39 protein-coding genes and 1 riboswitch (1 of these 40 running past the window's edge) are annotated in these 57671 nt (G+C 37.6%); of the genes, 24 read left to right on the top strand and 15 right to left on the bottom strand.

The window, feature by feature from the left end; all coding sequences use genetic code 11:
* The 3 genes from ACIQ7T_RS23270 to ACIQ7T_RS23260 all read left to right on the top strand — a co-directional run.
* A protein-coding gene (locus ACIQ7T_RS23270; protein ID WP_370079628.1) for a DUF4179 domain-containing protein crosses the window boundary here: on the top strand, nt 1–14 show its final stretch. The gene continues 1021 nt to the left of window position 1, outside the view; only the last 14 of its 1035 coding nucleotides appear in the window; its start codon lies beyond the left edge, outside the window; the stop codon is at nt 12–14.
* 491 nt (nt 15–505) lie between these two features.
* Complete coding sequence (locus ACIQ7T_RS23265) at nt 506–1846, top strand: acetamidase/formamidase family protein (protein ID WP_370079695.1); 1341 nt, start codon at nt 506–508, stop codon at nt 1844–1846.
* 601 nt (nt 1847–2447) lie between these two features.
* A complete protein-coding gene (locus tag ACIQ7T_RS23260) occupies nt 2448–3923 on the top strand; it encodes a hypothetical protein (RefSeq protein WP_402873924.1) in 1476 nt (491 codons plus the stop codon).
* Nucleotides 3924–4297: 374 nt separating this feature from the next.
* Here the strand turns inward: ACIQ7T_RS23260 and ACIQ7T_RS23255 are convergent, their stop codons facing one another.
* Together ACIQ7T_RS23255 and ACIQ7T_RS23250 are read right to left on the bottom strand one after the other, a co-directional pair.
* Nucleotides 4298–5482, bottom strand: coding sequence for a CaiB/BaiF CoA transferase family protein (locus ACIQ7T_RS23255; RefSeq protein WP_370079631.1), 1185 nt, complete (start codon nt 5480–5482; stop codon nt 4298–4300).
* Nucleotides 5483–5952: 470 nt separating this feature from the next.
* Nucleotides 5953–6864: a CAP domain-containing protein gene (locus ACIQ7T_RS23250; RefSeq protein ID WP_370079633.1), complete on the bottom strand. Its 912-nt coding sequence runs from the start codon at nt 6862–6864 to the stop codon at nt 5953–5955.
* A gap of 230 nt (nt 6865–7094) precedes the next feature.
* Here ACIQ7T_RS23250 and ACIQ7T_RS23245 point away from each other — a divergent pair, with 230 nt between their 5' ends.
* From ACIQ7T_RS23245 to ACIQ7T_RS23235, 3 genes are all read left to right on the top strand, one after another.
* Complete coding sequence (locus ACIQ7T_RS23245; RefSeq protein WP_402873920.1) at nt 7095–7427, top strand: hypothetical protein; 333 nt, start codon at nt 7095–7097, stop codon at nt 7425–7427.
* Nucleotides 7428–7509: 82 nt separating this feature from the next.
* On the top strand, nt 7510–9096 hold the full coding sequence (locus tag ACIQ7T_RS23240; RefSeq protein WP_370079635.1) for a diguanylate cyclase: 1587 nt from the start codon (nt 7510–7512) through the stop codon (nt 9094–9096).
* 652 nt (nt 9097–9748) lie between these two features.
* Complete coding sequence (locus tag ACIQ7T_RS23235) at nt 9749–14158, top strand: S-layer homology domain-containing protein (protein ID WP_402873917.1); 4410 nt, start codon at nt 9749–9751, stop codon at nt 14156–14158.
* A 66-nt stretch (nt 14159–14224) separates the two neighbouring features.
* Here ACIQ7T_RS23235 and ACIQ7T_RS23230 read toward each other — a convergent pair whose 3' ends face one another.
* The 5 genes from ACIQ7T_RS23230 to ACIQ7T_RS23210 all read right to left on the bottom strand — a co-directional run bounded on the left by ACIQ7T_RS23230 (nt 14225) and on the right by ACIQ7T_RS23210 (nt 19990).
* Nucleotides 14225–15004: an SDR family NAD(P)-dependent oxidoreductase gene (locus tag ACIQ7T_RS23230; protein WP_370079639.1), complete on the bottom strand. Its 780-nt coding sequence runs from the start codon at nt 15002–15004 to the stop codon at nt 14225–14227.
* A 55-nt stretch (nt 15005–15059) separates the two neighbouring features.
* Nucleotides 15060–16346, bottom strand: a complete 1287-nt coding sequence (locus tag ACIQ7T_RS23225; RefSeq protein WP_370079641.1) for an MFS transporter — start codon at nt 16344–16346, stop codon at nt 15060–15062.
* 298 nt (nt 16347–16644) lie between these two features.
* Complete coding sequence (locus ACIQ7T_RS23220) at nt 16645–17700, bottom strand: alcohol dehydrogenase catalytic domain-containing protein (RefSeq protein WP_370079696.1); 1056 nt, start codon at nt 17698–17700, stop codon at nt 16645–16647.
* An 80-nt stretch (nt 17701–17780) separates the two neighbouring features.
* Nucleotides 17781–19229, bottom strand: coding sequence for an aldehyde dehydrogenase (aldA, locus tag ACIQ7T_RS23215; protein WP_370079643.1), 1449 nt, complete (start codon nt 19227–19229; stop codon nt 17781–17783).
* Between the two features lie 71 nt (nt 19230–19300).
* On the bottom strand, nt 19301–19990 hold the full coding sequence (locus tag ACIQ7T_RS23210) for a class II aldolase/adducin family protein (protein ID WP_370079645.1): 690 nt from the start codon (nt 19988–19990) through the stop codon (nt 19301–19303).
* A gap of 160 nt (nt 19991–20150) precedes the next feature.
* Here ACIQ7T_RS23210 and ACIQ7T_RS23205 point away from each other — a divergent pair, with 160 nt between their 5' ends.
* From ACIQ7T_RS23205 to ACIQ7T_RS23190, 4 genes are all read left to right on the top strand, one after another.
* On the top strand, nt 20151–21575 hold the full coding sequence (locus tag ACIQ7T_RS23205) for a rhamnulokinase (RefSeq protein ID WP_370079647.1): 1425 nt from the start codon (nt 20151–20153) through the stop codon (nt 21573–21575).
* Nucleotides 21576–22069: 494 nt separating this feature from the next.
* On the top strand, nt 22070–22825 hold the full coding sequence (locus tag ACIQ7T_RS23200) for a DeoR/GlpR family DNA-binding transcription regulator (RefSeq protein ID WP_370079649.1): 756 nt from the start codon (nt 22070–22072) through the stop codon (nt 22823–22825).
* A 412-nt stretch (nt 22826–23237) separates the two neighbouring features.
* A complete protein-coding gene (locus tag ACIQ7T_RS23195) occupies nt 23238–24401 on the top strand; it encodes an MFS transporter (RefSeq protein ID WP_402873953.1) in 1164 nt (387 codons plus the stop codon).
* A 70-nt stretch (nt 24402–24471) separates the two neighbouring features.
* A complete protein-coding gene (locus ACIQ7T_RS23190) occupies nt 24472–25452 on the top strand; it encodes an AraC family transcriptional regulator (RefSeq protein WP_370079651.1) in 981 nt (326 codons plus the stop codon).
* Between the two features lie 178 nt (nt 25453–25630).
* Here ACIQ7T_RS23190 and ACIQ7T_RS23185 read toward each other — a convergent pair whose 3' ends face one another.
* The 4 genes from ACIQ7T_RS23185 to ACIQ7T_RS23170 all read right to left on the bottom strand — a co-directional run bounded on the left by ACIQ7T_RS23185 (nt 25631) and on the right by ACIQ7T_RS23170 (nt 29715).
* Entirely contained in the window at nt 25631–27025 is a 1395-nt protein-coding gene (locus tag ACIQ7T_RS23185) for a nucleoside recognition domain-containing protein (protein ID WP_370079653.1), read from the bottom strand.
* On the bottom strand, nt 26997–27722 hold the full coding sequence (locus ACIQ7T_RS23180; protein ID WP_402873911.1) for a FeoB small GTPase domain-containing protein: 726 nt from the start codon (nt 27720–27722) through the stop codon (nt 26997–26999). The genes ACIQ7T_RS23185 and ACIQ7T_RS23180 overlap by 29 nt, the downstream gene beginning before the upstream one ends.
* Nucleotides 27719–27979 (bottom strand): FeoA family protein, encoded by a 261-nt coding sequence (locus ACIQ7T_RS23175; RefSeq protein WP_370079657.1) that lies wholly within the window; start codon nt 27977–27979, stop codon nt 27719–27721. The genes ACIQ7T_RS23180 and ACIQ7T_RS23175 overlap by 4 nt, the downstream gene beginning before the upstream one ends.
* A gap of 434 nt (nt 27980–28413) precedes the next feature.
* Complete coding sequence (locus ACIQ7T_RS23170; RefSeq protein WP_370079659.1) at nt 28414–29715, bottom strand: hypothetical protein; 1302 nt, start codon at nt 29713–29715, stop codon at nt 28414–28416.
* Between the two features lie 806 nt (nt 29716–30521).
* Between ACIQ7T_RS23170 and mntA the strand changes: the two genes are divergently transcribed.
* Both mntA and hepT read left to right on the top strand, forming a co-directional pair.
* Nucleotides 30522–30935 (top strand): type VII toxin-antitoxin system MntA family adenylyltransferase antitoxin, encoded by a 414-nt coding sequence (gene mntA, locus ACIQ7T_RS23165; RefSeq protein ID WP_370079663.1) that lies wholly within the window; start codon nt 30522–30524, stop codon nt 30933–30935.
* A complete protein-coding gene (hepT, locus tag ACIQ7T_RS23160; RefSeq protein ID WP_370079698.1) occupies nt 30928–31332 on the top strand; it encodes a type VII toxin-antitoxin system HepT family RNase toxin in 405 nt (134 codons plus the stop codon). Before mntA ends, hepT begins: the two co-directional genes overlap by 8 nt.
* Nucleotides 31333–31408: 76 nt before the next feature.
* Here the strand turns inward: hepT and ACIQ7T_RS23155 are convergent, their stop codons facing one another.
* Nucleotides 31409–34372 (bottom strand): hybrid sensor histidine kinase/response regulator, encoded by a 2964-nt coding sequence (locus tag ACIQ7T_RS23155; protein ID WP_370079665.1) that lies wholly within the window; start codon nt 34370–34372, stop codon nt 31409–31411.
* A 209-nt stretch (nt 34373–34581) separates the two neighbouring features.
* Here ACIQ7T_RS23155 and ACIQ7T_RS23150 point away from each other — a divergent pair, with 209 nt between their 5' ends.
* Nucleotides 34582–35742: a response regulator gene (locus ACIQ7T_RS23150; protein ID WP_402873906.1), complete on the top strand. Its 1161-nt coding sequence runs from the start codon at nt 34582–34584 to the stop codon at nt 35740–35742.
* A gap of 125 nt (nt 35743–35867) precedes the next feature.
* Here the strand turns inward: ACIQ7T_RS23150 and ACIQ7T_RS23145 are convergent, their stop codons facing one another.
* Nucleotides 35868–37772, bottom strand: coding sequence for an S-layer protein (locus tag ACIQ7T_RS23145; RefSeq protein WP_370079669.1), 1905 nt, complete (start codon nt 37770–37772; stop codon nt 35868–35870).
* A 393-nt stretch (nt 37773–38165) separates the two neighbouring features.
* On the opposite strand from ACIQ7T_RS23145, the gene ACIQ7T_RS23140 reads away from it, so the two are divergent.
* Complete coding sequence (locus ACIQ7T_RS23140; protein ID WP_370079670.1) at nt 38166–39095, top strand: AEC family transporter; 930 nt, start codon at nt 38166–38168, stop codon at nt 39093–39095.
* A 298-nt stretch (nt 39096–39393) separates the two neighbouring features.
* A riboswitch (TPP riboswitch) is annotated at nt 39394–39508 on the top strand.
* A gap of 133 nt (nt 39509–39641) precedes the next feature.
* Complete coding sequence (gene thiC / locus ACIQ7T_RS23135) at nt 39642–41420, top strand: phosphomethylpyrimidine synthase ThiC (RefSeq protein WP_402873902.1); 1779 nt, start codon at nt 39642–39644, stop codon at nt 41418–41420.
* A gap of 169 nt (nt 41421–41589) precedes the next feature.
* Here thiC and ACIQ7T_RS23130 read toward each other — a convergent pair whose 3' ends face one another.
* Nucleotides 41590–43095, bottom strand: coding sequence for a catalase (locus ACIQ7T_RS23130; protein ID WP_370079674.1), 1506 nt, complete (start codon nt 43093–43095; stop codon nt 41590–41592).
* 457 nt (nt 43096–43552) lie between these two features.
* Nucleotides 43553–44998, bottom strand: coding sequence for a helix-turn-helix domain-containing protein (locus ACIQ7T_RS23125; RefSeq protein ID WP_370079676.1), 1446 nt, complete (start codon nt 44996–44998; stop codon nt 43553–43555).
* 228 nt (nt 44999–45226) lie between these two features.
* Between ACIQ7T_RS23125 and hutH the strand changes: the two genes are divergently transcribed.
* The 9 genes from hutH (at nt 45227) to ACIQ7T_RS23080 (ending at nt 57226) form a co-directional block, all read left to right on the top strand.
* Entirely contained in the window at nt 45227–46741 is a 1515-nt protein-coding gene (gene hutH / locus ACIQ7T_RS23120; RefSeq protein ID WP_370079678.1) for a histidine ammonia-lyase, read from the top strand.
* Nucleotides 46742–46843: 102 nt separating this feature from the next.
* On the top strand, nt 46844–48172 hold the full coding sequence (locus ACIQ7T_RS23115; RefSeq protein WP_370079680.1) for a YjiH family protein: 1329 nt from the start codon (nt 46844–46846) through the stop codon (nt 48170–48172).
* A gap of 15 nt (nt 48173–48187) precedes the next feature.
* Nucleotides 48188–49858 (top strand): urocanate hydratase, encoded by a 1671-nt coding sequence (gene hutU, locus ACIQ7T_RS23110; protein ID WP_402873898.1) that lies wholly within the window; start codon nt 48188–48190, stop codon nt 49856–49858.
* Nucleotides 49855–51141 (top strand): imidazolonepropionase, encoded by a 1287-nt coding sequence (hutI, locus tag ACIQ7T_RS23105; RefSeq protein WP_370079684.1) that lies wholly within the window; start codon nt 49855–49857, stop codon nt 51139–51141. Before hutU ends, hutI begins: the two co-directional genes overlap by 4 nt.
* A gap of 262 nt (nt 51142–51403) precedes the next feature.
* Nucleotides 51404–52204 (top strand): NUDIX domain-containing protein, encoded by an 801-nt coding sequence (locus ACIQ7T_RS23100; RefSeq protein WP_370079686.1) that lies wholly within the window; start codon nt 51404–51406, stop codon nt 52202–52204.
* Nucleotides 52205–52290: 86 nt separating this feature from the next.
* Nucleotides 52291–52842 (top strand): cysteine hydrolase family protein, encoded by a 552-nt coding sequence (locus tag ACIQ7T_RS23095; RefSeq protein WP_370079688.1) that lies wholly within the window; start codon nt 52291–52293, stop codon nt 52840–52842.
* A 15-nt stretch (nt 52843–52857) separates the two neighbouring features.
* The gene (locus ACIQ7T_RS23090; RefSeq protein WP_370079690.1) at nt 52858–54327 is read left to right on the top strand and encodes a nicotinate phosphoribosyltransferase; all 1470 of its coding nucleotides are present in this window, start codon (nt 52858–52860) and stop codon (nt 54325–54327) included.
* Nucleotides 54328–54354: 27 nt separating this feature from the next.
* On the top strand, nt 54355–54969 hold the full coding sequence (gene nadD, locus ACIQ7T_RS23085; RefSeq protein ID WP_370079692.1) for a nicotinate-nucleotide adenylyltransferase: 615 nt from the start codon (nt 54355–54357) through the stop codon (nt 54967–54969).
* A gap of 403 nt (nt 54970–55372) precedes the next feature.
* Nucleotides 55373–57226, top strand: coding sequence for an SLC13 family permease (locus ACIQ7T_RS23080; protein ID WP_370079699.1), 1854 nt, complete (start codon nt 55373–55375; stop codon nt 57224–57226).
* Nucleotides 57227–57671 lie beyond the last annotated feature (445 nt).

The following is a 57671-nucleotide window of genomic DNA, read 5'->3' as shown; positions in this document are numbered from 1 at the left end:
TCCCATTAAATTAACAGTACCCGTTGAAAACGTATGAAGATTGACCATGTGAAATTCGCACTAAGATATTAAATATCCACAAAATATAATAAAGATAGACGAAAGGGTTTTTGTGCCATCAAAAAGCACAAAGACCCTTTATTATTGTAAATTATCATTAAAATTTTAAATACATTTGTACGAGTCTGAGCTTTTTTATGTTAAATGGTTGAAAATGCTTAAAATAAACGGCATAATTTTCCATGTGCTCAATAACCATTCTATTGGACTAAAATCATGCATTTAGTTATATAAAAAATACAATGAGAAAGACGGATTTCAATTTTTCCATACATACGATTAATGACATTTTCCTCGAAATGGCAGGAACTATCAAACTTGATGTCGAAATTAAGTTTTACAATCGACAAATCACTACAAAAATTTATATAAAGCATTAACAAAAATCCGTATACATAAAATAAAAAACAGGAGCGTGACGAAAGAAATGACAAGCGAATTGCAAATGCTAGAAAAAGAAGGAATACAAAGCGAAGATCTTGTACAGCAGGCGCAAGCCGTCGAAACATTATTCGTAAATGAGTTCATAGATGGTATTTTAGATCCACAACAGAAAATGCTTGGACCTGTCAAAGACGGTGGCACAATTATTGCTAATACGACGCCAGGCTGCTGGGGCCCGATGCTAACACCAACGATTCGTGGTGGGCATGAAGTAACAAAGCCTGTATTTGTAGAAGGGGCAGAGGTAGGAGACGCCATTGTTATTAAGATTAAATCAATCCAGGTAACATCAATAGCAACAGCATCTGGGCATGATGAGGCAATTTTGGATCGATTTATTGGGGACCCGTTCGTATCAGTAAAGTGTCCAGGCTGTGGTAAGCTTCATCCTAGTACAGTTGTCAAAGGGATAGGTCGGCAGGCCATTCGCTGTTCGACATGTGATACAGAAACATCACCTTTTAACATGACGAATGGTTATACTATGGCGTTAGATCATAAAGGTAATATTGGTGTGACTGTTGGGCGAGAAGGGGCTCGCCGTATTGCACTTGATGCTAAAAATTATATGCGTACACCTGAAAATTCTGTGCAAAATCCTGCGGTTGCATTAGCACCAAGTGATTTGATTGGTGTTATGGCAAGAATGCGACCTTTTTTAGGGCAGCTTGGAACGACACCTTCAAAGGCGATGCCAGACTCCCATAATGCTGGTGATTTTGGTTCGTTTTTAATCGGTGCGCCACATGAATATGCATTTACGCAGACTGAATTAGATACACATCGTACAGATGGCCATATGGATATAAGCCGTGTTCGTGAGGGGGCAACAATTATTTGTCCAGTAAAGGTTCCGGGCGGTGGTGTGTATATTGGTGATATGCACGCAATGCAAGGGGACGGAGAAATTGCAGGACATACAACGGATGTTGCTGGTATTGTTCAACTTCAGGTAAGTGTGTTAAAAAAAGTAGCTTTGGATGGCCCTGTTTTATTGCCAAATACAGAGGATTTACCTTATACGGCTAAACCTTTTACAAAGGAAGAAAAACGTCGTGCACGTGAGCTTGCTGAGGAATTCGGCGTGAAACAAGTGGAGGAAGTATTCCCTGTATCAATTGTTGGCTCCGGAACATCATTAAATGAAGCAACAACTAATGCTATAAGTCGTGCTGCAAGGCTTTTTGAGATGAGCGAGCCGGAGGTTATGAATCGAGCGACGATTACAGGCTCGATTGAAATCGGCCGTCATCCAGGAGTTGTAACAGCAACCTTCCAAGTACCTAAAACAGCACTGAAAAAAGCACGAATTTATAAGCCAGTGAAAAAACAATATGATTAAATGTAAGCCCAAAAGTCCGAAAAGAAAGCAAACTAGAAAATTTCATAGTTTGCTTTTTTGTGTTATAGGTGAAAAAACTATTTTTGCATCTGCCGCTACGCTTTCGATGCAGAAAAAAATCCGTCAATTTTGACGGATTTTTTTTGTAACTATTTTGTTGGTCGCTCGTCTACTGTTGTGAGAATGCTTTTTCTCGATTGTATTGGTGAATGATGTATAGCTTTTTTAGTTGTGCGTACTATGGCGCTAGCTTTGGGTTGGCGTAGGCAATGAGCTATTTGTGACAATACGTATGGGCTACCAACTTATGAGTGATTGTCCAAAGGGCTCATTTGCTGCTCTCCTTTTAAACAGCAAATTTAATCTTTCCCATCTTGAGGTATTTGACCTTTAGATGGCTTTTTTTATGCGTTGTAGTTAAAGTTTTCGATTTTACGCGAATATTTTTGTTGTCATTTCTTTTATCCATATCACGATTTCTTTAGCATATGTTGGATAAGATTTGTTATATTGAAGAAAGAGTGATTAAACTTTTAGGCAAGTATTTTACATGATAGGGGAAGATCTTTGTTGGTTGAATTTGATGGGGGGCTCCAGTAGCATGCTGTTGGATTGTGATGAGCGGTTATTCATGACATATAAACAAAGTGGTGAAAAGGGTGCTGAAAAGTTACTTTCAAAATGGTTAGAAGCAGAGATTGATTCACCAGTAGACCCGAAAATTCTAGGTACTGCACTTTCACCGAGTTTATTTTTAGTGAATGAGGAAACAGCGATGAATATTGCGTTTTCAACTGCACGAAAATATTGGGGTCGTGTAACGACAGATATGCAAACTTTTTTTAATAACCATGGTTTGGATACTAAATTTGTTAATGAACGTCTCAATGCCTTTTTTTATACGCAAAAAGGCAAGGAGACCTTTTTTGAGCAGCTTTTTGCACAGCATACAATGGACTTAGAGCGATTAATCTGGCTAATTTTCGGGAAACGAATGCAAATTACAATGCCAGTTAACGAACTACAAACTATATTTTTATATAAATTTGAAAATGAATATTTTGTGCATATGATTTATAAAGAAGAAGCCCAATTTTGGCATTGGCTTTTCATAAAAAAAGTTTATTCACTATTTATCCACAAACCATTAGAACAATTCACATTTATCCATGAAATGATGGGGCATATTGAGCAATCTACAAGAAAAACTTGTGTACATGTGGATAACTTTGTGAATAATTATAGAGAAACTCTTGATAAGTGTATAACTTATGTGGATAACCGTAATTCTACTTGCTTGGCTAAAAAACAGTTACATCTTTATCAAATTGTAACGTACTATCGTTTATCGCAAGGGGATTATCGTTGTGTTAAAGCGCTAATTACTTCCTTTGAAGCGGATTGGCGTTATTCAATGTATGCACTGACAGAGAAAGAAAAAGTTCTCATTGCCTATCTTCTGTTTCATATAGCACATCAGGAGCAGAATCCTGAAACTGTTATTCACTACGGAGAGTATTTATTAGAAGATGAACGACTTAATAATTACGCGATAGAGATTTTGTTGGAGTATAAGGACTTATTGCCGAATCGTAAGCCAACACCTCCGGCCATTATTAAAAATTATGAACTTAATTTTTTAGAAAACTTGTATGCAGTATTGCTTGATCATTATGTAAAAATGGGGCGTTATCAAGAAGGGCTCCTGCTTTTAAAGGAACATGTACTAGCATCCAATAAAAAAATACATGCCTCTTTAGTACAGGGGAACTATAGTAATGAGCAATTTATTGCGATTGAGGCATCAGTTCAGCAGGATATTGCTCTCCATGTGAATAACTCATTACAGCATATTGGCTTGTCTGTGGAAGAATGGCGCCGACATTATCGTCAGCTAGAAACGCCTTGCTATTTGGTAGCACAGAGCGCATCCTTGCATATGCTCAATATTTTAAAAGTTTTATTTGTGACGGAACAGTATGAGCTGTTTGAAAAATTAATGGAAATTTATAAAAAATATTTACTTATTGATGACCATTTTGAAAAGCTACGAGTCTTTATAAGTGCATATGTTTAACTTACTCCAGCGGGTGTACAAACATCCGTACCTGTCGCTACGCTTTCGGCACAAAAAACATCCGCTAAAATAGAGGAACTCAGTCTAAGAACGCCACGTCCTGTGGCAATTTATCTGTGCGAAAGCAGTAGCAACATGGTTTTATCTGTGCGAAAGCGAAGCGACAGCAACATGGTTTTATCTGTGCGAAAGCGAAGCGACAGCAACACGGTTTTATCTGTGCGAAAGCGAAGCGACAGCAACAACAACAACAGCACACGACTGAGTGACCAACATCTTGCCGAGGCATAATTGATTAGAAATAAAAAAAGTGTCTAAGTGTTTTTTTTATAACATTAGACACCTTTTTTATTTCGTGTAGTTGGCCTACGATATTATTCTAAAACCCCTTTGTCCTTTAAGTCAGCAATTTGCTCGACACTATAGCCAAGTGAAGACAACACTTCTTCATTATGTTCTCCAAGCTTGGCACCGACATGCTTGTACTGAGGCTTAACACCATCAAACTTAAAAGCAGATGCAATTTGTTTTTGCGTAGTACCGTCGCTTTTGGGAATATCAACAATCATATCACGAGCCCTAAGCTGAGGATGCTCGCATGCTTCTGGGAAAGTTAATACTGGTTCGACACATCCCTCGAAATCCTCGTTAAATACTTCAAGCCATTCTTCGTAAGTCTTCGATAAAAATGCATCATGGACAGCTTCTTTAAAACGAATTTGTGTGTAGTATGAATCATTAAAAGTATTATCAATGAGCTCAGGAATATCAAGCGCTTCACAGAGTAATCTGCGGAATTGAGGCTCAAGACTTCCTACCGAGAAAAATCGGCCGTCCTTTGTTTTGTAAAAGTCATAGTAGCTACCACCATTTAAAATTTCTTGCTCAGGCTGAGGTACACGACCACCGCCAATATAGGCAGATCCATACATAGCATTGAGTGAAAATACAGCATCGGTCATGCTTATATCAATATATTGTCCTTCACCTGTTTTTTCACGATGTAAAGCAGCAGCGAGTACTCCGATTGCTGAATGCATCGTGCCCCCAGCCATATCAGCAAGCTGAATACCCATTGAGACAGGTTTTTTATCTTTATGACGTGAATAATCAAGTATGCCTGCTAATGATAAATAGTTATTGTCATGTCCCGGCCGATTGCTATATGGTCCAGTTTGTCCATAGCCTGTAATAGCACAATAAATAACCTTAGGATTTACTTCTTTTAGAGCTTCATAGCCGATGCCAAGTCGTTGCATGACACCAGGCCGAAATCCTTCGATAATTATGTCGTACTCTTTCACGAGTGACTTAACAATTTCTATAGCTTCAGGCGATTTTAAATTTAATGTTAATGACTTTTTAGAACGATTCAAATGTTGATGAATATACGCCTCATGATCATCGTCGTAAGGAGGCATAATACGTGTTAAATCTACGCGCTTTGATGATTCAACGTGAATAACTTCGGCACCAAGATCAGCAAATATCATTGTCGCCATTGGTCCCGGTAGTAATGCAGAAAAATCGAGAATTTTTAACCCCTTTAAAATACCCAAATCTCCCAACCCCTTTTTGTGTAGGCTACATTGTATTCAAGAATGCATTGTAGCGCTTTTCTCATAATCCCCATTTTGTGAAAAGCATGTATCACCTCTGTATTAATACAGGGTGGTTATAAATTATCAGTATTATAACAGAAGAATTGATGGCTTGACTATGTTAAATTTTATTATAAAATATTTAGTTGAAAAATCATATGTCAGAATAACAATAAAAGTAAAAAAATTCAGAATGTATGTACATCTCCATAATAAGGGGGCGTTTTCGTTCCGATTGGTCCAAACCAATCAATTTATAAAATATACGTTTTAATAAATTTCACTCTCATTTTTTGGAATTGGAGAGAATGGAAATTCTTTATCAAATTTCAGACTGCGATAAAGTTAAAAAAATCTCTATGCAATAGATTTCTGCATAGAGATTTTTGTGTATATTGGTCATCGTCAATCAACTTCAATCATTCAAATTACTTCGAATAAAAGTTAACTGTATAATAGGGTGCACCGTTATCCTTAAAGCAGACACCGACAAAAATATGTGTAAATTCTTTTCTTAAAATATTTATACGATGTCCTTTTGAATTCATCAATGCTTCGTGGGCAAATATACTATTGGGTTGACCTTGTGCTATATTTTCGCCATACCAATAGTGATTAACTCTACCAGCAGTGAGGCGGTCATTTGAATGATTACCCTTATGATCTTCATGACTAAAAAATTGGTGTGTAATCATATTGCTACTATGCTGCCGAGCAATAGGGTTACATCTTTTATCATAAATGAGTGGTTGCAATCCTTCTGTAATCCGCTCATGGTTAATAAGATCAACCATTAAATCTTCAAGTCCTGTTCGTAGTTCATTGGAAGGCTTACCATAATAACCACATTTACTTACTTCAGTATTGGCATTAATCCAAATAATAGAACGAACAATATTGTTTTTGTGTAAATCATAGAAAAAAGTAACATAGTGATCAGCTATCAAATAGGTTCCGTGTGTAGTATTACCGTCACAATCATTGTAATCGAGCAAATAACCTGTATTTTGATAGTGAATAGCTCTAAGTGGAAGACCGTATTTTCTATTCACATCTATTCGATTAGCACCGATAGGAATACCAAATACGCTATGCCCAGTGCGTGTTTCATATCCTCCGACCTCGTTGGAATTATGCCTTCCTACGAGGGAAAATTGGGAGTAGTCCATCTCTACTCGGTGCCACTTCATTTTATATTCACTTTGAAAACTGGATAGTGACAAAGTTTTTTGTGTATTTGTTATTTTTGTACGAGCTGACTTATTTGAATGGAGAGCAGTATTCGTCCATAGAGCCATACTAAAACCAACCATTATTGGAGCTACTTTACGTAACAACATATTTAAACCCTCTTCTAATAATAAATTTATAATGAAAATCTATCAAAATAATAAAAGTTCTATAGATATAAAATACTATATTTTTGTCTCGTTAACGATGCTAAAATCCTGGAACTTTCCCTACTATATGGCTTGCCATCTAAACGTGGGTTGATTTCCGTTCCGGTTGGGCGCTTTGTTGTTGCTGTCGCTACGCTTTCACACAGAGCAAAGCTTCCTGGGGGCGTCCGATGAGCCGGTTGGGCCAACAGATGTTTTTTGTGCGAAAGCGTAGTGCTAACGTAGCGGCAGCAAAAGGGTTTCATTCTGTGCGAAAGCGTAGTGCTAACGAAGCGACAGCAACAGCACCGATGTTGGCCACGAAGGCGTTATCACAGAACGTGATGGTTTTAGCCTTCGTTCCTCAATTTGCTGATCCCCAAGGAGTCGCCCAGCCGACACTCCAATCAACTTATATACAAGGTAAATTTTTCTCTCGAATTTTTATGCTGAGTCTACTATATTGCTTTTGTTATAAGAGGGCCATGAAAGTACTATTTTTACAAATACTTTTCTCTCATTAAAAGAAATTTTCTTAATAAGGAATTTTTTTGTGTTTTAATAGAATAATAGAGGAAATTATAAACTAGGGGTAAAAGATAGAAAATGAAGCCAAATCAAATAAAGTTAAAGTATTTAATCATGGGTGTTGCCATGGCTGCTTTTTTCTTAACAGGAATCGGTAGTATTTGGAATGGTTACCGTATGAATGTTGACTCGATTAAAGAAAATACGCTTGAAACGAATCGAGTATATGCACAAAAATTAGCAACAACCGCAAGTTCCTATCTTGAAGAAGCTTTTCAGACTTTAGGATATAGTGCCAGTACGATAAAGACGAAAATGTATGATAAAAATGCATTGATTCAGGAAACTGAGCGTTTGAAAAAGCAAAATAACATGTTTAACTCTGTACTTATTACAAATGCAGAAGGTCATGTATTATCTATTTCACCACCATCTGAGGAGGTTCAAGGTAAAGTATTAACTTCAGTTGGAGCGAAAGAGGCTTTATCTAAAAGGGAACCTCTTGTCTCGAAGCCTTATAAGGGAATTACAGGGCGTCTCCTTATTTTTATATCGTATCCTATATTTTCAGGGACAAATGAATATTTAGGAATGGTAGCTGGGACAATTTATTTAAAGGAACGAAATGTTTTTAATGAATTACTCGGAGAGCATTATTATCATGATGGTTCATATGTGTACGTAGTTGATTCAGATGGGCGCGTTATCTATCATCAGGACCCAAGTCGGATCAATGATAGCGTTATTGATAATGAAGTTGTTCAAGCAGTGGTTTCTGGAAAAAGCGGGGCTCAGCAAGTAAAGAATACTAAAGGAGTTGAAATGCTTGCGGGTTATAGCGCTGTACCTTTAGCAAGCTGGGGAGTAGTTGCTCAAAGACCGTTAAAGGTAGCATTGGCTCCTTCATTTGATAGAGTGCAGGATGTAGCTATAAAATCCATTCCGCTTATGCTAATTTCGGTTTTTATTGTCCTTTGGATGGCAGCACGTATAGCTAATCCCTTACAGCAATTAGCTACTTTAACAGAGGAGAGCATGGAATCGAAAAATGTAGAAGGCTTGAAATCTGTACGTAGTTGGTATTTTGAAGCGCACTATCTAAAAAGTGCACTCATTCGGAGTTTAACATTTTTACAGGGCCAGGTGTCCTATTTTAAAGATCAATCTACAACAGATCCGTTAACGGGTGTAACTAATCGTCGCACAATGGATGCGATGCTAGCTGAGTGGCTTGAGAACGATTTGCCACATGCCCTAATTTTACTTGATTTAGACCATTTTAAAAGTGTCAATGATACGTATGGGCATGCAGTAGGTGATAAGGTATTACAATTTTTAGCTCAAAATATGAAAGCAGTCGCTCGTGAGGGAGATGTTTGCTGTCGATACGGTGGTGAGGAATTTGTGATGTTATTGCCAACCACTACTGCTGAGGAAGCGGCACAGGTGGCTGAACAACTCCGCGATATGTTGGCACATACTACAAGTCCTTGTGGTCGCCCAGTTACATTATCAGCAGGAGTTGCAGTGTATCCACAAATGGCTGACACGACAGAAAAGTTAATTGAAGCAGCGGACGATGCGCTGTATCTTGCAAAACAAGCTGGACGGAATAGAGTCATGGTAGCAGAGCAAGAAAATAAATTAAAAAATGTTTTAAAATAAGCATACATTTCTAATTTTTGGGGTACATGATTAATGGAACGATCATTTGGGCAAGCTACTTTTAAGTCATTCCCCATATGACTTGTATTTCCTGTTCAAATGATACGTAAACTCGGGACACATCTCTCGATCGACTTGACAAGATGTAAGGTTATCCCCCTTTCCCTTATGACATCGCAAGTACGACTAGATGTACGCCTATATATCGTTAAGGCCAAGTAAGCACCGATGCTCCTTGGCTTTTTTATATGGGGATAAAAACTGAAATTGTTCCGATAAAACGAGAAATTATTCCGATAAAAGCCAAAATTGTTCCGATAAAATGATATTTTGTTCCGATAAATCTTCAAAGTATACATATAAAAATGAATTCATCACAATAACGTTCCGACCGAGTCGCTTCGTTGTTGCTGTCGCTTCGCTTTCGCACAGAAAACATCCGCTGCGCTCCAGGGTCTAATATCCCCAATGAGTCGCCTAGTCTTCACTCCTAACTTTGATAACAAACTTTTTATTACCGATTTTTGTTAACGATTTTCTTCCAGAATTTTAGAATTATCTATGAAGGTTCACTATATACCTGTCGATATAAAGGGTATGATGAAAATGATATTTTGAACGTATCAAATACATAGATGAAAGGAAGAGTGGAATGGATAAAACAAAAGTCCAAAAAGTGAATAAAGCACTTATAGCAACTGTGTTTGCTACTAGTGGGATTGCTGTTGTAGTGCCACCACCACAAAAAGCAGCTGCTGCGGCTAATTCACCATTCACGGATATTGACCAATATTCAAGCCATTACGACAATATTTTAAAATTATACTCACAAGGTGCGATTAGTGGGTATGCAGATAAAACCTTTCGGCCAGATCAAAATGTAACACGTGGTCAAGCAGCAAAAATGCTGGCAACTGTTTTAAACTTAGATTTAAAAAATGTACAAGATCCATACTTTAAAGATGTCCCAAAAAGCAGTGAATACTACAAGTATATAGCCGCATTACAAAATGCAGGAATCATGGGTGGATATTCAAATGGTACATTTATGCCTAATGAAGTAATTACGCGTGGGCAATTAGCGAAAATTTTAGTGCTTGGCTTTAAGTTTGAAGTAGCATCTAATTACAACCATAGTTTCAAAGATGTAACTAGCCAAACAAGCAACGCTATTTATATTCAAACTTTAGTAGATTTAAAGATTACAGAAGGGACAACACCTGTCACTTTCTCACCATATAATGCGGTAACACGTGGACAAATTGCATCCTTTATTGTGCGTTCACAAGAGAAAAAGGGCAATGCCACATCTTTTAAAATTACAGGTGTTGAAGACGATTATGTCTACATAAATGGTGAGCCTTACTCAGTACCGAAAAGTCTCTCGGATATTTTTAACGAAGATAATGCCGCGGTATTAAAAGGTGCACTTATTGAAGGGGATCTTTCAGGCAAAACCATTCGCTCTGTTTCGAAGCTAACATTGAACGCTAGCGGGACAAGCTCAAGATTTCTAGAGTTTGATGGTAATCATGGGTCCTTTGGTGCGACAATCGTTGTCAATGGGAACTATATTGAATTTTCAAATGTTACATTGACTGGTACAATGCTTGTTAATGAAACAGTACGTCCACCTTTACAATTAGGCGTTTCCTACTATAAGCCATTATCGCTTGGCCCTATAGCAAGCACAAATACGGCATTTATCAATTGGTCTAATCCAGATAATCCAACTGATGAAGGCTCGTCCTCGTCCAATAACGGTCCGACAACAGATCTTCAAAATTGGACAGATCAGAATTCCGACAAGAATCCTGATAAAAACAAACCATTTGTGAACTGGTCTAAAGATAAAGTGACGATGAAAAATGTTGAAAAACATATTGAATTTTATAACAGCACTGTATCACGCCTAGTTGTCTCTCAAAGTGGTACAAAAATCGAAACAAATATGAAGCTACCACGTGTAGACATCATCGGGACTGTTCGTGAATTTGAGATTCAAGGAAATATCGGTACACTAAACCTTGATACAGAAACGAAGCTGACAATTTACGGAGACGGCAACATCGACTGGATTAACTACAATAGCTATACAGATTTAGAGCTATATCTAGATGGTCGTGTAGGTGTTCTGTATGTTGATAATGTATACGGTTGGGTTGATATTGGAGATTACACGTATATTGACAAAGTGATTATACCGAAGGGCGAGGGACCGAATAATATCTTCGACGACTTCTTAGAGGATAAAGATAATATTGGCAATATTGTAGATGAAGACGGTAAACCAGTCGATAAAGACGATATCGATAATCAAAAACCGGCTGATAAAACAAAACCTTTAATCGACATTACGAATGTAACAGTTCTAAATGGTAGTGATGTTCAGGTAGACTTCACTTCAGATAAAGTTGGAACTTACTACTATATTGTTCGTGAAAAAGACGCTGAAGCACCAACGAAAAAAGAAATGGTAAATCGTATTTCTACTGACAATGTGGCAAATGGAACAGGCGCAGCGGTGAATGGTAAAAACACTATTAAAATCACTAATTTAGGTGAGAAAAAAGAATATGTCGTTTATGTGATGGTTGTTGACGGGGCGAAAAACGTTTCGGATATTAAATCACAATCATTCCAAATGAAAGATGGAACACCGCCAGTTGTTAAATCTTTAACAGTTACACCTTTACATGGTGGTAAACGTGCAGAGTTTACATTTACAGCGAGTGAACCAGGGGACTATTACTACTATGTACGTAAAAAGACAACTGCAGCTGATCCAACAACAGCAGATATTGTTGCTAAACCAACAGGTAAGGGCAAGGCAGTTGCAGGGAAACTTGGAATTACTGAAATACTTACAGGCTTAGAGGCTGAAACAGAGTATCAACTTTATGTAGTGATGAGGGATGATTCAGGCAACTATTCAAAAGATCCTGCTGCAGTGAAGGAATTTAAAACGGACTTACTTGATAATATCAATCCATACGTTGAAAAGACAAAGCTTGAACCTGCTGGAAAGGAAAATCAATTCTACATTTATTTAAATGAAGCATTAGATCCTGAAAGCGCACGAAATGTAAATAACTATGATTTATCAGGAACAGTTATCGTCAATACGACAGGACAGAATAAAATTAAACCTTCTGCTGTAGAGTATAAAGAAGGCGATAAGAAAGTATTATTAACAATCCCATCTGAAACAGGTTTTGTCTATGGTGATACATTACGTGTAACCGTATTACCAGGTGTTAAGGACTTAGCAGACAATGAATTTGAAAATGCCAATACTGTTGAACCTGGTAAAAATGTTCGAAACTATGCAGAATACTTACATGAAAAACTTGATATGCCTGTTATTAAGATTGAAAATGTAATTAATAAACCAGACGAATCTGATAATTTTAAACGAGTTGAAGTTGAATTCAAGCCAAATAAGGCTGGTACGTATTATTATATGGTTTTACCTGATACTGTCGTAGACGCGGGAGAAACAAAAACGTTTAAGCAATATCTAGACGATAAAGGCATTACAGAACGTGATTTTGTTAATGAATTTGCATCTAATCCAGCGCTAAAATCAGGCTACTTCCAAATAGGTGGAAAAGATATTTATATTGAAATTGGCTCTGGTCCGGCAGATTTAGAGGAACCTACAAAGAAATTCCCAATTACTATTTCCAAAGACAAGCTTAATCCATTCTCAAGCTATTCTGTTTATATGGTATTAAAGGATCGTGGCGGAGAGATTTCGAAAATAACGTCGAAAGAAATTATTGGTGACACGAAAGCACCGTTAATTTCTCGTTTAGAAGTGAAGTCTGGGACTGCAAAAGAAGGTCCTGATGATACGAAAGCTACTGTAAGTTTCAGTACAGATGAGACAACAAAGCTTCATTATTGGTTCGTACCTAAGAAAAAAGCTGACGGAACAGATAATCCAGATGCAAATTTAACTATTGACACGGCAGCAGAAAGAAAAACATTAGAAGACAAACTTAAAGCAAGTCCTTCAGTCACAAAAAGTGGAAAAGGCGAGTCAGGAACTTTAGATATGACAGGAGTTACTTTAACACCACATACTGAATATGTTGTTTATTTAGGCGCAGAGGATACGTATGGTAACTTTACTGTTTATAAAGCCAATACAACCGGAGACAATCATGATGAAACGAATACTGGTTGGATGAGACAAGATTTCTATTCCGATGGCACACCGCCACGTTTTGAAATGACAGTCGATAAAGAAAAGAAAAAAAATATTGTCTATCGTAATCCAGATAGTACATTTACGATTTCATTCAGTGAAGCTATCATGCGTGATGAAAAAGGCGATTCTTCAATAAAAGATCTAAGCTTATTAACAATTACTGACGAGTCCGGTCAAGATATAACTTCACAATATCAGTTTGTTAAGTATACACAAGGTGAAAAAACAACTAATGAAAGCCAGTTAATTATTAAACCAACTGCCTCAGGTACGGCGGATAAAACATTTACCGTTAAGATGAAAGATGAAGCACGTGATTTCATTTTCAATGATAAAGGTAATAAGTTTGATTTAGCTGACTTCGGTAAGTATGTATATCAAGGTAAAGATGCATATAACACGATGAGTTATGCTAACTTAACAGGAAATATTGGCGGCGTACCATCAGAATATAATTCAACAACAATGGATGTTTCTATAAATATTCTGACACTGCTTGAATTAAACCAAGAATATTTCTATGCGGTTACTGCTGCGAATAAAACAACATTAGATCCACAATTAATATTAGATAGTGTTAAAAACAATAAACCAGCCGATAATGGAATATTATCATTTGGTAAAGGATCAGTAAAAAAAGCAGCAGATGGTAGTGCAATTTTACCTCTTGTAGCTAATCCATCAACTGATCCAGGGATTAAGAATGTGTTTAAAACGGGTCAAAGAGTATTCTTATTCACAAAAGATCAATATGGAAATATTGTTTGGGCTTATCAAAAAGAGACAAATGGTACAGGCCATACCCCACAACAATATGTGGAAATTCAGTATTCACCTAAACCATAAAAAAGAGGAAAAGCTAGAGAATTCTTATGTTGAATTCCCTAGCTTTTTTTCATCAAATATTAACAACTACAAAGCAGTATACCCACCATCCACAGTAAACACGCCTCCTGTAACAAAAGAAGAAGCCTCTGAAGCTAGGTATAACGCTATTCCACCTAATTCATCTGGTGTCCCAGGTCTGCTCATAGGGGTTAGGTTCATCCAAGTATCAATCATGTCTCCACCTTGTTCAAAATAGGGCTTTGTCAGCTCTGTTTTCATGTATCCTGGAGCAATTGTATTCACTTTTATATGATGCTTTGCCCATTCCATTGCTAAACTTTTCGTAAGCATAATCACACCGGCTTTTGATGCGTTATAAGAAGATTGGCATTGTGGAGTATTAGCAATGATGCCAGACATAGAGGAGATATTCACGATAGATCCTCGTTTTTGGTCAATCATTACTTTGCCAACAGCTTTTGATACTAGAAAAACTCCATTTAAATTGATATTGATTACTTTATTCCAATTTTCAAATGACATCTCTTCGGCTTTTTCATGAATTGTGATGCCAGCGTTATTGAATAGAACATCAATTTTACCGAAATGGTCCATTACCTTGGTTACCATATCATTGACTTGCTTTTCATTGGTTACATCCATTTTGATCGCAAGAGCGTCTATTCCTTCATTACGCATGAATTGATCAGCTGTTTTCTGAGCTGCCTCCAGATTTACATCTGCTATGACGATATGCGAGCCGGCTTGTGCTAAAGCAAGAGCCATTGCTTTTCCTAATCCCATAGCACCTCCAGTCACAATAGAAACCTTATCTTTAAGACTAAATCTATTTAAAATACTCATTATTTACACTCCTTATTTGATGTTACCGCTTTCATAAATAGGGATACATCTAAATTTAATGTGCAATTTCGATTGTTTGACTGTCATCTGTAGATGATTTGCCGATGTTTTGATCAACCTTCATGAAGAATGTCAGTATAAAGCCAACTATATATAATATAGTAAGTGTCCATATAGCCCCTTCAACACCAGCGATCGGCACAATTGCTGTTACAATTGCTGGTCCAACAAAGTTACTTAAACCTGCTGATAAATTGTGCATGGACACTGCTGCACCTTTATGAGATGGTTCCAGTGTTGGGAAAATAGCCGACATTGGTACGAACGCAGCAATGGCAAATCCAAAGAATATAGCTACAAATAAGCCAACCCAAATATTTGGTCCATAGGATATTGGTAAATAGTAAAAAATTAATGTAGCGATAGCCATACCTATACAGCCAAACCATCTTACTTGTCTAACCCATCCAAGTTTATCTCCAAGAATACCCCACATTAAGTTTGTGAAAATCGTTGTTGCATAGACAGCTCCCCAAATGCGTAGCCATTCGGACATCGTAAATCCGATTTGCTCTGTAAAAACAATTGGTAGTATAACGACAAAACCAAAGAGGGAGATTTGGTTAATAATACGTACAGCTGAAGCTATTACGATTTGTGGGTTTTTCGCGATTGTAATCCCTCTTAGTAATTCTCGAAGTGGTCCTTCATTTGTCGTATTTTGCTTATAACTATTAAAGTCATCTTTTATTAAAAACATCGCCATCAAGCCACCAATGGCAATAAAGAGAATTGCCGACCATAATGTACCCATAAACCCGATTGCAGGAATTGAAAAGCTTGGCAAGTATGTACCAAAAACTCCTACCCCCACAGAATACATACACCAAAACCAACCCATTGCAGAAGCTAATCTTTGTTTTGGAGCGGCATATGCAATCCAAACTACAAAGCCGTAAATAAACATCGGATAGGCAATTCCTCGTATTCCATACATGATTAGCATCATAGAATAGTTTTTTGGTTCAAGGCCTAATGTTAAAAAGCCAATATGGAAAATAATCCAAAGTACAAAACCGATGATCATAGTACGACGTGGCCCAGTTATTTCTGCCAATACTCCTGAAAGCCAAGAAGCTATGGCAACAGTGAGTCCATATACTGTAAAGACTAATGAGGCTTGTTGAGTAGAAAACCCTAAATCAACTATATATTTTGATAAAAACGCTTGTTCAATTCCATCGCCTGTCATAAAGAACGCAATAGCAATATATCCCCAAATTAATGCAATTGGTAAACCAAAAATTTGCTTTGAAGGAGATGCAGTTAAGCTGTGATTCATAATGTTTCCTCCTTAATCCTTTTTATCATTACGCTTTGACATTATTGCCTTACAGTTTTGAATGTGCTAAAAACCTACAAAGTGTAGGGGAGTCAGCTATTTGTTCAGACAGATTAATTACCCTCGTGACCAGAAGACATGGCATTCTAGTTTACTAAATATTATTTAGCCATCTATATAATGGCCGACATTCTGCAACAAAGAGCATGTGCTAAATTGCAAACTTCGAAGTGCTTTTTAAGAGGGTTCCTAATTCTTTTTGGTCAAACATTTTATTTGAATAAGAAACCTTTTTTATCTACGGTATTAAAATAACCTTTAAAGAGCCGTCTCCGCTTTTTACCATTTCAAAGCCTTTCTTAAACTCTTCTAGAGGAAGTTTATGAGTAACTACCCCCTCGGTAGGGAGTGCACCAGATGCAATTCCATTAATAACATTTGGATAACAGTAAGGTCCTAAGTGTGCACCTAAAATATCAAGCTCTTTACGATCGCCTATAATACTCCAATCGACGGTTACCGGACTTGAAAATACACTGAACTCCACAAAGCGCCCAAGCTTCCGGATGGCATGTAAGCCCTGAATAACACTAGTGGGTGCACCAGTTGCTTCTATATAAACATCACATCCATAACCCTCTGTCATATTTTTAATTTCCTCCACTACATTGACCTTTGAAGGGTTGAGAACAATATCTGCCCCAAATTGTTTGGCAAGTTCCAATCGATCATCTCGTATATCTAAAACTACTAATGTACCAGGACTTCGTAGTTTCGCAGCTGCTACCATTCCTAGTCCAAGCGTTCCAGCACCTGAGATGACAACAAAATCTCCTATTTGAATATTACCTCGATTTACTGCATGCATAGAACAAGCATAAGGTTCAATTAGAATAGCTTTTTCAATAGGTAAATCATGAGGAACTTTATGGTTAATAGCATTTACCGGAAATTTCATATATTCGGCCATTCCACCATTCACATTGAACTGAAAACCGTATATATCATGCTTTTCGCACATCCAGTATTGACCACGTTTACAATATCGACAAGTATTACAAGGTACAATTTGTTCTGAAATAAGGCGGTCTCCAATAGAAAATTCTGTCACGCCATGACCAATCTTGACAACCGTTCCTACAAATTCATGGCCTGGGATGACTGGAGTTTTTACATAACTAGGTTGACCATCTTCTCCTCCCCAAAACATTGGTGCTCCATCCCAAGCCTTTACATCGCCTGCACAAATACCACAGGCTTCTACTTTAATCAGGACTTCACCTGCTTCCGGAGATGGTACATCCACAGTTTCAAGTAAATATTCGCCGGGACCATGGCATACAACCGCTTTCATTTTACTAGCTACATTTAACACGAATTATCCTCCTTTATAGTTATCTGTATTTTCTGAAAACTAAACATCTACAGCTATATTTAAAGGTTACTTTGTAGATAGACAACATGGGTTTGCAAATATTCTTCTAGACCATGTCTTCCATCGGCACCACCGATACCTGACTTTTTCCATCCAGCATGGAAACCTTGTATAGCTTCAAAATTTTCACGATTAACATACGTTTCTCCAAACTCTAATTCCTTACTTGCACGTATTGTTACATCTAAGTTTTGGGTGAAAATAGAGGATGTTAGACCGTACTCACAATCATTTGCTAGTTCAAGTGCTTCATCTAAGTCATTGAAAGTAGCAATCGGAAGTACAGGACCGAAAATTTCCTGACGCATAATTTCCATTTCATTATTTACATTTACAAGTACTGTTGGATCATAAAAATAACCTTTTTCCTTGGAAGAGCGATTACCACCTGTTAAAATAGTTGCGCCTTTAGCAACTGCTTCCTGTACCATCTTCTCTACCGATTCAAGTGCCTCTTTACTAGAAAGGGGTCCCATATCAATCTCTTTTTTAATTAATGGATCTCCATAGGTTACCTCGGACATTGCCTTTGTTACCTTTGTAATAAAATCGTCTGCAATGTCTTTATGAACATAAACACGTTCTGTGCAGTTGCATACTTGTCCTGTATTAATGATACGAGAGGCGACAATTGAACGGACTGCTAAATCTATATCCGCATCATCCATTACGATAGCTGGAGCTTTTCCTCCTAACTCTAAGGAAACCTTTGTAATATTTTCTGCCGCTGCCCGCATAACAGCGGCACCAGCATTGTAGCTTCCCGTTAAACTAATCATTCCTACCTTTGAACTGCCAGCCAACTCTTGTCCAAGGGTCGTTCCGTTACCCGTTACGATATTGATAACTCCTTTAGGCAAGCCTACTTTATCAATGATTTTTGCAAACTCTAGTGCATTGTTAGGGGATAAATTACTTGGTTTTAGCACAATGGTATTACCTGTGATTAAAGCAGGTGCTGCTTTACGAGCAATTAAGAAAAATGGGAAATTCCATGGTAAAATACCAGCTATAACACCGATCGGTTCTTTATGAATAAAAATTTGCTCATTTGGTCGATCACTTTGTATGATTTCTCCTTCATAGCGTCTTGCCCAACCTGCCATATAATCAATATAGTCAGCAGTAAAGTTAACTTCTGTTTCAGCAAGGGAAAGAGTCTTTCCCATTTCCTCTGATATTGTGCGTGCTAAGATCGGAATATTTTCACGTATTTCTTTAGAAATTGCTTGTAAGTACTTTCCTCTCTCAACGGAAGGAAGTTTTGCCCAATCTTTTTGAGCCTTTTCAGCAGAATGAATTGCTAGTTGTACATCCTCCACAGTCCCTTTAGGAACCTCTGAAATAATCTCTTCTGTTGCTGGATTAATGACTTGTGTTTGCTCACCTGAGCTAGAACTAACAAATTGCCCATTAATGTACATTTGATACTTTCTTATAGTTGCCATGATTTTTACATCTCCCCACTAATGTATTTTAAAAAATAACATCTTATTAAATTTGATAACTTAATAAGATGTTATTCATGTACCCCTAAATCAGGAAAACGACCAGGAACTTTGAATTTTTCCTCACGTAATTGAACCAATGTAGCTACTTGTTCTTTCGTTAATTCCTTTGGTTCTCCGATTACTGAAGTTAGATAAAGAAGCTTCGCATAAAATTCCATGGACTCCATCTTGAAATACGCGCTCATTAAATCAATCCCACAAGTTAGTGCACCATGGTTAGCTAATAAAATGGCATCATGATTTTGAAGATAAGGAACGATTGAATTAGGTAATTCTTCAGTGGAGGGCGTCCCATATTCTGCTATAGGAACCTCTCCTAAGAAAATAGTCGATTCTGGCATTATTTGTTTTTTAAGCGGCATGCCACAAATAGCAAAGGCAGTGGCATATAAGGGATGAGCATGGATAACTGATGTTACATCGGGACGTTCCTTATAAACACGTAAATGCATCTTAATTTCTGAGGATGGCTTTGTGTTTAATAGATTGTCCTCAATTACCTCTCCTTGACTATTAATCTTGCATATCATATCGGGGGTCATAAACCCTTTAGAAACTCCTGTCGGGGTGCATAAGAAGGAATTTTCTGAAATTTTAACGGAAATGTTTCCATCATTTGCAGCCCCCATGTCTTTCGTATACATTCTTTTCCCTATATCGCATATTTGCTCTTTCAATACTTGCTCTGAAATATTCATTAAAAATCTCTCCTTACTAATTTCAAATCTTAGCTTAGATTCTATGTCTTTAATTCTTCTTTGTCAACATAAACAAAAATGAATTTCTTTATTTATGTCTGTTTATGTTGTTTTTGAGATAGAGTGTGGAGTAAAATGAAATAGGGATGGTGAGATTACGATGACTAAATACAGAAAATGCCTAGCTTTTGATTTTGGTGCATCAAGCGGAAGACTAATAGCGGGGGTTTATGATGGGGATAAGGTCATTTTAGAAGAGGTTTATCGTTTTAAAAATGAACCAGTTACAATAGAAAATCATTTACATTGGAATCTTGAACTTTTGTATAAACACATACTAATGGGGTTAGAAGTGGCTTCAAAGGATAAGGTGGAATTTGATAGTATCGGAATTGATACTTGGGGAGTTGATTATTGTCTTTTAGATAAAGAAGGAAAACCTATGCATTGGCCATTCCATTATCGGGATACTAGGACAGATGGTATCTCTTCACAATTGCCAATTCAATTTGAAGAATTCTATTCTAAAACGGGCATACAATTTTTACCCTTTAATACAGTTTATCAACTATTCGCTGGATTCCGAGATAACCCAGATCTAAATCAACAGGCAAAACACTTATTATTTATGCCTGATTTATTTAATCATTTTTTAACAGGAAACAAAAAGACGGAATATACAATTGCATCAACTAGTCAACTATTGAATGTAGAGAGTAAGCAATGGGATTTTGACATCATTAAGCGATTAGGATTTTCTAAACACCTTTTTCAGGAAATCATTTTTCCTGGCGAGATTTACGGAATGTTAGATAAAAAACATATGAAAAAAATTGGTATGAGTAATTCAGTTCCGGTTATCTCAGTAGGAAGTCATGATACTGCTAGTGCTGTTGCTGGAATACCTTTAGAACATGAAGATAGTGCATATTTAATTTGTGGATCTTGGTCATTATTAGGACTTGAAATTCAAAATCCTATAGTTAATGAACAATCTTTGAAAGAGTCTTTCAGCAATGAGGGTGGGGTATTAAATACTATCAGATTTCTTAAAAATATTAATGGTATGTTTTTATTGCAACAATTAAAAAAGCACTATAATGAAATGTTTACAAGAAAAATAGATTTTGTTGATATTATTAATGCTGCAAAATTATCGAATAAAAACTTTTATATTAACCCAAATCATGCTTTATTCTTATCACCAGATAATGTTTTGGAGTCTATTAATGCCTATTGCATTTCTACAAAACAAGGCAAACCCGATAATCTAGGTGAGTGGGCAATTGCGATCTATAACGGATTAACAAATGAATTTAAAAATCAATTACGTAACCTTGAGAGTATTACTGGTAAAAAGATAAAGCAGATTCATATGGTTGGAGGCGGTATTCAAGACGAATTATTATGCCAAATGACTGCCAATGTGACAAGCAAGAAAGTAGTAGCTGGTCCCGTTGAATCTAGTGTTCTAGGAAATATTATGATTCAACTATATGCTTTAGGAGAGGTCTCAACTCTTTCAGAAATAAGACAGGTCATAAAAAGGTCTGTTTCTTTAAAAGTATACGAACCACAATCTTGAAGGTTGTAAATAGTCACCGTTCTTAGCATATTTCCTCTAAATCAAGTAGCATCCAATCTGCTTGACTTCGTATGGAGATTCACTTTCTCTAACAAAAATATCTACGGAAGAATGAAAATTGAATAGTTTAAAGAGAAGACACTATGAAAAAAGCGAAAACTCACGTATCGTTATTGTTACTAGGTAATAACACGATAAGGAGTTTTCGCTTTGATCTTGTCATTTTTATAATCGATACTACTGCTACTAATTTTTGTGATTATTTTTTTTTCTAAGTACAATGTTATACAAGGCGAAAACCATCATATGTACTGTGAAATAATTTTATTACTTCCCAGAGAATGGGCGATAGCACTTATAAATCTGATTGATTTTTTATCAGTTTTCTTATGAGGTGATACTAATATCAAAACGAGGATATTTCCTCTGTTCTTGCTTGGGAATTATCGTCTCGATTTTAGAAGGGGAAAATAAAAGGAAGATGGGGATTTATTATGTTACCAAAAGAACGATTGCAAAAAATAATAGATTTAATCCAAATTGAAAAGAAAGTTTATGTCTCTGAACTAAGCCAGAAATTTTCAGTTACAGAAGAAACCATTCGAAGAGATCTTGAAAAATTAGATAAAAAGGGAATTGTATCAAGAACTTATGGAGGGGCTGTAATAAACCGGAACAGCTCAGAGGATTTACCTTTTAATACAAGGACATCTCTTAATATAGAATTGAAAAAATCAATAGTTTCGAAAATACATCATCTGATTAAAAATGGCGATAAATTAATGGTTGACCCTAGTTCAACAACTTTTGAATTGGTCAAAGCATTGTATGATAAACAAGATTTAACGTTAATCACTAATTCCATAAAAATATTAAATGAATTTAGCGATTCGCACTTTCAAATTATTTCAACAGGGGGAGAATTACGAAAAAAATCACTTTCCTTAGTTGGACCTGCTGCAGAAGCTACTGTTAATAGATATTTTGCAGATATTCATGTATTTAGCTGCAAGGGGATATCGCTAGAACATGGTATTATGGAATCTAATGAGCCAGAAGCGGAATTAAAAAAAATAATGCTTAAAAATTCTAAGGTCAATCTCTTACTAGTAGATCACACTAAATTTGATAAAGCAGCATTTTTAAAGCTATTTGATTTTAGTGATATCGATGTTCTTGTAACAGATAAAAAACCATCCGCTGAATGGATAGAGAGACTGAAAGCAAATAATGTACAGCTAATTTATTGAATCACTAATATTGATTAAATAAAACGAATTCTATCATCAATCCAGATGTGAGAAGTAAGACTTCATAGTAAGTCATCATCAAAAGTTAATGTTCTTTAATTTTGGAGTGCCTGCTCAGCTTGCCATTTTTTCAATAAAGAGCTGGCCGAATAATTTATAGAATTACTAATAAAACATACAGTACCCAAAAGAGACGTCTCAAAATCAATTGAGATGTCTCTTTTTATGTTTAGAAGAAAATAAAATCCGTTATACCGCATTATTATCCGTCTATTGGTAGAGAAGTAGAACTAAAAAAATTAAGATAACTATATTTCTAAATGAGAAAAATTATCAAAAAGGAGATCTTAGATAAACATATTAAATAGTTTCTTTAATTTAAGAGTCATAGGCATTCATTAATGAAAGGGGAATAAAAATGAAAAATTTTTGGGCATTTGTTATGACTGGAATGCTATTAATCGTTACAACTACGGGATTTGCCCGTATGGCTTACGGAATTGTATTACCTTTTATGCAGGAAGGGCTGTTATTAACTACATCACAGTCAGGTTTATTAGGTACGATGCTCTTTTTAGGTTATTTACTTACGGTAGGTCTGTCTGGAATGCTGACGATGCGTATTGGGGCGAAAAACGTGCTGTTGGTAGGTGGAGGCTTAGTTATTGCGGGTTTAGGAGGTCTTATTTTTAGCCCGAACTTTTGGTGGGCTGCTATAGCTTTATTTTTAGCTGGTGCTGGTAGTGCTCTCGTCTATACACCACTACTATCAATAGCAGTTATCTCATTCCCAAAGAAGAGAGGGACAGTGATGGGGTTACTAATGAGTGGTGCGGGAGTAGGGATGTTATTGTCTGGATTAATCGTACCCTTTATGCTTCAGCATTTTCCTGAGCTTGGCTGGCGAGGAGTGTGGTTAGTATTTGAAGTAATCACAATCATAGTCGTATTAGTGGCATTTTTTGTGATAAAGACACCACACTCGGCAGAAAAGAGTTCTGTACAAGAAAAAACTAAAGTCTGGAGAAGTAAAGAGCTATACCTCATAGCTGGAATTTATTTTGCCGTTGGACTTGTTTATCTTATTCCGAATTTATATCAAACAAGCTATATGAGAGACATCGGGCTTTCTAATGCAGTGGCAGGCTCAATTTATGCTGTTGCAGGGATCGTTTCTATTGGTGGTGCGCCATTATGGGGAATGCTAGCGGATAAGATAGGCGTAAAAAAAGCATTAATGGCAGCGTTGCTTTTATCAATTGTTGGAGATGTTTTTCCAATGCTATTTCCTAATGTAGTTGGATTTATCGTGTCTGCTATTATATGGGGCTCGTCGCTTGGAGGTGTCCTTGTGCTCATTCAAATGAAGGCAAGCCAGGAGGTATCGGTAAAATATGTGGCATCAGCGATCGGCTTTATTTCTATCTTTTATGCTATCGGTCAAATGATTGGGCCTGGACTTGCAGGATGGCTTATAGAATATGCTGGGGGATATGTTACTGCTTATGGTTTTGGAGCTACTATCTTCTTTTTGTGTTTACTGCTATCAATGGCACTTACAACTAAAGAAGAATAGCTAGATCGCAGTTCATTTGCTATACTTTGGTTATAATTGATAATTATTCTCAATAAACTGAAGGGTGGTGATGAACACGTTGAATACTAATTTCCATGATAATTTTAATGAATTTTTTCATGCGTTGGAAATATCAAAGGTACATGAATGCCCGTTTGTATTCCAACCAAATATGCAGGAAGGAGCTATACATCGTTTTATTCCCCGTCGAGATTTAGAAGTGGTTATATCTGATTACTCATTTTATCGAGAGCACCAAATGCAAATAGTTACAAAACAGCCTATGGTTGAGCTTAGTCTTTGCTTACAAGGTAATAGAGGTGTTTACATCTCAGGCTCAGAATATGAAATTTCTTCAGGAACATGCTCGCTTCAATTTATAGAGCAGGTGGGGGCAAATTTTATGTTTCATAAAAACCAATCCTATCAAATGGTTGGAATTGGTATTCCGGTTTCAACTTTTAATCATTTTATGAGTGAAACTAGTAAAACTAGTGAGGAATCCCCAAATTTCTCTAAAATTCTTGGTGGGAAACGATATAGACTCTTTCAAGAGAGAATTAACGCATCTTCCTTAATTATTGTTCAGCAAATGTTAGATGCTATAGCAGGTAAGAACATGACCAATTTAGAGCTAGAATGTCGAGCATTACAGCTATTATCAATTACATTTCGTTCTCAACTAGTTGATAATTCTCTTAGCCCTGTTATGTTTTCAAAAAGTGATAGAACCAAAATACAGCAAGCTCAATCAATTATTACAGAGCGTATGTCTAATCCTCCTACACTTATTGAACTATCACGTTTAGTTGGTTTAAACGATTACAAATTAAAAAAGGGATTTAAAGAGATGTTCGGAAAAACAGTGTTTGGATATTTACGAGAAAAAAGGTTAGAGAAGGCATTTCTTTTATTACAAGAGGGAACTATGAATGTAACAGACATTGCGAATGCAGTGGGATATTCTAATCCTAGCTATTTTGCGGAGATTTTTAAAGAGAGATTTGGAATTAATCCTAGAGAAATATTAAGAGACCTTAGTCGAATGTAGCGTCCTAGATTATAAAAACACCTTAAATTGAGTAAATCAATTTAAGGTGTTTATTATGGGAATAGCCTTTCCATTTATAGTTTCTTGCTCTATCGTTTTATGAAAAATTAAGCCCTTATGTGGTGTAAATACGTATGTGATACCAAATAAGGGATATCTGGTTTAAGACCATCCATCATCACACCCAACCAAACGCTCGAGCAATTGTTGCTGTTAGCCATGTTACGCCAATGGCAATAACCGTTGGAATTAAAAACGACATAAATGTCCACTTTGCACTTTTTGTTTCTTTATAAATATTGACTAAAGTCGTTCCACAAGGGAAGTGTAGCAGTGAGAATAACATCATATTTAAAGCTGTTAGCCAAGTCCAGCCTTGGTCGATAAACACTTGTTTTAGCTTCGATAAATCCTCGATTTCTAGCATAGCTCCTTGCGATAAATACGCCATAATTAGGATAGGGATAACAATTTCATTGGCTGGCAGCCCAAGAATAAATGCAGCCATAATAAAACCATCCATACCAAGAGCGTGACCAAACGGCTCTAAAAAGTTAACAAAATGCATTAGAATACTCGTATCACCAACGTAAATATTGGCGAATACCCAAGTCAAAATAGAGGCAGGCGCTGCAACGATAACCGCTCTTTTTAATACATTCCATGCTTTATCAATACTTGCTCTTAAAATTGTATCCCAGAACTTTGGTTTTCGGAATGGTGGAAGCTCTAATGTGTAATGGGTTGGTACACCCTTTAAAGCTGTTTTAGAAAGGACCCATGAAACAGATAATGTTACAACGACGCCCAACATAACAAATCCTATTAAAATGGCCGATGTTACAAGTGTACTTGTTGCACCTGAAAAACCAGTTACCATAAATAAGGATGCTAATAAAATAAGTGTTGGCCATCTCCCATTACAAGGAACAAAATTGTTCGTTAAAATGGCTAACATTCGTTCACGAGGGGATTCTATAATTCTCGTTGACAGAATAGCAGCAGCATTACAGCCAAAGCCCATTGCCATTGTTAATGATTGTTTTCCGTGTCCACCTGCTCGTTTAAATAAACGGTCCATATTAAATGCTACACGTGGTAGATAACCGTAGTTTTCTAATAGAGCGAACATAGGGAAGAATATAGCCATTGGAGGTAGCATAACACTAATAACCCAACCGGTACCTCTAAATAGCCCAAGAATTAAAATACCGTGTAGCCATTCTGGTGCGTGCATTGCTTCAAAAAGAATGGTTAGCTTACCTTCTAGATAGCCGAATAAGTTTGCTAACATATCTGATGGTACGTTTGCGCCAGCAATAGTAATGTAAAAGACAGTCCCAAGTAAGATAAGCATAATAGGGAATCCCCAAATGCGGGATGTGAAAATTTCATCTAATTTATCAGATCTGTACATTGCAGGTTGCTGCGATACTACTTTTTTACATAAAGATTTGCTTTTAGTATAAATATCACTAACGATTTCATCTCGAATATCCTCATTCGAAACCTCGTTCACTTCAGCTAAAATACCCTTAAGTGAATTATGATTTAACACTGACTGGGACTCCATTCGTTCTCACCTCGTGCTGTTTATTATTCTTATGATTTTGCAGTTTTAAGATCAATTCCTCATCACCATCAAGTAAGCGAAGGGCAACCCATCTCGATGGATATTTTTCATCAAAATAACCTTCTAATTTCGATTCTATCTTTGTAATGGCTTCCTCTATATCTTTCGAGTATTTCATGCGATACGGAGTTGTCACAATTGTCCCATTCATCAGTTGATTTAATGTATCCAGCAATCGATTAATGCCTTTTTTATTTCTTGCCGATATTTTTACAACTGGGACTCCTAGTTCACGAGCTAATCTCTTTTCATCAATTCGGATACCTTTTTTCTCCGCTTCATCAATTAAATTGATACAAATGATGACATTATCAGTCATTTCTAAAACTTGGAGCGCAAGATTTAAATTTCTCTCTAATGATGTTGCATCAAGCACAACAATCGTTGCATCCGGTTGGTCAAAAACAATATGGTCTCTTGCTACTTCTTCATCTGCTGAATTGGAAAATAGAGAATAGGTCCCGGGTAAATCCACGAGTACATATTGCTGTCCTTTGTGTTCAAAAGATCCTTCTGCATGAACAACCGTTTTCCCTGGCCAGTTCCCAGTATGTTGCTTCAATCCTGTTAATGTATTAAATAATGTACTTTTACCGGTATTTGGATTTCCTGCTAAAGCTATTCTATTTACGCTCATTTTGTATTCCCCCTAACAATTTCGCCTAAAATCATAGAGCTTTCATCATTACGTAATGCAATCGTCGTATTACTTACGCGATAAGCAACAGGGTCGCCTAAAGGACTTTTACGAAGAACAGAGATTTCTGCTTCTTTCACAAAGCCTAAATCTAATAATCTTCTTCTAAGAGGACCCTTAATATTAATTTCTTTTATTAAAAAGCAATCTCCAAATGAGCATTCAGAAAGTGGTTTCAATGTTTTTTCCATACGCATTTTTTATTCCTCTCTATAATAATATTTCCCGAACTTCATATTGTTTCTCTAAGGAAACTTTATTAATGATTATCCCCGTTTTATGACAATTGTCAATAGTTTTCTGATTTTTTTTTGAAAGAACGCGATAAAAGAGCGTTCTTATGAAGGGAATGAAAGCGCATTGCCTAATCAGTTGTTGGACCAAGAAATGTTGATAAAGGGGGCTGTTTGAAATACCAAGTAGAGCAAAGTTGTTGGTGTAATGATATGAAAAGGTCCTCTTTATGATGTATTAATATAAGAGGGATTTCGTTACAGGTGCCCATTGAATTTTTGAAAGAAGAGGTTGACTGTGAAGAAGCAAAAGCAGAGCAGAAAAAATCATAACCCTCCGCAAATAATAAAATTGGCAGAGGGTTATGATTTTTTTACTGAAGATCATTAGTGGATTACTATCTAACAATTTGGAATGAACCAGATGTCTTTGTTTGAATGAAATGACGATTTCCTTCTACTGTGTAATCAGCAGGTTCTTGTTCGCCAAAGTCATAGGTACGAACGATGGAGGCATTCGGTGATAGGCTATTGATAATGATTTCCATATCCGCCTCGAATTCAACTGGTTTTTTATTTAATGTTGCCTGGAATGTGATACGATTCAAATTTCGTGTAATTTGAATTTCCATAACACCAGTATCCTCATTAAGAAGAGTTCCTAGTGGTGGAATAATAACAGTCATATTGGATTTTGTTGTTAAAACGAAGCGCTCTGTACTATTTTCTGAGTCTGCAACGTTTATTTTTGCTGTATAGGTATTTTTGTTTCTAGTCATAGCAGTGATCTTACCAGGTACGGCTGTCGTATCCGATAAAACTGGAGTTTTAGTCCCGTTTCCTTTAGTCGGTAGATCATATTTTCCATTTACAAAGTCTACTAAAGTCCAAACGTTTGGCACAAGCTGCTGTTGCACAGGTGTTAAAGCTTCGAAGGCTGTTTTCACTGCCTGTACATCTTGGGCAGTGGACGTTTTAGGCGATAAATCGGCAATGGCATTTTCTACTTCCTTAGCTACCGCCTTATCCTTTACAACAAGCTGTTCAGCATCTAACAACATCTTTTCGACACCAGCAGGTAATGAGACGTTTGTATGTCTGCGTAGTGCATTAAGCTCAGCTCTAGCATCAGCTACATCTTGATGAAAGGTAATGCGAGAAGAGTTTAATAATTGGATTTTATTGACCACTTTATCGATAGATGTGTTTGGTGAAATATAGGATGTCAATATTCTTTGTGATTCCGCACTTACAAAGGTCTTTTGCGCTGCATTTAACGTATTGTACCAATCTTTCGTTTCCATAACATTTTGGTAGTAATTAACGGAAGTCGATTCCACCGATGCCAATTTCTCTTCAATTTGATCAGCAAGCTTACGATACGCTACTTTCGTCTGTTTATGATTGGACAGCGTTGAATAATTCGTCACGTACTGTTGTTCCGTTGCAGTCAACTCATCGTATGCTTTGCTAGCTGTCTCTAAATTTGCTTGGAATGAAGCGGTTGTATCATTAATATTCGAAATAAGTCGAACAACATTCGAAACCTTAGAGTTGTAGTAATAAGTATTATCGTATATGTAAGCAGTTTTTACCTGTCCTGTAATATCAGCAGCCGATGCTGACGTAGTAGGTGCAGCATAGATTAGTGAAGGGGCCGCAACTAGGGCGAGGAAGGCTAGTTTTCTTTTGTTTTTCATAATACGGGAAACCTCCTAATTGGTTTTTTCATAAGTGTCATAGTAATTCATTGGGATTTTTGTCCTAGATGAAATCTTTGATTGCCTTGAGAATATCCTAATATATGTTGATCAATTTCGCCTTGGCGTAATTGAGTCCGGATTTTGAATTGTGCCCGCACAATTCACTCCTTTCAAAATCCGTGACATCCGCCGGAAACTTTAGGCCAACATGATGTTTTTTGTGAGAAAGCGCAGTGCAACGTAGCGTCAGCATGATGTTGGTCACTCAGTCGTTGCCACAGGACGTGGCGTTCTTAGACTGAGTTCTTCTATTTTCAGCAGGTGTTTGGGCACTTATTGAAATGGAACTACATCCGATTCATACCACAACTTTTGAAGTGGGGACTTCTGCTGAGTAAGATAAACCAATTTTATCATATATTAGGATTCTTTTATGTATATTTTGAGTGAATAGGTAGATAGGTAGTACATTTTTTTAAAACAATTTGTGTCTTATGTACTTATGGGAATATGAAGGGTAAGAGATCGCGCTTTTCAATAGAGATGGATAAGATGGATAGAATCGCAAGAATGTGGATAGAGCCTATAAAATGGTGGATAGAACTACAAGAATGATGAATAGAACCTGCAAAGTGACGGATAGAATCGTAAGAATGATGGATAGAACCTGCACAGCAGTGATAAATAGAACTGTAGGAATGACGGATAGAACTGCAAAACTGCAAGATAGAATCCCGAAACAAACGGTTAGAACCCTCATACAAAGATAGATTTTGTTATAATGATCCTAAGAAGGAGCGGGGGTGTTTGATTTGCAACAAAACTGGCAGAAGGTAGTTGTTGAAAAACTAGCATCAGCTGTTAATCCAGCCTTTGTTATTGTTTTTGGTTCTTATGCGCGGGGTTCGGCACGTGAAGATAGTGATTTAGATATAGCGTATTATGCAAATAAGCCTCTCTCGGGTTATGAACGTTTTCTATTAGCCGGAGAAATTGCACATGCTTGTAATATTGATGTTGATTTAGTCGATATGAAGACGGTTGATACAGTGTTTGCAGCACAAATTTTTTCAAGTGGTATGGTCATTGATTGCCAAGATGAAAACGCCTTTGTTAAAGAACGAATGAGGGCTCTATCAATGTATGTGACGTTAAATGAACAACGTGCGGGAATTCTGAAGGCAATTGAAGAGAGGGGTAGTGTCTATGGTGAATAATGATGTTATTCTAAATAAGATTGCTACAATTGAACGCTGTGTGAGCCGTGTCAACGAGGTGTATGGTGGTAATCCTGAAAATTTGCAAGATTTTACGAAGCAGGACAGTATCGTTTTGAATATTCAACGTGCGTGTGAAGCTAGTATTGATTTGGCAATGCATATTGTTAGTGATTTAAAGCTTGGTTTACCTAAAACGAGTAGAGAAGCATTCAAGTTTCTTGAGGAAAATAACATTATAGACCATGCATTAGCAAAAACATTAATAAATATGATTGGGTTCCGAAATATTGCTGTGCGCGATTATCAAGCAATCGAATTAAATATACTCCAAGCAATTATTGAGAATCATTTAGGTGATTTTAAAACCTATGCAGAGGCAATATTGCTTATATAAAAGAAACAACAGGCTATAGAGATCTAGCCTGTTGTTTTTTAATTTGTAGAACGGATAGAACCCGATGATCCTACCCTTATTTAGGAATTGGGAAAGAGATGGTCGTGCCTTGTCCAATCACACTTTCGATCGTTAATTGCGCGCCAAATAATTGCTTTAGGCGTTGTTCAGTATTAACGAGACCGATACTTGCTTTCTTTTTAGGGTCAGTGTTATCGAAGCCAACGCCATTATCGGAAATGGAGATTGTAAAGTACTCGTCGACCTCTATAATGCGAATTGTGATGGTTCCTCCTTGTTGTTTAGGTAAAATCCCATGCTGGATGGCGTTTTCAACCAGTGTTTGAATCGACAGTGGTGGGACGGATAGCTCTATTATTTCAGGGATGTCCCATTCTACTTGAACTCTATTGCCAAAGCGTATTTGCTCTATGGCTATGTAGGAGCGGACCAGCTTTAATTCATAGTTAAGAGGCACAACTAAGTCAGCATTTTGGAAATCAAAGCTCATCTGTAAATAATCACTAAAAGCAAGCAGTAATTCCTCCATTTGCTCATCGTCTACTCCGTGTAGAGAAATAATAGAGTTAAGTGTGTTAAAGAAAAAGTGGGGCTGAATCTGAGCTTGTAGCCATGCTGCTTCGATGCGTAGACGTTCTTCACTGGATTGCTTAACACGAACGAGTGCATGGACCCTTGATTTAAGCTCCACATATTCCACTGGTTTCTTTACATAATCATTTGCACCACTTAAAAAAGCAAGCTGTATATCCTCTCTTTGCTGACGAGCTGTTAAGAAAAGAATAGGTAGCTCGGAAATAGAGAATCGCTCACGAATCCATTTTGCTAAATCATAGCCTGACATATACGGCATCATAATATCAGAAATGACTAAATCAAAGTTGCTTTCCTGTAGTTTTTTTAGAGCCTCTGCACCACTTATTGCCGTTTCAATTTCGTATGGCTCCGTTGACAGCACATTAACAAGCACCTGTAAGTTCACAGCGTCATCATCAACAATTAAAACACGCGAATGACTTGTCACAAGGGACCCTTGTTCAGTAGCTGCAGTAATTTCACCTTCAATCATAGAAAGGTTGTTTAATAATGAAACGTATTTTGAAAGAGAAGCATCATGTTCAGCGTTTAAGTCGGCTTCATCCACCGCCAAGTCTTTAGCTATCGGTAATGAGAAAGTAAACGTAGAGCCTTTGCCAACAGTGGATGACAGCGACATTGTGCCTCCATGTAAGGTAACGAGTTCTTGGCAGATACTTAATCCTAGACCAAGTCCACCACCGATAGATGTCATACTTGAATCAACTTGCTCATAGGGCTCAAATATTTTTTCTTGCATGTCCTTTTCAATGCCAATCCCTGTATCCGTAATAGAAATATATAGTTTTTTGCCGACCACTTCGGCATCGAAAGTAATAGAACCTTTTTCGGTAAATTTAATAGCATTATGAAGTAAGTTCGTAAAAATTTGAATAAGCCGAGTCTCGTCTGCCAACACAGGTGGTAAATCTTTAGGGATGTCTATTATTACCTCTACAGGTTTACCTTTTAACATAAAAAGAAATATATTGCTTACACCGCTTGCTAGATTATAAGCATTGATCGGCTTTAGCTGAAGACGAATAGTTTTTTCCTTTAAATTTACTAAATCAAGTAAATCATCTAGCATATAGGACATATGATTACCGATTGTTAGCAAAAGCTTTAAATCGTCATTATTATTTTCAGCGAGTTGATGATCCTGCTTCACTAAGAGTGTTTGTGCAATACTCATCATGCCGTGCAGTGGATTGCGAAGCTCATGTGAGGTATTTGCAAGAAAATCATCCTTTGTATTTATCTCTTTTTGCAGCTTCACGGAAAGCTTTTCAGTTTGCTGCGTTGTTTGGAAATAACGAGTAATCCAAAATGCTGATAAGGCATTGATAGCAATCAATATATCGAATGGGTAATTTTTCTGGCCAAATGAGAAAAATAACGAATTATTTACAACCGCAGCACCCATTAATAATAAAAATGTTACTCCGTTGTCTCCTTTAATTACTATAATTAGCATGAAAATGGTTATAATAATAGGTGAAACAATAAGGAGTATTATGAAAATAATTTTAGTACTAACAATATACTCGATAGGAGCTATGACAATAAACAGTAAGTATGCAGCTAATAGTATTGGAATAACATTTAATATTTTGGGTTTGGAATACTCCTTGACCAGATCGCGTAAAAATAAAAAGAGAAATAGCATGGTACTAATATAAAAGAAGTAATATATTTTATTCGCCCAAATCCAGTTAATGGGCATGTAAATATATAAAATTCTATTGCTTGAAGCAAGAATAGTTATACATGTCGAAATAATGTGCATTGTGAAGTAAATAAGTGAGTTACTTCGAATTCCTATTCCATAAAGTAAAATCGTGAAAAGTAAGTAAATTATAAACACTAGACAAACTACAATTTGCGTTGTAAATGAAAAAAACTTGGATTGTTCCATAGACTGTAAATCGCCAAAAATTATTTCTTTTGTAAAACCACCTTGTGCATAGCGATTTGTTTGGAAGCCTTGTATGATGATCTCACTCTCACTGGAATCTAGTGTAAAATAATAGGTGATAGGTCTACCGATGGGGGCAGTTTTTTCATTATCTAATGTCATGTCTCCTAGACCACCAATAAGCTGTCCATCAACATAAAGCTCATATGGTGACAGTCCTTCGGGTATAGTAATGCCATATAGTTGAGGCTTTTTGTGATCTTTCAAAATAGTTAAGCGATAAGAACCAAAATGAATGTTTTTTCCGTTGTTAAAGTATTGATCCCAAGATTCTGGTAAAGCGGAATAAATTTCATGATCATTCTGTTCAGATGGTTTTTGGTTTTTGGAAACGAGTAGGGTATTTGGGTAAAACGCCCATTCACCCTGTAGTTTTCTTTGAAAATCTTTACTAGTTTCAATACCTCTTAAATCGATAGTCCCTTGTTTCGCAACTAATCCTTCTGGGACATTAATGAAATCCATCCAGGCGAATCGCAGTAATGTAAGCAAGGTAAAGAATATACTAGCAATCAGGAAAATTTTTATTTTTTTTGAAAGAGTTTTTGTTTTTATCATAGATGATATTTTTCGACAGATTCTCAAAAACTCCTTCAAAAGTAACATTTTTTATCAAAATTAATATAAATGAACGATATTAATGATATATGACTAGCTTTTTAGGAGGGGATGTTATGAGAATTGTAATAGTCGATGATGAATATTTGCCATTAATGAGACTAAAAACCTTAATTGAAAAAAGTAGTATCCCGGAAATTGACATAGTTGGAGATTATACAGATTCTTTAGAAGCGATTGCTCAAATACAAAGTTTACAACCTGATGTTGTATTTTTAGATATAGTAATGCCTAATATGGATGGACTTGCGCTCGGGGAAAAAATTCAAGAACTATTGCCAAACGTAGAAATTGTTTTTACTACAGGATTTGACCAATATGCTATAGATGCTTTCAATTTGCATGCTATAGATTATTTATTAAAGCCTGTGCAAAAGCCTCGTTTGCATAAAGCATTGGAACGATTACAACGGATTATCGAAAAAAATCCACCAATTCCAACTAAGAAAAAAACGATTCAGCTATTAGGGGGCCTGAAGGTAGTTACGCCTGATGGTAATACACAATTAATGAAATGGCGTACATCGAAAGCAAAAGGATTGTTTACTTATATGCTTAGCCATCGCAATGAAATGATTTATCGAGACACCGTTTTGGAGTTGTTTTGGCCAGAATCCGATATAGATAAGGCCTCCAAGCAGCTATATACAGCTATTTACACCGTCCGACAAACTTTAAAAAATTATGGACTAGATGGTGTGAAGATCTCTAGTCCATTACTAAATTCAGGCTATAGAGTATTGCTAGAAAATGTGGTAATTGATGTAGAGCAATGGCTAACTCAATTAAAATCTTTGCCTCCACTTGATCAGGGAACGATAGAGGAGTATGAGTGTGTATTCCAAGCTTATACAGGCGATTATTTAGGTGATGACGGTTATATATGGTCAGAAAGTGAAAAAGAGCGACTAAGACGATTGTGGTTGCGCCATGCTCAACAATTAAGTGAGTTCTATATAAAAAATAAAGACTATCAAGCTGCTGTGAAGGTGCAAGAAAAAGTTCAATTATTTTCACCTGATGAGGAAGAAAGCTATTTCACCTTGATGAAGCTCTATGATTTACTGAACAACGTTGCTGCAGTAGAGGAGCAATATTGGCTATTAAAAAAAATGCTGCAGGAGCAATTAGCGATGGAGCCTAGAGAGGAAATTGAAGAATGGTATAAAGACTGGAGAAAAATGAGTATGATTTCGCCGGTAGATATTTTGGGTTGAGATTTGATTTTATATGAGATTGAAGAACCATATTATATTTAATAGGACAACTTAATTTTATTCATACAATAGTTGTTTTTCCTCAACATGAAAGGACTCGGCATTGTGCCAAGTCCTTTCAATTTTTATTGTTTACCTGAACGTTGGACATCTTTATAGATTTTGATGGCCCTGTCTAAACTGTTAATAGCATCTGTCACCTCGTACGAAGATGCATAGGAGTTATTAACAACAGATTGGGCGTAATCAACTGCTTTTTCTAGGTCCTGTTTTTCTCGTGCTGTTGTCCACCTTTCATAATAGGGGATATCAGAGCCATCTCCATTCGCAGAAACTTTTACGTACTGAACAGAATTAATGAGTGACTTTAGCCAAGATTTATCAACGTAATTCCCATAATTCGCACCTGATTTATAATTACCCCTATATGTTGAAATGGCATTATATAAGTAACTATATGCATACGAAATATCTGATTGAGACGAAGAACTATTATTTGCAGTACTTTGTGCGTATGAAACAGCAGAAACTAGAGCGTCTTTTTCACTTTGCGTCGTCCAAATTACATTGGAGGATAGTTCAGATCCATTCACAGAGACGGTTACATACTGAACAGAGTTAATAAGTGATAAAAGGTCAGATCGATCGGCATTGTATTGATAAGTACCATATTTTTGAGCGCTCTTATAAACAGTGATAGCGTAGTTTAAATTGCTAATAGCATTGGTGATATCAGACTGCGTTGCATAGCTATTATTTACAACGTACTGAGCCGATGAAACGGCAGAGGTAAGAGCATCCTTCTCACTTTGCGTCGTCCAAGGTACATATGATGCTATATCATTACCATTGTTCCAAGAAACCGTTACATACTGAATAGAATTAATCGTTGATTGTAATGAAGACTTATCGCTATAACCATATTTTGTTCCATTTTTTTGCACAGCTTGATAAACGGTTAATGCAATTCTGTATTGTGTAATAGCATTGTTTACTTGTTCCTGAGAGGCGTTGGAATTATTAGCTACTGCTCTTGCGCTGCTTAAGGCATATTCGAATGCTGTACGTTCAGCCTGCGTCGTCCATCTTTCAGTTGTTAAAACGTCATATCCATTAACGGATACGGCAACGTACGGAGGTATAGCTACTAAATTACTAAGCTCATTTTTATTCACCACAGGTAATATCACAGAGGCTTTTTTATCATCCACCTGCACCTTGTTAATTAGGTGTCCTGAATCTAATGCCACCTTTGCCCCGTGTTTGACGATCACTTGTTCAATTTTACCTTCTCCGTAAAGGCTAAAATCATTCTCAACATCGATTGTAAGCTTATCAACATTGGCTGTAACTTCAAATGCTGCAACTTTACCAACTACATCGATTTTTGAAATAGCTTTGTCAGAAGTCACATTTACTTTAGTGCGCTCCAAGTTAATGTTTGGAGATTTAATATCTTTTAGGGAAACATTTAACCAATTAATATTTCTAGTCAATAAAGGCTTAAAAGTAATTGTATCCCCAATAGCAACGTTATCAATTGTAATGGCCTTCTTCACAAGATTAGTTACAATAAGCTTATCTTTAATGTTTACATTTTGAACCTTTACATAATCCGCATTTACAGTTAGGCTTCCTTCAATTTGTGCGTCACCACCATCAAAATATACCGCTTTATTGTCAGTGCCAGCTTTAGTTAATGTTAGTTCTGTAATGCTCGTAATTTCGCCGTTTTTTACTACAATTGTAGCTTGGGCATTCTTCAATGCAGTGCTATTCGCTGTTTTAAAGAGAGGTTTCAGCGACTGACTAATTTTAAATTGGCCATTGGATGTAAGTACTTTCTCTTTAGTGACGTTGTTAATGGTAACAGTTTGCCCCTTTGTTTTGGCTGCAGCTACCTGCCCATCCATTTGAATTGAGTGGTTTAAAGATGAATCATTTGAAGCGGCATCTGCAGTTGACATTGGTGATACTAGGGTTGCTGTAATAGCAGTTGCCATAAAAGTCGTTAATACTTTATTCTTCATTTTAGTCACTCCGATCATCGTATTTAATGGATAATATATCATATATTTCTCTAATTTAGTACATAAAGGGTATATTTTACTATTTATTATTCTTAAATGAAATGTAGTCCCTTTTTCTGTATCGTTCGTTTTTAAGAATCCTTAATTATTTCAGAAAATCTGAAAGTGAAGTGCGGTTTTTTTTGCGCGAAACTTGGTAATTTGGTGCGGAAATCACGCTCATTTCAAGCGCTATAACGTTCCGAAAGATAACTTTTACCATCTATTAAAGACACTGTATTAGTTCAATGTGTTCAGAAAAAATGCCTTGATATGAGCGGTGAGTTGATTTTGAAGTACATTGACCAAGCATAAAAACAGCACTACTATAGGAGAGGGAAGGGGGACATCACTATGGTGTATCTCGGTATGATATTTTTTCAAATTGTAGCTCCGATTTTAGTGCTTCTAGTACTTGGCGCAGTTTTACAAAAGAAATTTCGCTTTAATTTAAAGGCGTTATCCCAACTTATTACATATTGTTTCATGCCAGCAGCTGTTTTTGTGAATTTATATGAAACGAGTATAGAGCTGTCTGTACTTGGGGAAGTTGCGTTATTTATCCTACTCTTTATCGGAAGCCAAATGGTGCTTAGTCACTTTCTAGCAAAGGGACTCGGTTTAGTAAAAACAGAGGCGGCAGTGTTTAAAAATAGTGTTGTCCTAATTAATTCAGGTAACTATGGTATTCCGGTTGCACAGATGATTTTTGTGACCCAGCCGATTGGAGTAGCAATTCAGGTCATTCTTGTAATATTTCAAAATATGACGACCTACACTTACGGCTTGTATAATTTAATCTCTTCAACAAAATCGGGCATGTCTATTGTGAAAGACTTCCTCAAAATGCCTATTATTCATGCACTTATTATTGGAGTGGCAATGAACTATTTTAATATTGCTATTCCACAGTTTGTAAGAATTCCGATAGATCATGTGGCAGATGGCTTTATCGCTGTAGCATTAATAACTTTAGGGGCACAACTATCCCAGCTTGAAATCAAATCCATGTTCAATAAAGTGGTATTCATTAGCTGTTTTACGCGACTAGTCATAGGGCCAACCGTAGCATTGTTTATCATTTTTGCGCTTGGTCTTGACGGTGTCGTGGCACAATCACTTTTTATAGCTAGTTCGTTCCCGACGTCGCGAAATAGCTCAAGTTTGGCATTAGAATATGACGTAGAATCGGCAACTGCTGCACAAACAGTTTTATTTTCAACGATTGTAAGCTGTATTACAGTGACAATCGTGATTTATGTAGCGGAACTGTTGTTTACCTAACTGCTAGGTGCTATTTGGAATAAGAGATGGCAGCCTCTCATTTTAAGTGGAATCTAACAAATATAAGTTTATTAGCAGAACGTGGGGCGTCCGATGAGCCGCTTCGCTTCGCTTCGCTGCAGGGTCTCATCTGTGACGCTGATCCCCGAGGAGTCGCCCAGCCTCCACTCCAATCAACTAATATACATGGCACAAGTTTTAATGAATACCATCGACAACTTTTAATGATAAGCCAAAAATAATTCAAATGAAGCTTCCATCTCTTAACAATATCTGCTACACTATCATCAAACTTAATAGCATTAACTAGGGGAGTCTGATGAGTCAGGCTGAGAGGGAAACGCATAGAGGTTTCTTGACCCTTTGGACCTGATCTGGCTCATACCAGCGTGGGAAAGTTAACCATTATTGCACTCAATGTTATTTGCAATAACTATACCTTTACATTCTTAGCCGGATCCAAATTTTTTTGGATTCGGCTTTTGTCTTTGTTTGGGTGAGCTAGATTCGGTCCTTATATAAATGTAAAAGGGAGCGAAGTAGTTTATGACAACAGTTAGCGACAAGAATATTACGATTATGTCTAGTTTTGAAGGAAGTAAAAAAGTTTACGTAGAAGGATCTCAATCAGATATTTTAGTGCCAATGCGTGAAATTGCTCTAAGTCCAACGACAGGAAGCTTTGGTGAAGAGGAAAATGCGCCAGTACGTGTTTATGATACGAGCGGCCCGTACACTGATCCTGCGTATAAGGTGGATATTACGAAAGGATTGCCAGCTTTATGTAGTGCATGGATCAAAGAACGCGGTGATGTTGAAGAATACGAAGGTCGTACTATCAAGCCAGAAGATAATGGATTCCGTAAAGCTGATGATCCGCGAATGAATGAAAATGTTTTTCCGGAATTATCTAGAAAGCCTTTACGCGCGAAGAAAGGTAAAAATGTAACACAGCTTCACTATGCACGAAAGGGAATTATTACTCCAGAAATGGAATTTGTAGCGATACGTGAAAATATGGACCCGGAATTTGTGCGCTCAGAAATCGCTGCAGGACGTGCTATTTTGCCATCTAATATTAATCACCCTGAGGCAGAGCCGATGATTATTGGACGTAACTTCCACGTGAAAATTAACGCCAATATTGGCAATTCAGCAGTGTCATCCTCTATTGCAGAAGAGGTAGAAAAAATGACGTGGGCTACACGCTGGGGTGCTGATAACATTATGGATTTATCTACTGGTAAGCATATTCATACGACACGTGAATGGATTATCCGTAATGCCGCGGTGCCAGTAGGAACGGTGCCGATTTATCAAGCGCTAGAAAAAGTAAATGGTGTGGCAGAGGATTTAACGTGGGAAGTGTATCGTGATACGTTAATCGAACAGGCTGAGCAAGGTGTTGATTACTTCACGATTCATGCAGGGGTATTACTGCGCTATGTGCCATTAACGGCTAATCGTGTAACAGGCATAGTGTCCCGTGGAGGCTCGATTATGGCGCAGTGGTGTTTATATCATCATCAAGAGAGCTTTTTATATACTCATTTTGAAGAAATCTGTGAAATTATGAAAACCTATGATGTAGCCTTCTCTTTAGGTGATGGTTTACGTCCGGGTTCTATAGCAGATGCAAATGATGAGGCTCAATTTGCGGAGCTAGATACGCTAGGGGAATTAACGCAAATTGCCTGGAAGCATGATGTACAGGTGATGGTAGAAGGACCAGGGCATGTACCAATGCATCTTATTAAAGAAAATATGGATAAGCAGTTAGAGGTGTGTAAGGAAGCACCTTTCTATACTTTAGGGCCGTTAACAACAGATATTGCTCCTGGCTATGACCATATTACATCAGCTATCGGTGCTGCGATGATCGGTTGGTATGGTACAGCGATGCTATGTTATGTGACGCCTAAAGAGCATCTCGGCTTACCAAATCGTGAGGATGTTCGCGTAGGGGTTATTACGTATAAAATTGCTGCACACGCGGCAGATTTAGCGAAAGGGCATCCGGGAGCACAGCAGCGTGACGATGCACTATCTAAGGCACGATTTGAATTCCGCTGGCGCGATCAATTCAATCTTTCGTTAGATCCAGAGCGTGCGGTCGAATACCACGATGAAACGTTGCCTGCAGAAGGAGCGAAAACTGCGCACTTCTGTTCAATGTGTGGACCTAAGTTTTGTAGTATGAGAATCTCACAAGATATTCGTAATTATGCAAAAGATCAAGATTTAAATACGACTGAAGCGATCCACCAAGGTATGCAGGAAAAGGCAAAGGAATTTAAAAAGGCAGGCAGTCAAATTTATCAATAATTATTAGAGCGGGCTTGTGTCTACTAGACACAAGCCTTTTTTGGTCATTAAGATAAAAAAGCTCCATGTGAAGTTGCCCTTCACATGGAGTAAAAAGTTGGATTTGGATATCAATAATAAGTGGAAAAAATCAATTATGCCTCAGCAAATGTTTGTTTGCTGAAATAAATTAAACGTTTGTTGGTTGTTTTTCGTATGGGTTTGAAAGATCCATACCTTCCAATGAAAGACCCATAGCTTTTGCTACACCTTCACCATATGCTGGATCAGCTAAATAGCAGTGCAGGATATGACGACGTTTGATGAACTCTTCAACTGGTGCCATATCATTAGCAGTATTTTCGAATAGGCGTTGTTGTTCTTCGGCAGTCATTAGGCGGAATAATTTACCCGGCTGCTCGAAGTAGTTGTTGTCGTCTTCACGGAAGTCGTGGATACCGGCATTACCGTCAATACGTAATTCAGGCTCTTTATAGTCTAAATTATGCTCCCATTCACCATAGCTATTTGGTTCATAGCCCAAAGTTGAACCAAGATTGCCATCGAAACGCATAGCACCGTCGCGGTGGAACGTACGGAATGGACATTTTGGTGCATTTACAGGAAGCGCGTAGTGGTTCACACCTAAACGGTAGCGTTGTGCATCTGCATACGCAAAGATACGAGCTTGTAACATTTTGTCTGGCGAGAAGCTAATACCAGGGATAATGTTAGATGGTGCAAAGGCAGCTTGCTCAACTTCCGCGAAGTAGTTGTCCGCATTTTTGTTTAACTCGAATTCACCCACAGGAATTAATGGGAAGTCTTTTTTATACCATACTTTTGTTAAATCAAATGGGTTATATGGTAACTCACGAGCTTGTTCCTCTGTCATTACTTGAATGTACATTTTCCATTTAGGGAAATCGCCTTTTTCAATTGCCTCATATAGATCGCGTTGTGAAGATTCGCGGTCGTTACTGATTACTTCAGCAGCCTCAGCACCAGTGAAGTTTTTAATGTCTTGCTCTGTACGGAAGTGGAATTTAACCCATACGCGCTCATTTTCAGCATTAATAAAGCTATAAGTGTGAGAACCGAAACCATGCATATTGCGGTATCCAGTCGGAATACCACGGTCAGACATAACAATTGTTACTTGGTGAAGCGCCTCTGGTAATGAAGTCCAGAAATCCCAGTTTGAATTAGCGTTTTTCATATTTGTGCGTGGGTCGCGTTTTACCACGTGGTTTAAATCTGTGAAGTGTAAAGGATCACGGAAGAAGAATACAGGTGTGTTGTTACCAACTAAATCCCAGTTACCTTCTTCAGTATAGAACTTAAGTGCGAAGCCACGAATATCGCGCTCAGCATCCGCTGCACCACGCTCACCTGCAACTGTTGAGAAGCGTGCAAACATCTCAGTCTTTTTTCCAACTTCTGAGAAGATTTTTGCTTTTGTATATTTAGTAATATCATGCGTTACAGTGAGAGTACCGAATGCACCTGAACCTTTAGCGTGCATACGACGTTCAGGAATAACTTCACGGTTGAAGTTCGCTAATTTTTCAATTAGCCATACATCCTGAAGTAATAGAGGACCACGAGGACCTGCTGACATAGAATCGTGGTTGCTTACTACTGGAGCACCACCTGCTGTTGTAAAACGACGGCTACGATTATTTTCATTTGTCATATTAGTTTACCTCCTAAGAAAAATTGTGAGTCAAACTCTTCATCAATAACTATAACAAACGCAAACTAGAATTGCTAGTAAATTATAATCATTATTGTTAAAGAATTTTTATAGTAATATATAAATTATAAATATATGCTAGACTTAAAAGGATTATGATTAACCTTTACCACTAATTTAGGTTTTTTAAACATTTTCGAGAATTACTTAAAAATAAGTTATGAAGAAGAGGGAGCTTAAGAATAAAAGAAATTAAAATGAACTCCTTTGTTTATTTATTCTTATTGAAAATAGGATATGATAATTGAAAATAATACTTGATTGCAGTGAAGGCTTGGCCACCTCTTGATAATCAGATATCGATGTGATCTCGCGAAGATAAAGCCTTCATCTCCGCTACGCTTACGCACAAGTTCCCAGTTAGAACAAAATCAACTCCATGTTACTTAATGAAACTTTAAGCTTTTCGATAACGATGAGGAGTAATTCCGATGTGTTGTTTGAAAATTTTAATGAAGTAATTCGAATCATCAAAACCATTTAAATAGGCAATTTCACTAATAGCAAAATCCGTTTCTACAAGCATTTTTGTGGCATTTTGAATTCGGACCTGCTGTAGGTAGCGTTTCAATGGCAAGCCTTGCTTCTTTGAAAAAATCGTACTTAAATAATTAGGGCTAATCCCTAATTTATGAGCAACGTAAGGTAAAGATAACCCGCTATCCTGAAATTGTTGGTCGATAATTTCTATGGCCAGTTCTACATAGTCAGCCCGTTTTTCCATTCGTGCTTCACGAGCTAATTCAATTAGTCTTTGTGTAAATGATATGATGCCATTTAGAATGGTATAAAATATTGGATATTCAATAATTAAATGAAAAAGCTGACGATAATTTTGCTCAATTGCAGCTTTCTCATGTAATTTATACTTCAGCATAAAGCGCCTAATTTGCGCCAAAACACTCGTTAGATGAATACGTAAATCATCTTGCTTGTAATAAATTCCTTCATTAGATAGTCGATATAAAAATGTTTTGACGGCTTCGATATTCCCGTCCTCTAAGCTACTTATTAGCAATTGCTGCTCTTCAGGTGTTAGTAATGGATCGAATGGCTGTGTCTCCAATTGTTTGCTCGCATAAAAAATATGCCCATAGCCTTCGTAAAAGCTTTGATGAAGTGCGCGTTTCGTTAAGGTATACATATTCTTCATGGTGGTCGACTCTCCATCATAAACTCCGATATTTAAAGAACTATTATTTGTTAATCGCCATTCCTTCATTAATGTACGAACATCCTTCTCTAAATCATTTGTTTGGAATAAACATACGATTTTTTCCGATAAAGGATAAATCCTCATACTAGAATAAATAGGCGTTTGCTGAAGCCAGTTGTATAGTTTGTTAAACATTTCGGAATGCTCAGGCTCGATCATTGCGAAATGTGTATTTGACTCTAGGGAACTTGTTTTACTATCTAAAAATAGTTGATAGTAAAAGGATTCATCTGTAGTTTCTTGATACGCTGCTTCTGCTTTTGGTGTCCGAAGGGAAATCGCAGTGAGCTTTTGCTTTAATACTTCTAAATCAATTGGTTTGACGAAAAGATGTGCGACCTGTAGATCGATTGCTTTTAATGCATTTTTAAACAATGGCTCTGTCGTCATAGCTAATATAGTCCCTGAATGTTTTTGTAAAGCACGATAAAGCGCAGTTAAACGATTATTCGAGAATAGGTCGATATTGAGTAGTATCACCTCAGGCTCGAATTGCTGGATACTTTGAAGTGCCTCATTAATAGTTGTACCTATTTCAATAGTTACATCTCCGGGAAAATATGTATGTAAAAACCAACGAATACCTGAGAGATCAGTGGAGTCCCTGTCAATAAGTAACAATTTCATAACTGTAATCCCCTTAAAATTATCTAGTTTCGTAAAAAAGTACTGTTATATTATTAAAATAACAAAAATTCTGAAATAATTCATGTTTTCTCTTTTAAAATTCCCTATTTTCTGAAAAAAGTAGTTAGTACAATGTAGTTAGTGTAATTGTTATTTATCTTTTATAGTGATCGCGAAATTGATTAAAAGCATTTTTACATAGCTTTAAGGGAACAGGGGGATGTCAGTATGAAGTCTATTATCGAGCTCGATGGCAAGACATTAACAAGACAGCAAATAGGGGGAATTGTAAATGGCCTTGCTACGGTTGCGCTATCTGCAGACAGTGTGGAGCGTATCCGTTTAAGTAGGGAGCGAATTGAAAAACGCTTAGCTGAGGGCCAAACCATTTATGGTGTGAATACAGGCTTTGGAAAGCTAAGTAATATAAAGATTGAAGAGGAAGACATTGAGCTTTTACAGTTGAATTTATTACGCTCAGATGCAACAGGTGTTGGTGTACCGTTCCCGACAGATGTTGTACGTGCCATGATGGTTTTACGTGCCAATGCTCTAGCGCGTGGTTTTTCAGGTATTCGTCTGGAAACCGTGCAACTGTTATTGGATTTGATCAATAAGGGCGTACATCCGATTGTACCGTCTCAAGGTTCAGTTGGAGCAAGCGGAGATTTAGCGCCGTTGTCACATTTGGCTTTAGTGCTAGTAGGTGAAGGTAAGGCGGAGTTTAATGGAGAGGTTATGAGCGGCAGTGCGGCGTTACAGCAAGCTGGGCTAACGCCTGTCCGACTACAAGCTAAGGAAGGGCTAGCGCTTGTTAATGGTACACAAGCAATGACAGGTATTGGGGTTTTAACAGTGAACGAGGCAGAGCGTATTGGGCTAGCGGCAGATATGGCAGCAAGTTTAACGCTGGAGTCACTGAAGGGTATTACTTCCGCATTTGATCCATCGCTTTTGGCGGTAAGACCACACCCGGAATTAGAGCTTGTTGGTGGACGAATCCGTAAGTGGCTTGATGGAAGTAAACGTGTGACAAAGCAAGGTGAAATCCGCATGCAGGATGCCTATTCACTACGTTGCATTCCGCAAGTACATGGTGCTTCATGGCAGTCATTTTTCTATGCGGAGGACCGTGTGCAAATTGAAATGAATGCAACGACAGATAATCCGATTGTTTTAGAAAATGGAGAAGTATTGTCTGGTGGGCATTTCCACGGTCAACCAATTGCATTAGCCATGGACTTTTTAAAAGTTGGTGTATGTGAGTGGGCTAATATTTCAGAGAGACGTACAGAACGCATGGTAAATCCGCAGCTTAACGAAGGTTTACCACCATTTTTAGCGACAAATCCTGGTATTGAATGTGGACTAATGATCGCTCAATATACAGCAGCTTCTATCGTATCTGAAAACAAAGTATTGGCACATCCTTCAAGCGTAGATTCTATACCGACATCAGGTAACCAAGAGGATCATGTGAGCATGGGTACAACATCGGCCCGCCAAGTACGTCAAATCGTACACAATGCTGCTCGTGTCATTGCGATAGAAATGATTTGTGCTTCGCAGGCTATCCATTTAGACAAGGCAGAAGAGCAGTTATCTCCAACGACGCGAAAGTTTTTAGAAAAAGTGCGCGAATTTTGCCCGCCGTTGTTAGCGGATCAGCCAATTGGTGATGAAATTGAAGCGCTTTCAGAGTATTTATTAACGAGTGATGTTCTGTTGAATGAGTATGTGTAAACCATAAGACGTTAACTTCCTAGAAGAAAATCTAAAAAATGCTTCAGCTTGGTCGGGTGATGTGGATTTCTTTCAAAAAGAGCACTTGCATGGGGGGATAGGATGGAAATTCAACAACAAGAGCTGAGGCAAGACTCGGATTTTCGAGTCTCCTCTGCTTTCAAGATGATTATCTGCAGCTTAGTCGGAATATTTAGTTTTTTTATCTCGTTTGAATGGCAAGGTAAGAATACAATTTTAATTGATCACATTGTGAACTTTATCCGTGCCGAAGCACCACTGCTTGTAACTGCATATGTACTCATAATGCTGGTAGGTGGAGCGATTCATCCATTCCTTACTAAGAAATGGAATAAGTCAATCGTCAATATCGTGATGTCAATCTTTAAAGTGGGCGGTATGATTGCGGGGATTATGTTAATTTTCAATGTAGCTCCTGCATGGTTAGCGGATGAAAGTATCGGCCCGTATTTACTGGAGAAGCTTGTTAAGCCAGTAGGGATTCTAATTCCAATCGGATCTTTGTTTTTAGCACTTCTAGTAAGCTATGGGTTGCTTGAGTATATCGGTGTTTTAACACAACCGTTTATGAAGCCTATTTTTAAAACGCCGGGACGTTCAGCAGTGGATGCTGTTGCCTCGTTTGTCGGTAGTTATTCGGTTGGGTTACTGTTAACGAACCGTGTATATATGGAAGGTCGCTACACAGCAAAGGAAGCCGCGATTATTGCAACGGGTTTCTCGACTGTTTCTGCAACGTTTATGGTTGTCATTGCAAGTACGCTGGATATTATGCAGCATTGGAATGCGTTTTTCTGGGTGTCTCTCGTTGTAACATTCGTGGTCACTGCGTTAACGGCGCGTATTTATCCACTTCGTTCGATGAAGGATGAGTACTACAAGGGCACGACGCCGATGCCAGAAAAGATTGTTAAGAAGGACCGTTTTAAAGAAGCATGGCGTCAAGCGATGGATGCAGTTGAGCAAAATCCGCCGTTATCTAAAATTTTATGGATGAATTTAAAGGATGGCTTCATCATGGCGATGGGTGTTATTCCGTCGATTCTATCAATTGGTTTGCTAGGGCTTGTACTTGCAACATATACACCGATTTTTGATTGGCTTTCGTATATTTTTGTACCATTCACATATTTGTTACAAGTTCCAGAACCGTATTTAGCTGCAAAAGCGCTGTCATTATCATTAGCAGAAGTATTTTTACCAGCGCTTGTTGTCACACAAGCAACACTTGTAACGAAATTTATTGTGGCGGTCGTATCGATATCGGCAATTTTGTTCTTTTCGGCCGTTATACCACTTATTTTATCATCTGAAATTCCATTGACATTGCGCCAAATTATACTTATTTGGTTTGAACGTGTCGTATTAACGTTAATCATCGTAACGCCAATAGCATTTTTACTATTTTAAAGGAGCGTGTTTTTTATGGTAGTCAAAACAAATATTCGTGCACCACGTGGAAATGAATTATCTTGTAAAGGTTGGACGCAAGAAGCTGCAATGCGTATGTTAATGAACAATCTAGATCCTGAAGTAGCAGAAAATCCAGACGAGCTAATCGTCTATGGTGGAATCGGTAAAGCGGCGCGTAATTGGGAGAGCTATGAGCAAATTATTGCGTCATTAAAAGAATTAGAGAATGATGAAACACTTCTGATTCAATCAGGGAAACCAGTAGCTGTATTCCGTACGCATGAACATGCACCACGTGTATTAATTGCGAATTCTAATTTAGTACCGTCGTGGGCGAATTGGGAGCATTTCTATGAGTTAGAGGACCGTGATTTAATGATGTACGGTCAAATGACAGCTGGTAGCTGGATTTATATTGGCGCACAAGGCATTTTACAAGGAACGTATTTATCATTCGTAGAGGCCGGTAAAAAAGTATTCGGCACAGCGGATTTACGTGGTAAGTTCATCCTTACAGGTGGTATGGGTGGTATGAGTGGTGCTCAGCCTTTAGCGGGGAAAATGGCTGGCGCTGTCATTTTAGTAGTCGAAGTAGAGCGTGCTCGAATTGAACGTAAAATAAAAGAGGGCTACTGTGATTACCTTGTGGAAACGGTAGATGAAGCGATTGAATTGGTTAATAAACTACGTGATAAAAAAGAGCCTGCGTCAATTGGTCTTGTTGGCAACTGTGCAGATGTTAATCGTGAGCTATTGAACCGAGGAATTATCCCTGATTTTGTTACTGACCAAACATCTGCCCATGATCCAATCAATGGCTATGTTCCAAATGGTTTGACGTTTGAGGAAGCACTTGAACTGCGTAAAAGTGACGTAAAAACATATGAGCGAAGAGCAAAAGAGACGATGGCTGAGCATGTTCGTACAATGCTTGAATTCCAACAGGCAGGTGCAGAAGTATTTGATTACGGTAATAATATTCGTGCTTATGCGAAAGAGATAGGTGTAACGAATGCCTTTGATTTCCCTGGTTTTGTTCCGGCGTATATTCGTCCTTTATTCTGTGAGGGGAAAGGTCCATTCCGTTGGGCTGCGCTTTCGGGTGACCCTGAGGACATTTATAAAACAGATGCACTTGCCAAAGAAATGTTTGCTGAAGATGAAGGTCTTGTGAATTGGATTGATATGGCGCAAAAAATGGTTAAATGGCAGGGGTTACCGGCACGAATTTGCTGGTTAGGCTATGGTGATCGTCATCGTTTTGCATTGAAGGTTAATGAAATGGTTGCCAATGGTGAGCTTTCAGGACCGATTGTCTTTGGTCGAGATCATCTAGACTCAGGTTCAGTTGCATCGCCAAATCGTGAAACAGAGGGTATGATGGATGGCTCTGACGCAGTATCAGATTGGCCAATTCTAAATGCACTTGTTAATACAGCAAGTGGTGCCAGTTGGGTAAGTGTGCATCACGGTGGTGGTGTAGGTATGGGTTATTCTCAGCATGCTGGCCAAGTGCTAGTAGCGGATGGTTCTGAGCTAGCCGCAGAGAAGATTGCACGAGTGTTAATTTCGGATCCAGGAATGGGTGTTGTGCGTCACGCAGATGCGGGTTATGAAATTGCTATTAATACAGCAAAGAACAAAGGTGTGCGTATACCAATGTTAAAGGATGATGCGAAGTGACAATTTTAATCAAAAACGCCGATGAAGTGATCACGTTAAAAAGTGCCGTACAAGGTCCTCGTACAAAGGAACAAATGCGTGACATCGCAGTAGTGGAAAATGGCAGTGTTTTAATGGAGGGCAATAGCATTATAGCGGTAGGGTCAATTGCACAACTAGAAGCGGATTTTCCTGATCTAGTAAAGGTGGCTGAGGTTATTGACGCCTCGGGTAAGATTGTTATGCCGGGTCTCGTCGATTGCCATACGCATTTAGTTCATGGCGGTACACGTGAGCAGGAGTTTAATATGCGACTCAATGGTGCCACATACATGGAAATTATGAATGCGGGTGGCGGGATTCATGCCACAACAAACCGGACACGAGAAACTAGCTTTGGTGATTTATATGGAAAAACGATGAATCATTTAGATGTGTTTTTAAAGCATGGTGTTACAACGGTTGAGGCAAAATCAGGCTATGGTTTAGATTGGGAAACTGAAAAGAAACAGCTTGAGGTAGCTAAGGAATTACAAGCTACACATGACATTGATGTCGTTAGTACCTTTATGGGGGCGCATGCGGTGCCGCGTGACTTTAAGGGACGTGAGGATGAATTTGTCGATGTAGTCATTCATGACATGCTGCCGAAAGTAGCTGAGCTAAACCTTGCCGAATTCAATGATGTATTTTGTGAAAAAGGTGTATTTACGCCAGAGCAATCACGACGCATTTTAGAGGCCGGGAAAGCGTTAGGGTTAACACCGAAAATTCATGCAGATGAAATTGAGCCTTATAAGGGAGCAGAGCTTGCTGCGGAAGTAGGGGCAATTTCGGCGGAGCATTTACTAGTCGCTTCTGATGAGGGTATACAAAAAATGGCTGAAGCCGGCACGATTGCGGTATTGCTACCTGGAACAGCATTCTTCCTACGTGCGCCATTTGCAAGGGGACGCCTAATGATTGATGAAGGGGTACCTGTAGCCATTTCAACTGACTTTAACCCTGGCTCATCCCCAACGCTGAGTCTGCCATTTATCATGAATTTAGCTTGTATGCATATGGGGATGACATTAGAGGAAGTGTTAACGGCGACAACTATTAATGCAGCATATGCACTTAACCGTGGACATCAAATCGGCTCTCTTGAAGCAGGCAAACAAGCTGATGTCATTGTATTGGATGTTGCCAACTACAAGCAGTTACAATATTTCTATGGCATGAATCATACGAATACTGTCATTAAAAATGGGCGAGTTGTCGTACAGGATGGAATTCTTTTGAAAAATCAACTAGTAAATTAAATAATATGAAAGGCATAAACAAGGCAGAAATGCTTTGTTTATGCTTTTTTTATGGAAAGCTGTTCTTCTTACTCTTTTTATAAAAGAGTTGAAATTGTTAATTGGAAAAGTTATCATGTTATTAAATAGTAATTCGGGAATTACGAATTACATGTGTTGATTTATAGAAAACTAAATGGGGTAGTGATCAAATCTAGGAGTTGTATAAAGTCGTCGCATCACGCTTTATCGCAAAACATTGAATTAAAGGAGTTTTATTAAAATGACAAAATATCGTTCACAAGAAGAAGTTCTGGCGAATTATGATTCTTCTAAATATATAACACCTGATGGGTATACGTCAGATATCGCAATTTTTACAATAACATCAGAAAAAGTAGAGGAAAAAGCACCTCCGATGATGACGCTTAAAATCATGTTGATTAAACGGGCTGAAAAAGATCATGAAGGAAATCCAAATATCGAAGGTGGGAAATGGGCGCTTCCAGGTGGATTTGTAGATGCGACAAAAAGGGAAACTGCCTATATGGCTGCTAAAAGAGAATTGAAAGAGGAAACGAATGTAGATGGTCTACACGTTAAGCACTTCGGTGTCTACGATGACATAGATCGTGATCCTCGAGGCTGGATGATTTCAAATGCCTTTTATGCAATCGTTCCGGAAGTATACATTGACCAGCGTCAAGCCAATGATGATGCCGCAGAAGTGGAGTTATTCGATATAAATGAAGTGTTCAAACTCGAATTAGCCTTTGATCATCGAAAAATTATTTCAGACGCTTTAGAATTTATTAAGAAAGATATGATACAAACAACGGTTGCTAAAAACTTTTTAGCAAAAGAATTTACTTTATCGGAACTGCAGAGGGTTTTATTGACAGTGGGAGATGATCCACGCATTTCAAATGATTCTGTGTTCTTTACAAAAGCACCCAAGTTACCTTTTATTGAAAAAGTATTAGATGAAGAAGGTAAACCGAAGAAAACAAAAAGGAATTCGTTTAGACCGTCGCAATTATATACTTTTAATGACTTCGAAATCGTAGAGTCAATTTATCATTAGGAAAGCACTTGTCTTTCCTGATAATTTTTCAATATAGTAATTTGTAATTATGCAATTACAAATTAAAAAAGTGGAGTGATGGAAATATGCCAAAACGTGCATTGATTAATATTGATTATACAGTGGATTTTGTAGCACCAGATGGAGCTTTAACTTGCGGAAAACCGGGGCAACTATTGGAAGAGGTAAATATACAATTAACAAAGGAATTTATCTCAAACGTTGATTTTCTAGTTTTTGCCATTGATGTTCATGAAAAAGATGATAGCTATCATCCGGAAGCAAAGCTTTTTCCTCCTCATAATATAAGAGGTACAAAGGGGAGGGAACTATATGGTTCCTTAAAAGAACTATATGAAGAAAATAAAGAGTTAGATCATGTCTACTACTTGGATAAAACAAGATATTCTGCTTTTGCAGGTACGGATTTAGAGATTAAATTGCGCGGAAGAGGCATTACTGAACTGCATTTAATAGGTGTATGTACGGATATTTGCATTCTTCATACAGCGGTAGATGCCTATAATAAAGGATTTAACATAGTTATTCATAAAAATGCAGTGGCATCTTTTAATCAAGCAGGGCATGAGTGGGCGTTAGGACATTTCGAGCATTCTCTCGGAGCTACTATTATGTAAATGGAGGAAGATGAAATGAAATATGCAGATGATAGTTTAATGTTGCACACAGACTTATATCAAATAAATATGGTAGAAACTTACTGGAATGATAGTACTCAAAATAGAACAGCGGTTTTTGAACTGTACTTTCGACAGCTTCCGTTCGGTAATGGCTATGCGATATTCGCAGGCTTAAAAAAGATAATGGAGTTTATCAAAAACTTTGGTTTTTCTAATAGTGATATTCAATATTTACGCGAGGAAGGAAAATACTCAGAGGAATTTCTTAAATACCTTCAAAGTCTAAAATTTACAGGCACTATTTCTGCAATGAAGGAAGGTGAACTGGTATTTGCAAATGAACCTATTTTACGAATTGAAGCCCCGTTGGCAGAAGCTCAATTAATGGAGACACCTTTATTGAATATCGTTAATTACCAAACTCTTATTGCAACGAAGGCTTCACGCATTAAACAAGTGATTGGAAAGGATGTAGCGATGGAGTTTGGTACTCGTCGAGCGCATGAATTTGATGCAGCGATTTGGGGAACTCGTGCAGCGTATATTGGTGGATTTTCTGCAACTAGCAATGTCAGAGCTGGAAAATTATTTGGCATCCCTGTCTCAGGTACTCATGCGCATGCCATGATACAGGCATATCGTGACGAATACACTGCATTTACAAAGTATGCAAATACGCATAAAGATTGCGTTTTTTTAGTAGATACGTATGATACGTTGCGTTCAGGAGTTCCTAACGCAATTCGGGTCGCGAAGGAATTTGGAGATAAAATCAATTTTGTAGGAATCCGGCTGGACAGTGGAGACTTAGCGTATCTGTCAAAAAGAGCAAGGGAAATGCTAGATGAAGCTGGCTTCACTGAAGCGGAAATTATAGCATCTAATGATTTGGATGAATACACGATTATAAATTTGAAGTCACAAGGGGCTAAAGTTGATACATGGGGAATAGGAACTAAGCTTATTACAGCCTACGATCAAGCGGCGCTTGGGGGCGTATACAAATTAGTATCTATTGAAGATGAAACCGGAAAAATGGTCGATACCATCAAAATTTCCGGAAATCCTGAAAAAGTAACGACCCCGGGCCGCAAGCGTGTCTATCGAATTATAAATACAGACAATGGTCATGCTGAAGGAGATTATATTGCGTTGGACTACGAAAACCCACAGGAGGAAAAACGCTTGAAAATGTTTCACCCTGTTCATACTTATATCAGTAAATTTGTGACTAATTTTACAGCGAAAGAATTACATCAAGACATTGTTGTAAATGGTTCTATTCTTTACAAAGAACCAACACTTCAAGAAATTCAAGCATATGTAGAAGAAAATTTACATCTACTATGGAGTGAGTATAAACGAACAATGAATCCAGAAGAGTATCCGGTCGATTTAAGTCAAGCGTGCTGGGATAACAAAATGACAAGAATTAAAGAAATTAAAGAAAAAGTCACGAAGATGATGAATGGGAGAAACTAATAGAGACGAGGAATGGAGGGGTAGGGAATGGCGAAAATAGGGATTTACGGATCATCCTTTGATCCAATTACAAATGTTCATCTTTGGACCGCGAGCACAGTCGCGCATCGTTGCAAATTAGATAAAGTAATTTTTTTACCTTGTTCAAATAAACGAAAGGACAAGGAAATAACAACGGAGAATTCTCATCGATGGAATATGCTACAGCTGGCTATTGCAAAGGATGAGCGTTTTATTGCAGATTCATATGAAATGGAGCAAGAAGGCTGGAACATTTACACATATGATACGATGAAATATTTTAGAGAACAACACCCGAATGATGAAATTCATTTTATTATGGGAGCCGATTTATTAGTGGATATTGGAGCAGGATTGTGGAAAAAAGGAGAAGCGTTAGTAGCTGAGAATAAATTTATTATAATGGCAAGGCATGGAATCGATATGTTATCAACAATTAGTCGCTCTCCGATATTGAGGAATCATGATGATGGAAGATTTCATTTGATTGACAAAGGCTTAGCGATGGAAATTAGCTCTACCTATATTCGAGAAGAATTCGCAATGGGCGGTGAACCAAAATATCTACTGCCCAACGCTTGTTATGACTATATTAAAGAGCATAATCTTTATCAAAAATAGTCTAGTTTGGCCGATACACGATAGTAGAGCCTGGAGTGAGCAAATAGGGGAACGAAGGCTAAATGCATCACGTCCTGTGATAACGCCTTCGTGACCAACATCATGTTGGCCCAAGCGGCTCATCGGACGCCCCCCAGGAAGCTTTGCTCTGTGCGAAAACGAAGCGTCAGCAACAAATGTTTTCTGTAGCGAAAGCGAAGCGTCAGCTACAAAGCACCCAGCCGGAACGGAAATCAACCTCGCGCTATGGTGAGGAGTCTTTTATTTTGTAAAGATGGTGAACTTTCTCATATATCGTTTTGGGTAAGATATAATGAATCTAAATGGTAAACGTGCAAGGTGCTGCAATTACAAAAGGTTTTATGTATCACCTAGCACAATGATTAATGTTAGAAAGGAATTCATAGATGTGCAGCTTACATTAACATTTCTTATTTTAGGAGCGACAATTTTTGCATTTGTGACGAATAAAGTACGAGCAGATCTCGTTGCGATTGTGTCACTTTTAGCATTTGTCATTACAGATATTTTAACACCAGCAGAGGCACTAGCTGGTTTTTCGAACTCTGTAGTTTTAATGATTGCGGGGTTATTTGTTGTGGGCGCAGGAATTTTGCGAACTGGACTTGCAGGGGTGGCAGGACGATTATTGTTGAAATGGTCAGGTGATAGTGAGCTGAAATTATTTGTGTTATTGCTCATTATTGTAGGGACGGTAGGTGCCTTTATGAGTAACACAGGTACTGTAGCTTTAATGATGCCGATCGTTGTTAGTATTGCGATTAGTATGAAGGAAAGTCCGTCAAAATTCTTGCTACCACTTTCTTATGTCGCGAGTCTTTCAGGGCTTATGACTTTAATTGCTTCACCAACAAATTTAATTGTCAGTCAGTTATTAGTAGATCGTGGCTATAATAAGCTTGGATTTTTCGAAGTGACGCCCATCGGTATTGTAGGGATGATTGTTGGTATTACCTATTTAGTACTTGTGCGAAATAAACTATTACCAAATGATAAGAACCGTTCACAAACAAAAGCTGACTATAAACTATCACCGAAGAAAATTATTAAGCAATATGATTTAAATAATCATTTGTTTAAAGTGTTTGTGCCCGAGGGTTCGCCGATTATTGATGCAACATTAGCAGAATTAAAGCTTCCGGCCAAATATACGCTTTGTATGATGAAAATTCACCGCCGATCTCAAGAAGGCATTAATTTTTTACCGATGACATATCAGGAAATGGCAGGTCCGACAAGTGTGATACATGCCAAAGATGAATTGTATGTCCAAGGTGAGGAAGAGAATATTCGTCGTTTTGCTGCAGATTATAGTCTAGAGATGCAGGAATTGGCTGAAGGAGAGGCTGATGATTTGGTATCGAAGCATCTTGGTATTGCTGAGGTATTATTAACGCCAAATTCCAGCTTTATTAATAAGACTGTTAGCGCCCTAGGCTTCCGAGAAAAATATAATCTAAATATAATTGGCATTAATCGTAGAGGTGGCTATAAACTTCAGGATATGGTGACACATAAATTGAAATTTGGAGATGCCATTTTAGTACAAGGTGCTTGGGATGAGATTTTATTACTGGCAAGGGAAACGCAGGATGTCGTTGTTGTGGGTCAGCCAAAGGAGCATGCGAGTGTAGCTGCAGCCACGGGGAAAGCAGGTATTGCTGGTGTCATTATGCTTTTAATGATTGTGTTAATGGCTTTTGAAATTTTCCCTGCTGTTATTTCCGTTATGATTGGTGCCGTATTGATGATATTAACAGGTTGTTTGCGTAATATGGAAGATGCGTATAGCAATATGAATTTTGAAAGTATTGTGCTTGTAGCTGCAATGCTTCCAATGGCGACTGCATTGGAGAAAACAGGTGGTATGGTTATTTTATCCGATGGTATCATTAATGCACTTGGAGATTATGGACCGTATGGAGTACTAGTTGGCGTATATATTTTAACAGTTATTTTTGGACAGTTTATTAGTAATACGGCGACTGCTGTCTTGTTCGCGCCAATTGCTATGAATGCCGCGATTGCAATGGAGGCAAGTCCAACGACATTTATGATTGCTGTTGCTGTAGCAGCAAGTATGGCGTTTGTTACTCCGATTGCTTCCCCAACAAATGCGCTAGTTATGACTGCTGGCGGTTATAAGTTTATGGACTTTGTGAAGATTGGAATTCCACTACAGATTATTATGTTTATTGTTATGATGCTGGCAATCCCATTTTTCTTTCCATTTTAAAAACTCGGTTTCTATACCGAGTTTTTTTTGTTGATTTTTTATGGAATCTATTAATTTCTTATTGAAGATTATGATAAAATTCTATTTTAGATACCAATAAAAAGTTAAATTGACTTGAGAAGAAGAGTCTAATGATAATTTTTTTCGTAAGTATATAAATAGGAAGTTTTTCGATGAAATGAAAAAGTATTAATTTATATTAGAAAAAGTATTGACCTTTTTAAATTAAGAGAGTAGTATTATACGAGTCGCTAAGATAACTTAGAAACAACAATTAAATCAAATAAATTAGTTGTTGACATCGAGTTTGCGACGTGATATTATATAAGAGTTGCTGCTGAGAAAACAGCAACGAAATGAACCTTGAAAACTGAACAAGCAAAACGTAATCAATAAAGTTTTTAGTAACTAACTTCGAGTTAGTGAACGAAACAAAATTTTGGAC

This window comes from Lysinibacillus sp. NPDC096212 (genome assembly GCF_044763105.1).
GTDB lineage: Bacteria > Bacillota > Bacilli > Bacillales_A > Planococcaceae > Lysinibacillus.
This window is presented reverse-complemented; position numbering and strand designations above follow the sequence as displayed.

Excerpts from the sequence above, each read along its gene's own strand:
- ACIQ7T_RS23190 (WP_370079651.1), top strand. The coding sequence starts at position 24,472 with ATGAACACGTTGAATACTAATTTCCATGATAATTTTAATGAATTTTTT.
- ACIQ7T_RS23140 (WP_370079670.1), top strand. The coding sequence starts at position 38,166 with ATGGTGTATCTCGGTATGATATTTTTTCAAATTGTAGCTCCGATTTTA.
- ACIQ7T_RS23115 (WP_370079680.1), top strand. The coding sequence starts at position 46,844 with ATGGAAATTCAACAACAAGAGCTGAGGCAAGACTCGGATTTTCGAGTC.
- nadD (WP_370079692.1), top strand. The coding sequence starts at position 54,355 with ATGGCGAAAATAGGGATTTACGGATCATCCTTTGATCCAATTACAAAT.
- ACIQ7T_RS23145 (WP_370079669.1), bottom strand. The coding sequence starts at position 37,772 with ATGAAGAATAAAGTATTAACGACTTTTATGGCAACTGCTATTACAGCA.
- ACIQ7T_RS23150 (WP_402873906.1), top strand. The coding sequence starts at position 34,582 with ATGAGAATTGTAATAGTCGATGATGAATATTTGCCATTAATGAGACTA.
- ACIQ7T_RS23220 (WP_370079696.1), bottom strand. The coding sequence starts at position 17,700 with ATGAAAGCGGTTGTATGCCATGGTCCCGGCGAATATTTACTTGAAACT.
- ACIQ7T_RS23095 (WP_370079688.1), top strand. The coding sequence starts at position 52,291 with ATGCCAAAACGTGCATTGATTAATATTGATTATACAGTGGATTTTGTA.
- ACIQ7T_RS23265 (WP_370079695.1), top strand. The coding sequence starts at position 506 with ATGCTAGAAAAAGAAGGAATACAAAGCGAAGATCTTGTACAGCAGGCG.
- ACIQ7T_RS23230 (WP_370079639.1), bottom strand. The coding sequence starts at position 15,004 with ATGAGTATTTTAAATAGATTTAGTCTTAAAGATAAGGTTTCTATTGTG.
- ACIQ7T_RS23205 (WP_370079647.1), top strand. The coding sequence starts at position 20,151 with ATGACTAAATACAGAAAATGCCTAGCTTTTGATTTTGGTGCATCAAGC.
- ACIQ7T_RS23245 (WP_402873920.1), top strand. The coding sequence starts at position 7,095 with ATGAGCCGGTTGGGCCAACAGATGTTTTTTGTGCGAAAGCGTAGTGCT.
- ACIQ7T_RS23155 (WP_370079665.1), bottom strand. The coding sequence starts at position 34,372 with ATGGATTTCATTAATGTCCCAGAAGGATTAGTTGCGAAACAAGGGACT.
- ACIQ7T_RS23090 (WP_370079690.1), top strand. The coding sequence starts at position 52,858 with ATGAAATATGCAGATGATAGTTTAATGTTGCACACAGACTTATATCAA.
- ACIQ7T_RS23185 (WP_370079653.1), bottom strand. The coding sequence starts at position 27,025 with ATGGAGTCCCAGTCAGTGTTAAATCATAATTCACTTAAGGGTATTTTA.
- hutH (WP_370079678.1), top strand. The coding sequence starts at position 45,227 with ATGAAGTCTATTATCGAGCTCGATGGCAAGACATTAACAAGACAGCAA.
- ACIQ7T_RS23225 (WP_370079641.1), bottom strand. The coding sequence starts at position 16,346 with ATGAATCACAGCTTAACTGCATCTCCTTCAAAGCAAATTTTTGGTTTA.
- ACIQ7T_RS23200 (WP_370079649.1), top strand. The coding sequence starts at position 22,070 with ATGTTACCAAAAGAACGATTGCAAAAAATAATAGATTTAATCCAAATT.
- hutU (WP_402873898.1), top strand. The coding sequence starts at position 48,188 with ATGGTAGTCAAAACAAATATTCGTGCACCACGTGGAAATGAATTATCT.
- ACIQ7T_RS23100 (WP_370079686.1), top strand. The coding sequence starts at position 51,404 with ATGACAAAATATCGTTCACAAGAAGAAGTTCTGGCGAATTATGATTCT.
- ACIQ7T_RS23235 (WP_402873917.1), top strand. The coding sequence starts at position 9,749 with ATGGATAAAACAAAAGTCCAAAAAGTGAATAAAGCACTTATAGCAACT.
- aldA (WP_370079643.1), bottom strand. The coding sequence starts at position 19,229 with ATGGCAACTATAAGAAAGTATCAAATGTACATTAATGGGCAATTTGTT.
- ACIQ7T_RS23240 (WP_370079635.1), top strand. The coding sequence starts at position 7,510 with ATGAAGCCAAATCAAATAAAGTTAAAGTATTTAATCATGGGTGTTGCC.
- thiC (WP_402873902.1), top strand. The coding sequence starts at position 39,642 with ATGACAACAGTTAGCGACAAGAATATTACGATTATGTCTAGTTTTGAA.
- ACIQ7T_RS23175 (WP_370079657.1), bottom strand. The coding sequence starts at position 27,979 with ATGCGTATGGAAAAAACATTGAAACCACTTTCTGAATGCTCATTTGGA.
- ACIQ7T_RS23180 (WP_402873911.1), bottom strand. The coding sequence starts at position 27,722 with ATGAGCGTAAATAGAATAGCTTTAGCAGGAAATCCAAATACCGGTAAA.
- ACIQ7T_RS23170 (WP_370079659.1), bottom strand. The coding sequence starts at position 29,715 with ATGAAAAACAAAAGAAAACTAGCCTTCCTCGCCCTAGTTGCGGCCCCT.
- ACIQ7T_RS23125 (WP_370079676.1), bottom strand. The coding sequence starts at position 44,998 with ATGAAATTGTTACTTATTGACAGGGACTCCACTGATCTCTCAGGTATT.
- ACIQ7T_RS23260 (WP_402873924.1), top strand. The coding sequence starts at position 2,448 with ATGCTGTTGGATTGTGATGAGCGGTTATTCATGACATATAAACAAAGT.
- ACIQ7T_RS23250 (WP_370079633.1), bottom strand. The coding sequence starts at position 6,864 with ATGTTGTTACGTAAAGTAGCTCCAATAATGGTTGGTTTTAGTATGGCT.
- ACIQ7T_RS23130 (WP_370079674.1), bottom strand. The coding sequence starts at position 43,095 with ATGACAAATGAAAATAATCGTAGCCGTCGTTTTACAACAGCAGGTGGT.
- ACIQ7T_RS23210 (WP_370079645.1), bottom strand. The coding sequence starts at position 19,990 with ATGAATATTTCAGAGCAAGTATTGAAAGAGCAAATATGCGATATAGGG.